The following is a 57,671-nucleotide window of genomic DNA, read 5'->3' on the forward strand; positions in this document are numbered from 1 at the left end:
CAACCGGCGGCGCTCCGTTTGGGGGGGGGGGGGGGGGCGGGGGTGGCCGGTCGCCCGCCGCCCCTGAACCCACCCGCCGCTCTTACACCGCAGCCGGGCGCGTGCGGTGGGTGGGTCGCTTCGGGGCAGGGGCCCGGGTCAGCGGTTCACGTGCAGGCGGCCGAAGTCGACCTGCGGTGTGCCGCCGGCGAAGTTGGCGTCCACCTCGGCCCGTTCGGCGGCGCTGGGGGTCGCGTTGGTGCAGCTCACCGGGGCGCTCGAGCCGGACATCAGGTCGGAGCAGCGCCCGGTGCGCCGGTCGGGCAGGCCCAGGATGTGGCCGATCTCGTGGGTGGCGATCCGTAACCGGTCGTAGCCCTGGTTGACGGCCTGCCGGCCCATCCAGATCGTGCCGCGCCCCAGGCTGGTGGGCAGGGCCCGGGGCCAGCCGTTGTCGGCGTACACGACGAAGTGGGCCGGGGTGCCCCGGACGAGCCGGACGTTGACCACGCTGGAGTTCCAGACCTGCGCGGCCTGGTCCACCGTGGTGACGAACTCGGCCGCTCTGGAGGCGTCGTACCTGAGCACCGTGACCAGGGCGGTGGCCTGCGCGGGCGCGGTGACGCACAGGAAGGCCAGGCTGAGGGCGACGGAGAGGATGAAGCGAAGGGGTCTTGACACGGATCCTCCTCCGGGAGTTAGGGGGTGCTGTGACGGTATGCGCACCCCGTGACTCCCGGAGAGGTGTCAGATTGCCCCTATTACGGTGATATGGCCCTCAGCAGATGGTCTGCCGGCTGTTGACGAGCGTGTTGTTCCTGAAGGTCGTGTTGACGCCGCACGGGTTCTCCGTGATGGCGGAGTTGGTCACCGTCAGGTTCTGGATGACGATGTCCGAGGTGTTCGGGAACTCCGAGCGGGCCGCCAGCCGGATGTCGCCGGGGCCGGTCACGGTGCCGCTCTGGGCGGCGATGTTCACGTTGTGGCAGTTCTCGATGAGGATGGCGTTGTTGCCGGTCTGCGCGATGTCCACGCGGTTGATGACCGCCCCGCCGCTCTCCGAGACGCAGAAGACGCCGCGTCCACCGCCGCGCGCGATGACCCGGTCGACGCGGATGTTGGTGGGATAGCCGCTGCCGATCCGGCCGTTCCTGTTGGCCATGCGGAAGGCGGCGTAGCCGGTGCCGGTGCCGGCGCCCTGGGCGTCCACCGTGTTGACCGTGGCGTTGATGGTGTCGTTCAGCAGCAGGCCGGAGTGGCCGGTGTTGCGGGCCGTGACGGTGCCGACGGTGAGGCCGTCCACGCCGTACGTCTCCACGCCGTGGGTGCTGGTGCCCGAGACGTAGACGTTGTCGACGCGTACGTTCCTGGTGCGGACGCTGCGGTCGCCGTGGTTGTCGATCCGGATGCCCAGGCCGCCGGACAGGCGCATGTCGATCTGGCCGAGCGTGATGTTGACGCCGTTGCGCACGAAGATGCCGTACAGCGGGGCGCCGGTGACGTTCAGGTGCTGGACCTCGACGTCCGTCACGCCCCTGGCGTACACGACGGCCTGGTCGCCGGAGCCGGAGCCGGTCACGTTGACGGTGCCGCAGACGTCCAGGACCGTGTAACTCGGCAGGGACAGCCGCGAGCCGGCGCTCATCGAGCCTGAGCCGCGCACCACGACCCGCTGCTTGGCGGTGCGGCCCGCGGTGAGGCTGCCCACGGCGGCCTGCATGGCCGAGAGCATGCTGGTGCCGGTGTAGACGGTCCTGCTGCCGTTGCGGGCGGTCCAGGTGCTGCCGCTGAGCACCGCCTCCGCGTTGTACGAGCCGTCGCCGCACGCCAGCATCCGCGCGCCCGTCGCGCCGGTCCCCGCACTGCCGGTGCCCGAGCTTCCGGTCCCCGAACTGCCGGTACGGCTCTGCGCCGCGGCGCCGGACAGCCCGGCCGTCATGAGCGCCATCGCGGTGAGCCCGGCCGTGAGGGCGATCCGGCGCTTGCTGCTGCTTCGCATACTCCGCTCCTGGGGTGGGGGTGGGCCACCTGCTCCCGGGGCGCTGAATCGATTCATTACGTGTCAAGCCTCTGACCTGGGATGACGTGTGCGAGTGGGATGGCGAACCGGGGCAATGCGGCGGCTGATTCGTGCGGAGTATTGCAACGTTCAAATCGGGTCGTCAACAAGCCGTGAAACTTACATGACAGCCCCTTGTCGACCGGGGCTCACGTGCTGCGGAGCGAGCCGCTGGAACTCGGCGAGATCTCCGCGCCCGTGACGGCCCCGGCGGTCAGCCACTTGCACATTGTTCAAGTACGGCCTAGGCTCGGGACTTGCTTGAACAAAGTTCAAGTCAGATGTCGTTGCCCAGGAGGCTGTTCACATGCCGGTTCCCGTCGTCGTCGCCGCGACGTTGCAGTTCTTGCTCGCGGCGACCTTTCTCGCCGTCCCGCTCGCCGTCCACACTCACGGGGACCGCGTACAGCGTGCCGCCGAAGGGGTCCTGGCCAGGCACGGCGTCCCGGCCGAGGCTCTGGCGAAGCATCGGATCAAGTTCGCGGAGAGCGTGCTGGAGTTGATGTTCCCGGTCTCCATCGCGGTGGTGCTGCTCGCGCTGGGCGGGCTCGTCCTGGGCGGCGTCGGTGCTGGACGGATCCTGTCGTGGGGTGCCGCCGGGCTGCTGCTCACCGGCGGGGGGCTGGTCACCGGCAGTCAGGTGTTCGCCCGCCGGGTCGTCGTGACCGTTCTCCGGCGGTCGGCCGATCCGGCCGTACGGGGTCTCGACGGCGGGGCCGTGGCGGACGCGGCCGCGCAGGCGTTCCCCGCCTGGCTCCGGCCCGTGATCCTGATCCGTTTCGCGCTCACCACCCTGGGCTCGCTGCTGGTGATCGTCCTGCTGGCCACCCCCGCCGCCGGCGTGTACTTCGGCGGTTAGCGCGTGCTGCGGGTCGCCAACTGACGGTCCGCGTCCCCGGGCATGAGGCGCTCGATCGCGGGCCGGCCGGCGAGCGGGGTGGGAGAAGGGACTGGGGGCGGCTGCCTTGGCGTCGGCCGTCAGGGCGTGCTGCCGGCGGCCAGCCGGGCTTCCAGGCCGTCGAGGATGGCGTTCAGGCCGAACGCGAACGTGTCCTCGTCCGGGAGGGCCGCGGCCTCGTACAGCGACGGCATGGTGCGGGCGCGCAGGCGGGGGAACCGCTGCGCTATCTCCTCGATCCGCGCGACGGTGTCGCGCAACTGCTGCTCCTCGTCCGCCCCGGTCCGGCGCAGCCGGGCGCGCCAGGCCAGCTCCCCGGCCTCGCCGTGGGCGGCGCCGATCACGAACATGAGGACCGTGGCCGCCGCCTGGTCGGCGTCGGCGGGGGCGAACCCGGCGGTTTCGTAGACGGCCAGGCAGTGGTCGTCGTAGCGGGCCTTGCCGGGGCCGTACACGAGGTTGGTGCTCATGGCGGGCACGATCCAGAAGTGCCGGCTGATCATGCCGTGGGCGCCGGCGGCCAGCGCGGCCGCGGCCGCCCGCCAGCCGATCGCGGCGGGATCCGGCAGCTCGATCTCGCCCCACACGTGGTCGGCGGCCAGCACGACCAGCTCGTCCTTGCTCTTGACGTGCCAGTACATCGCCGTGGCCGCCGCTCCGAGCTGGGTGCCCAGGCGTCGCATGTTCAGGCCGTGGACGCCCTCCGTGTCCAGCACCGCCACCGCGGCCCGGACGATCTGCTCCCGGGTCAACGTGTCGCGCGGCATGAGGACAACCTAGCGGGTGCCGGACGGTCGGCGGTGGCGGCGGGTCGGGGCGGTGGCGGCGAGGTGGTCGTGCAGGTCGGCGTGGCGGAACTGGTAGACCGGGCCGACCGTGCGCAGCAGGCCGAGCCGGTGCACGTCGTCGAGGAAGCGCATGACGCGCCAGGGCAGCCGTCCCGTGAGGGCCAGGCGGACCATGGCCACGAGGCACGCCAGCCAGGCATGGTGCCGTCCGGCGACGAGCCCGTACACCAGCCCGAACTGCAGCCCGCTCTCGATCACCACTTCCGTCATCACCGCGACGGAGGTGGTGGTCCCCTCCCGCAGCCAGAGCCCCGCGGTCAGGGCCATCACCAGCCCGAACATCAGCGAGATCGCCACCCCGCGGAAGAGCGTGAGCGTCCTGTCGGCGCGCCAGGTGCTGCGGGGCGTGCTGAAGGAGACGAGCTTCGGCTGCTCCGCCCACTTGATCAGGCCGACGGCGACCCCGAAGACCAGCCCGAAGACCAGGCCGCCCCTGAGGGCGAACGGCAGCCCGTGGGTGAGCGGGTCCGTCATCCCGATCAGCACGCCGATCGCCACGAAGAGCACCAGCCCGAACGCCATCCCGGCTGTCAGCCCGAACACCAGGCCGTGCGCGAGGCCCCGGCCCAGGGCGGTGAGGGCTCCTCGCCGGCGCAGGCGGAGGTCCGCGTGGCCGGGCGTCTCGTCCAGCCACGACCCGTGGATCGCCAGCGCCACCGCGAAGCCGGTGCTGATCCCGAGGAGCAGCCCGGTGAGCAACGAGTCGACCAGGGTGATGATCGTCCCGAACACCAGCCCGAACGTGGCCCCGGCCGCGAGCCGCACCCCGACGTGACGCGCGAGGGAGCGCAGGCGGGCGCCCCGGCTCGTCCGGCCGCTCCCGACCGTTCGGCCGCCGCCTTCGGCCCGTCGGTCGCGTGCCGTCCCGAGCAGGGCCGCCACGCCGATCGCGAGACCGAACCCCAGGCCGATGACCGACCCGTCGATCAGCCCGGTGAACATCCCGAACAGCGGCCCGGTCCCCGGCCCCGGCACCACTGCGGCCGCCACCCCGGACACGAGCGCGCACAGCGCCATGCACACGATCACGGTCGAGACCCAGATCACCGGCCAGGCCACGAGCGGGAACCGGGGCGCGGTGCGGGCGATGCGCCACCAGGCGATGTCCCGGGTGGCGTGGAAGTGGCGGGCGAGGTGTCCCAGGTGGCGGCGGACGTCGTCCGGGTCGAGGCGGCGACGGGGCCGGAAGTGGTCGGCGGGGTCGGCGCGGGGCGGGCGGGTCTCGATCAGCGCGGGGATGAGGCGGTCCAGCAGGTGGGTACGGAGCGTGCCGAGGTCGGCCCCCACGTGGCCGGTCAGCGGCGAGGGGTCGGCGCCGGGTGCGATGTAGACGGTGCGGATCAGCCACAGGCCCAGGGGAGTGCCGGCCAGCGCGGTCAGGCCGGGCACGGCACGGGCGGACAGCGCGGCCAGCACCTTCTGCCAGGGCTCCGTGGGCGTGGCGGCCAGGCAGTCCCGCAGGTAGCCCGCGGCCGTCTCGGGGCTCAGGCGCTTGGGCGCGATGACCGCGGCGCCGGTCAGCGGGCGGCCCGCCTGGCGGACGGCGGTGCCGAACTCGACGCTCCGGCTGGTCAGGATGAGCTGGTCGCGGGCGGTCAGCGAGGCGTTGAGCGCACTGATCACCTTGGCGCGGGCGCTCTCGCCGATCTCGTCCAGACCGTCCAGGACGGGCAGGATGTGGCCGTCGTACGCGAGCGTGGCCGCGGTCCCGAGGCGACGGCGTACCCGGACGCCCAGGGGACCCGTCCGCACGCCCGCCGGTATGGAGCGCGCTCGCGCGCCCGCCAGCGACGGGTAGTCCTGGGCCAGCCGCACCGCCAGCCAGTCGTGCAGGCGGGGGTACGCGTCGACGTCCCACCCGCTGACCGGCAGCAGCACGGGCACGGGCACGACCTCGCCGGGCGCCGCCCCGGCGAGGTCGGCCGCGCGGGTGGCCAGGAGTTGCAGCAGCAGTTGCACGGCCAGGGTGGTCTTGCCCATGCCGGGGCCGCCGGTGATGACCAGGCAGTGCCGGGGCAGCGCCTGAAAGGCGCGGGCCAGGGCGGCGATGTCGGTCGCGCTGCCGGTGAAGGTCGCGGGCTCTGCCGTCCCGGTGACCAGCCGGGCCGGGCTCATCACCTTCTCGTCGGCGGTGAGCCGCCAGAGGACCGGGATCGGCTCGGGGTCGTGGAGGAGGCGGTGGCGCGCTTCCGCACGCCACTGGCGATCGACCAGCTCGGCCAGCTCCTGGGCGGCGGCGTCCGCCTCGGCGCGGGTCGGGGCGGTCGTGGCCGAGCGGTGGGCCCAGACCGCCGTCGCGACCACGGCCGTGGCGGCGGCCACCAGGACGGCGACGGCGTCGGCGAGGCTGACCTCGGCCTCGGGCCGCACCGCGGTGACGACCAGGACGACCAGGGAGGCCAGCGCCACGCCGACGACTACGACGGTGACGGTCTGCCATCGGGGCTTTCGGAAGGGCACGCCGACATCTTGACCGGTTGGTCGCTCTGTGTCGTTGGATGTATGCAAATTGTGATTGATCGGCGGGTGTCGGCGGTGCCCCGCCGCACCGGGACCCGGCCGGGCTGTGCCGGACGGGTCCCGGCGGCGGGTGTCAGCAGGTCGAGAGCATGCTGTTCAGAGCCGACTTCTCGGCGCTGTCGGTGGTCAGGCCCCAGTACCACTTGACCTGGATCCAGGCGCGGGCGTACCGGCAGCGCTCGGCCGTGCGCGGCGGCTGCCACTGCGCCGGGTCCTGGTCCGACTTCGACTGGTTGACGTTGTCCGTCACGGCCCACAGCTGCGGCCCGCCCAGGTCGTTGGCGAACTGCTGGCGGCGGGAGGTGGTCCAGGACCACGCGCCCGAGGCCCACGCCTCGGCCAGGGGGACCATGTGGTCGATGTCCACGTCGCTCGCGGCGGTCCAGGTGGCGCCGTCGTACGGGCTGTACCAGGAGCCGGAGGTGGCCGCGCAGGAGGAGTCCGTCACGACGCCGGTGCCGTCCCGCTTGAGCACCTCCTCGCGGGTGTTGCAGGCGCCGCTGACGGTGGTCCAGTGCGGGAACAGGTCCCGGTTGTACGTGCTGCCGTGCGACTCGGCGGACACCGTCAGCGCGGCCAGGCGGGAGGCGGCGGTGGAGGCGGAGGGGATGTTCGGGGGGATGGCGGCGGCGGGCTGGGTGCTGATCGTCAGGGTCAGGGCGGCGGTGCAGGCGAGCGTCAGGGCAGCAGGTAACGCGCGGTCGCGATGCATGGGGGATCGGCCCTTCTGCCGCCGTCCTCGGACAGGCGCAACTGCCGGTCAGGGAGCGAGGAGGGCGGGCACCTCGACGGTGCCAGCGTCCGCTTGGTCCATATATGGCCAGGTTTGCCGAGCTGTCGGGAAGGTGTTGATCGATTCCTGACATTGGTCGTCATGGCGCTACCGGTGAGTCCGTCAAGGTTGGGACGGCGTTCACCGGCGGGTCAGAAGGGGTGGTGCGACAGGAGTGGTGCCGTCGCACGACGGGAGGCGACGGGAGGCGACGGGAGGCGACGGGAGGCGACGGGAGGCGACGGGAGGCGACGGGAGGCGACGGCACGGGGTCACGGGCGGCGGACGCGGTAGCGCAGGTGCGTGACGCGCTGCGCGGGCGCCTCGTTCTCGGGCGTGCTCAACCGGCGGACCAGGTCGAGCTCCACGTGCTCCGCCGGCAGGTTGTCGAACAGCCGCCGCCCCTGCCCGAGCAGGACCGGTACGACGTGCAGCTCCAGCTCGTCGAGCTGCCTGGCACGCAGCAGCGCCTGGGCGGCCCCGGCGCCGTGCACCATCACGTCGCCGTCCCCGGCCACCGCGCGCGCCTGCTCGGCGCACTCGACCACGTCGGTGACGTAGCGGGCGCTGCCGGGCGGCGGCTCGTCCGGGACGTCGTGGGTCAGGACGAAGATCGGTACGCCGTCGTGGTGGTCGCCCTGCCAGCGGCCGGCCAGCTCGTACGTACGGCGGCCCGAGATGACGGCACGGGTGGACATCGCCTCGCTGAACACCTGGCCGCTCGGCCCCGGCTCGGCGCGCCGGTCGAGCCAGTTGAACAGGCGGAACCCGCCGATGCCCAGCGGCGCGTCCACGCTGTCGTCCGGCCCGGCGACGTAGCCGTCCAGGGACATGGTCATGTACAGCCGGATGATCGCCATCGGTCAGGCCTCCGATCGCACGCGGTAGCGCAGGTGCAGGGCGTCCGGCCCGTCCAGGGCGCGGAGCGGTTCGAGCTCGATGTGGTCGGGCGGCATGTCCTCGAACAGCCGGCGGCCCTGCCCGAGCAGCACGGGGATCAGCTGCAGCTCCATCTCGTCCAGCAGTCCGGCGCGAAGGCACTCCCGCGCGGTCGCGGCGCCGTGCAGCAGGATGTCCCGGCCGCCGGCCGCGGCCCTGGCCCCGCGCGACGCAGGACGCGATCCCGTCGGTGACGTAGCGCGCGTGTCCCGGCGCGGGCTCGCCGGGCGCGGCACGGGTCAGCACGAAGATCGGGACCCCGTCGTGGTGGTCACCGGCCCAGCCGCCCGCGAGCTCGAAGGTACGCCGACCGGCGATCACCGCGCCCGTGGCCATCAGCTCGTCGAACACGGTGGCGCCGGGCCCGTCGGCGGGCCGGCGCGAACGCGGGTCCCCGCCGCCGGCGGGCACCCAGTCGTGCAGCCGCTCGCCGCCTGCCCCGAGTCCTTGACCCACTTCGTCGTCCGGGCCGGCGATGAAGCCGTCCAGGGACATGGACATGTAGAGGACGACCTTGCTGCCAGTGGTCGGCATGTTCGGCTCCTTCGTCAGGGGTGGCCGCCGCGCCGGACGGGCGGCCACGGTGCGGCAGGTGTCGTCGGTACTGACGTGCCGTCCGGAAGAACTCATCGGTCCGCGGAGAAAATCGCCAGGGATCGCGAAATGTCCGGTTAATGTGCGCCTTGGGGTGGCGGCGTGCGCGGTACGGTGGTGATCCCTTGGCCGGGCGTGAGGAGAACGGTGGGCGCGAGCGAGCAGGCCGGGAACGCCGCGGACCTGGAGGTCCCGTCGTCGGGACCGGAGGCCGGCGACTTCGCCGAGCTGGTCCGCCGCCATCGCCGCGAGCTGCACCTGCTCTGCTACCGCCTGCTCGGCTCCTTCGAGGAGGCCGAGGACCATGTCCAGGACGTGCTGCTGCGGGCCTGGCGGTCCCGGGAGGACTTCGAGGGCCGGTCGAGCGTACGCACCTGGCTGTATCGCATCGCCACCAACGCGTGCCTGGACACGCTGCGCAGGGACGCCCGCCGGGCCGTGCCCGCATCGCCGGGGCCATCGGCCGGTCTCGGCCCGTCGGTCGCCGGGATGCCCTGGTTGCAGCCCTATCCGGACCACCTGCTGGACGAGCTGGCCGCCGACCAGCCGGGCCCCGAGACGGTCGCGGTGAACAGGGAGACGATGTCGCTGGCCTTCCTGGCGACGATCCAGCTGCTGCCGCCGCGTCAGCGGGCCGTGGCGATCCTGCGCGACGTGGGCGGCTGGTCGGCCGCGGAGACCGCCGGCCTGCTCGACATGACCGTCCCCGCGGTCAACAGCGCGCTGCAACGCGCCCGCGCCACGCTGCGCGACCAGTGGCCGGGCGGGCGGCTTGAGTGGGCGCCGGCCGCCCGGTCCGACCCGGGGCAACGCCGGCTGCTGCAGACCTACATCGAGGCCCACGAGCAGGCCGATCCGGAGATGCTGATCGCGGTGCTCCGCCACGACATCCGGCTGGCCATCTCCCGGGTCGGCGAATGGCGCGGCCGCGACGACGTGGCCGCCGCGCTGCGCGGCGGCATGAACTCCCTCGGCCGCTGGCGGGTGCTGCCGATCCCGGCCAACGGGCAGCCCGGCGTCGCCGGTTACGTACGCCGTCCGGGCGAAAGCGTGTTCGTGCCGTTCGTGCTCACGCTGCTGCGCTTCGACCAGGGCGCCCTGGTCGACGTCGCCGCCTTCGAGCAGCCGTCGTTGTTCGCCCGGTTCGGGCTGCCGGCCGCCCTGACCTGATGGCGGGGGCGGTCAGGCGACGGTGACGTCGAGGAAGATGGGTTTCTTCGCGGCGAGCAGCGGGGTGCCGTCCGCGTCGGTCATCTTCCAGAAGATCTTGCACCGGCCGGGGGTCTCGGAGGCGCGCACGCGTACCGTGATGTCGACGGACTCGCCCGGCAGGACCGGGCCGATCCCGACCCGCTTGGGAGCCTTGCACGGGGTGTCGTTCATGCGGGTGAGATAGCGCCCCTGCCACGGGACGTTGCCCGCGTTGCGGAGGCGCCAGGTCTTGTCGAAGGACGTGCCGCCCTTGACGACGGTCCCGTCCGGGTATGTCACGTCGCCCTCAAAGGCGGAGTCGTCGTGCGGCGAGGTGGACGGGGACGGGACGGCCGGGGTGTCGGGCTCGCTCTTCGCGTTCTCCATGATCATCGGCAGGACCCAGCCGATGAGGACGGCGGCGACGCCGACCGCGCCGGTGACCGTCGCCAGCACGGCCGTCCTCCTGCCGGACGGCCGGCGGCCGCCGCGCGGGCCGCCGGGGCCGACGTCCCCGGCCGGTGGACGGCTGTCAGGGGAGGATGGGTGGGATTCGGGCATGGGGGCCTCATTCTCCGCGTACGCGGTGTTCCCGGCCTGCTCCCAGTACGCCCGCCACTCGCGCCGGACCTCCTCCGGATCCCGCCCCAGCCGATCGACGGCCAGCACCCGGACGAACTCCCACGTCGTCTCCCAGCTCGGCAGCGCGCTGCCCCGGGCCGCCGCGGCCAGCGACGACTTCGAGGCCGCCGCCCCGAGGCGGGAGGCCATGTCCGCGAAGGACGGGTCGCCCGCCTGCTCCTTGAGCTCCCAGAGGCGGTGCGCGAGCAGCGCGACGGGGCCGGACTCAGGATCCGGCCGGATCGGCCGGCGCCCCCGCCGCGCCCCCGTGCCCTCGTCCTGCGATCCGGGCGACTCCGCCATCCCACCTCTGCTTCGGTCGACCGCTTCGTACGGCCTTCGCCGCACCACGCCAAGACCAAAGGAGGTTACCAAAGCCGTCTCCGGTGAACGATCCGTCAAGGGGCAACAACCACGTCATAAGTGGAGAGCAGGGCCCCGGAGCCCCAGGCGACGCGAATGCCACCGCAAATCCGCCTCACCTGAGACCCCAGGGCGCTCCAAGCGGCGGACGCCTGGGCGATCAGGCGTGTCAGCCGCAGTGGGAGACTTCCCTGATGGACTGGACGGTCGGGTGCGCGCCCTTGAACTTCTTCTTGTCGAAGTCGCCGCCACGCACCCAGATGCAGGCGTCCTTGGCCTGCGCGACGCGGATCTTGATGCCCCGGGAGTGCTTGCACCGGTTGTGGAAGTAGACGGTGACGCTCGTGGTGCCGTCGTCCCCGTACGAGTAGCTGAAGCACCGCGTCTTCCCCCGGACGACGTCGAGCGCGCTCAGCTGCGTCTGCGCGGAGACGGCCGGGGCCGCTGTGACGGGCGCCGCTGTGACGGGCGCCGCCGTGGCCGCCGCCGAGCAGGTGAGCATCGTGGCGGCCATGGAAGCCATGGCGAACGTGGCCTTCGTACGAATTCTCATGGGACTTCCCCCCATTTCGTTGGGCTTGCCGTTCTTTCTGCCCAACACTTTCGCCCGCCGCCGGACACGGTGCCAAGCAATTACCGTCCGGCAATTGTCCGAGCATTTTCCATTGGCCCTTGGACAATCGAATGCCCAGGTCAGTGGCAGGGGGAAATGGTGGCCGTGCTGCCGGAATTCAATGACGGACTGGCCGTGGCCGATGAAAGCCTCGCGTACACCGTGGGCGGATCGCGGCGCTCATGGAATGAGCCATGCGACCCGCCCCGCGTCGTCAGAGGACCGCGCCGGCCGGCCCGGTGAGCATGGTGACGCCGGCTCCGGCGAAGTTCGCCAGGTCGGCGACGGCGGCCTGGCCTTCCTCGCCGGCCATGGCCGTGTTGAACGCCTGCTGATCGTCGAAGGTCAGCACGGCGACGAGGTGGTACGCCGGCTGCGCGCCCTGCGCCGGAGCGGGCCGCATGACCGTGTACGCCCGCAGCCCGGGCAGCCGGGCCGCGAGCGGCGCGTGCGTCTCGTCGTAGTGCTTGTCGAAGGCCGCGGTGCTCTCGGGGTGGTGGTAGAGCACGATGAGCTGAAAAGCCACTGTCCGCCTCCATGGTCGGGGATGTGCCCTTCGATGAAACCCCCGCCGGCGCCCGCGCGACAGGGCTCTGGTGACGGCCGTTTCAGAGCTTGGGGCGGAGCATGCGCTGCCCCGCGAGCCCGGGAGGGATGATCGGCGAGTCGCCGAACCCGTCGGCGAACGGGCCCTCCAGGTCGCCGAAGTCGACGACCTCCGCGGCCGGTGGCGGCACGATCTTCACCTTCGTGCCCCAGCCGGTGTAGCGGGTGTCGGTCACGGGGTGGAACGTTTCCTCGACCTTCTTGCCGTCCTGGTCGACTCCGCGGTACTTGTACGCGTACTCGGTGATCAGGCGGACCGGGAGCTGGTCGCGGTTGACGAAGAGCCGGAAGGAGACCTTCGCGAAGCCGGGAAAGCCGACCTTCTCCTTGGACAGATCGTTGGCCGTCAGGACGCCCCGATACTCGCCGGGCTTGCGAACCGTGGCCTTGGCGACCAGCGTCCGCAGGATCGCGGGATCCAGGACGTCGACGACCTGGCTGCCCCGCTGGCCGTCGAGGCCCCAGCTCGCGCTCTTGCCGAACCGGATCCACGTCTTGCCCGCGGGCATGGGACCCCAATCGAAGCCGCGCACGTAGGTGTAGCGGCCGACCTTGACCTCCTGACGAAGCTGCTCCAGCTCGTTCTTCACCTCCTCGCTCACCTGCTCGCGGTCGAACTTGTAGCGCGTTCTGAGGTCGTGGCTCACCGCTCCGGAATTGCCGAACCCGATCCTGCCGGTGGTCCTGGTCGCCGTCACCAGGGCGTCTTCAGGCTTGGGGACCTTGACCCGGCTGGTCTCGGAAACCAGCACCCCCCGGCCTTCGGCGAACTGCTTGCGCAGGCTCTTGACCGGGTCCGCTGAGGCGGCGTGGGCCTGGGCGCCGCCGGTGAGCGCGGCGGCCAGGACCACCGGGACGGTGGCGGCGACGAGACGTTTCTTCAAGGGGGTTCCTCCGCGATCGGCGAATGCAGGGAAATCCTGGCGGTTCGCGATCACGGAGTGATCTCGGGGGCAGAGCGCCCGCGCGCCACCGTCCCCGCTCAGCCGAGCCAGCCGGGCACCACCAGGACGGCCCAGGCCGCCAGCGGGCCCACCAGCACGATCACACCTCCGTACGCCAGAAGCCTGCGGTAGAAGTCGTCCCGCGGCATGCCCCGGACGTTGGCCACCAGCAGCGCCCCCGTCGTGGAGAACGGGCTGACGTCCACGATCGCCGACGACACCGACAGCGCCGCGATCATCGCGATCGGCCCCAGCGTGCCCTGTGACAGCAGCGGCACGGCCAGCGGCACCAGCGCGCCCAGGATGCCCACGGTCGAGGCGAAGGCCGACACGACGCCGCCGACGTAACAGATGAGCAGCGCCACCAGCAGCGGGATGCCGATCGCGGCCACCGCCGAGCCGACGTAGTCGACGGTGCCGATCTCCTGCAGGACGCCCACGTACGTGACGACGCCGCAGATCAGCAGCACGGTCGGCCAGGCCACCTTCTCCACGGCGCCCTTGTTGGTCTTGGGGGAGGTGAGAGAGAGGACGACGGCGACGGTGACGGCCGTCAGGCCCACGTCCAGCTTGAACACCAGCACGGCCAGGCAGAGCGCGACGATGCCGGTCAGCGTCAGCGCCTGGTGCGCGGTGAGCCGCAGGCTCCCGCCGGTCACGGTGTCGCGGGCGACGGCGGTGCCCACCCCGCCACCGGTCCCGCCCTCGGACGGGCCGGGCTCCTCATCGACGGGATCGGGGGCCGCGGAGCCGATGGCGCCCCGGCGCACCAGGCCGAGGCCGCCGAAGACGAAGAAGACGGCCACGGCCGCGGCGGCGTTGAAGGCGAAGCTCGACAGGAACAGCACCAGGTTGTCGCTCGGCAGGTTCGAGTCCCTGGTGACGCCGTTCACGATCCCGCCGAGCACGCTGATCGGCGAGAACGCGCCCGCCTGCGTCCCGTGCGCCACCATGAGCCCGATCAGCATCGGATGGATCCGGTAGTCGGCCGCGAACCCGAACGCGATCGGCGCCAGGATCGCCGCCACCGCCGGCGCGGGCGCGCCCACGGCCGTCAGCAGCGCCGAGATGACGAACACGACCGGCGGGATGGCGGCCAGCCGTCCTCGTACGAGATGCACGGCAGCCCGTACGAGCCAGTCCACCGTGCCGTTGTTGGTGGCGATCGCGAACAGGAGCGTCACCCCGACGAGGATCACGAACAGGCTGCCGGGGAAGGCGCCGAGGATGTCGTCGGTGCTCATGCCGGCGGCCAGCGTGCCGACCAGGAAGGCGCCGACGAGGGCCAGCGCCCCGAGGTTCACGGGGAAGATGGTGGCCACGACGAACATGGCGATGAGGGCGAGAATGGACAGGAGCTCTGCGGACACTGCTTACTCCGATCTCCCCCGAACGTCAGTGCAGGCCGGCCGCCCGATGGACGAGCTCGACCGGGTGGCGGGCGCGGCGTCCCGCGCCGTGGGCGATCTGCTGGCGGCACGAGACCCCCGTGGCCGCGAGCAGCGTGTCGGATGAGGACGCGGCGATCGCCGGGAAGAGCCGGAGGCCGCCGATCTTCATGGACAGGTCGTAGTGCTCGGCCTCGAAGCCGAACGATCCGGCCATGCCGCAGCAGCCGGCGTCGATCTCCGTCACCTCCGCTCCCGGGATCCTGGACAGCAGCGCCCGCGTGGCGGCGGTGCCGGTGACGGCCTTCTCGTGGCAGTGGCCGTGCAGGAGGATCTCGCGCCCGCGTAGCGCGTCGCCCAGCACGAGCGAGCCGTCGTCGATCGCCTCCGCCAGCAGTTCGGGGATGAGCCGGGCGCGGGCCGCCACCGCCGCCACGCGCGGATCGCCGGGGAGCAGGGCGGCGTACTCGTCCTTGAGGGTCAGCAGGCAGGACGGCTCCAGGCCGACGATCGGCGCGTCGGAGGCGGCCAGGCGGGTGACCATCGCCTCGGCCATCGTCCGGGCTCGGTCGAGCAGGCCCTTGGAGATGCTGGAGCGGCCGCAGCAGCCCTCGGCCGCCAGGCGTACCCGGTAGCCGGCTCGCTCCAGCAGCTCGACGGCGGCGCGGCCGATGGCCGGCTCGCTGTAGGTCGTGAAGGAGTCGGCCAGCAGGATGACCTCTCTGCCCGAAGTGCCCGAAGTGCCGGAGGTGCTGGAAGCGCCGGAGGGTTGCGGGCGGCGGGCGTGCCAGCGGAGCAGGTGGTCGCGGTGGAAGCGGGGGAGCGGGCGGCGCCGGCTCAGCCCGAGCGGGCCGCGCAGGGCGCCGGCCAGCCAGTTCGACAGCGGCGCGGTGGCCGAGCCGAGCCGGTTGAGCGTCCTGATCGCCCCGAACAGCCGCGCGCGCACCGGCACGCCGTGGATCTCCTGGTACTGGTGGAGGAACTCGCTCTTCAGCGCCGCCATGTCCACCCCGAGCGGGCACTCGGACTGGCACGCCTTGCACTCCAGGCAGAGGTCCAGGATGCCGTGCAGCCGCTCGTCGCCCAGCGCCCGCCGGGGGTCGGGCGAGGACAGCGCCTTGACCAGGGCGTTGGCCCGGCCGCGGGTGGAGTGCTCCTCCTCGCGGGTGGCCATGTACGACGGGCACATGACGCCCGTGTCGTCCTTGCGGCACACGCCCACGTTCATGCACCGGTCGGCCGCGGCGTGCATGCCGCCGTCGAACGTCAAGGTCGTGGCCAGCGGGCGCGGCTCGGGCATCGCCGGGTCGCGCAGGTGGTCGGTCATCGGCGGCGCGTCCACGATCTTGCCCGGGTTCAGCCGGCCGTGCGGGTCGAAGACCTGCTTGACCTGCCGCATCGCCTCGTAGACGGCGTCGCCGAACAGGCGCCGGTTGAACTCGGAGCGGGCCAGGCCGTCGCCGTGCTCGCTGGAGTTCACGCCGCCGTGCCGGGCGGCCAGCTCGGCGATCTCCTCGGCCACGGCCCGCATCGTGCCGATCTCGCCGGGCGCGCGCAGGTCCACGAACGGGCGGATGTGCAGGCAGCCGACCGAGCAGTGGCCGTAGAAACCGGCGCTCAGCCCGTGGCGGTCGAGGATCCCCGCGAACTCCTCGACGTACGGCAGCAGCCGCTCCGGCGGCACGGCCGTGTCCTCGACGAACGCGAGCGGCCTGCGGCTGCCCACGCTGGAGGCCATCAGCAGCCCGAGCCCCGCCTTGCGGACCTTGAGCACGGCCGCCTGCTGCTGCGCGGTGACCGCCCTGAGCGTGTGGTAGCCGTGGCCGTTGGACTTCCAGGTGGCGGCCAGCTTGTCCACGCGGTCGGCGACCTCGGCCGGGGTGTCGCCGAAGAACTCCACGAACAGCAGCGCCGCCGGATCGCCCTCCAGGATGTCGCCGAGCCCCGCGTAGTCCACCCGCCGCCTGGACAGGTCGAGGATGGCCTTGTCCAGGAGCTCGACCGAGGCGGCGTCGAAGGCGAGGGCGTCGGCGGTGGCGGCGATGGCCGCCGGGGTGGAGGTGAAGTGGCCGACGGCGATGGCCTTGGCCCGCGGCAGGTCCACCAGGCCCACCGTGGCCTCGGTCACCACGGCCAGGGTGCCTTCCGAGCCGACGATCAGCTTGGTCAGGTCGGGCCTGGTCAGGTTCGGCCGGGTCAGGTTCGGCCTGGTCAAGGCAGGCTCAGTAAGGGCAGGTTCGGTCAAGGCGGGCTCGGTCAGGCCGCCGGCGGCGGCGTCGAGGCGGTAGCCGCCCGAGTGGCGCCAGAAGCGCGGGAAGCCCGACAGGTCGAGCCCGCTCAGGATGCCGGCGACCGCCTCGGTCAGGCGGGCGTCGGTGGCCAGATCGGGCGTGGTGGCGTCGGCGAGCACCACCCGCAGCGCCTGGACGTGGTCGATCGTGGAGCCGTACAGGATGGAGTGGCTGCCGGCCGAGTTGTTGCCGATCATGCCGCCGATCGTGGCCCGGTTGCTGGTGGAGGTGTCGGGCCCGAACATCAGCCCGTGCCTGCGGGCCGCCCGGTTGAGCTGGTCCTGCACCACGCCGGGCTGCACCCGGGCGGTCCGGCCGTCGATCTCCAGGATGCGGTTCATGTGCCGGGAGAAGTCCACGATCACGGCCGCGCCCACCGTCTGCCCGGCCAGGCTGGTGCCCGCCCCGCGCGGCAGCACCGGCACGCCCAGCTCGCCGCAGGCCGCCACCAGGGCCTGCACGTCGTCGGCGTGGCGGGGGAAGGCGACGGCGAGCGGCTCGATGGCGTACATGCTGGCGTCGGAGGAGTAGAGGTGCCTGGTGTAGGGGTCGTCCCGGACGTCGCCGGCGAGGAGCGGGGCCAGCGTGCGGGCCAGGCTCATCGACCGCCCTCCAGATAGGCCAGCGCCGCCCGGGTGCCGCCCTCCTTGATCGGCACCCCGGCCGCGCTCAGCCCCATCTCGACCCCGCTCAGCGTGCCCGCGAGCATGAGGTCGTTGAAGTGGCCGAGATGCCCGATCCGGAAGATCCGGCCCGCGAGCCGGCCGAGCCCGGTGCCGAGCGACATGTCGTAGCGCTCGAGGATCAGCCGCCTGACCGCGTCGGCGTCGTGCCCGTCGGGCATCATCACGGCCGTGAGCGAGCTGGAGTGTTCGCGCTCGTCGGCGCAGAGCACCTCCAGCCCCCAGCCGCGCACCGCCCGCCGGGTCGCCTCGGCGTGCCGGTCGTGCCGGGCGAAGACCGCGTCCAGGCCCTCCTCCTCCAGCATGAGGAGCGCCTCGCGCAGGCCGTACAGCAGGTTGGTGGGCGGCGTGTACGGGAAGAAGCCCTGCCGGTTGGCCGCGATGATCGGCTCCCAGTCCCAGTACGACCGGGGCAGCCGCCCCCGGTGCGCCAGCGCCTTCTCGCTGACCGCGTTGAACCCCATGCCGGGCGGCAGCATCAGCCCCTTCTGCGAGCAGCCGACGGTCACGTCCACGCCCCACTCGTCGTGGCGGTAGTCCATCGAGCCCAGCGACGAGATCGTGTCCACCAGCAGCAGCGCCGGATGCCGGGCCCGGTCGATGACCGCCCGGAGCTCGGGGATCCGGCTGCGCACGCCGGTCGAGGTCTCGTTGTGCACCACCATGACGGCGGCGACGCCGGGGGTGAGGTGCTCGGCCAGCACGTCGGGGTCGGCGCCGTGCCGCCAGTCGCCCGGGATCAGGTCCACGACCAGGCCCAGCCGGGCGGCCATCTCGCACCACAGCGAGGAGAAGTGCCCGGTCTCGAACACCACCACCCGTTCTCCCGGCGACAGCGTGTTGACCAGCGCCGCCTCCCAGGCTCCCGTGCCCGACGACGGGTAGACGACCACCGGGCCGGTCGTCCTGAAGACGGTCTTCAGCCGCTCGAGCAGCTCGCCCGCCAGCCGGGCGAACTCCGGCCCCCGGTGGTCGATCGTGGGCTGCGCGATGGCGCGCAGCACCCGGTCGGGGACGTTGGTCGGCCCGGGGATCTGCAGGAAGTGCCGGCCCACTCTCTCTCCACCTCCGTGCCATCACACGGCACGGCGTGCCGCTGTGCGGTTCATTAACATTAAAATCGGCCCGCAGAGGAGTCAATGCATGCAGAACGTGATCACCGCCCTCCGAGTGCTCGAAGAGGTCGCCGCCCGCCAGCCCATCGGCGTCGGCGAGCTGGCCCGCGGGCTCGGTCTGCCGAAGAGCACGGTGCAGCGCTCGCTGAAGACGCTGCACGAGGCGGGCTGGATCCGGCCGGCCGGGGGCGAGGTCACGCGCTGGCAGGTGACCAGCAAGGCGTTACAGGTCGCGCGCGGGACCGAGCTGGGGTTGCGCGACGCGGCCATGCCGGTCATGGAGGAGCTGCGCCAGCGCACCGGGGAGACGATCCACCTGATGGTGCCCGAGGGCGACGCGGTCGTGCTGATCGAGCGGCTGGAGACCGACAAGCCGCTGCGCATCGTGCTGCCGCTGGGCATCCGGCTGCCGCTGCACGCCTCGGCCAACGGCAAGGCCGTGCTCGCCCACCTGCACCGCCCCGCCGGCGAGCTGCCGGGTTACACCGACACCACGATCACCGACCCGGGCGCCCTGCGGGCCGAGCTGGAGGCGGTGCTCGCCCGCGGGTACGCCGACAACCGGGGCGAGTGGCGCTCCGACATCGCCGCCGTCGCCGCCGCCGTCCTGGGCCCCGACGGGCCGGTCGCCAGCCTCAGCGTCTCCACCCCGGCCAGCCGCATGCCGGAGGAGCTCCGCGCCGAGTACGGCAAGCTCGTCACCCAGGCGGCCAGGGCCCTGGGCGAGTCGCTCGGCTGAGCGCGCATCTCGGCTGCGGCGACGGGGAAGTGATCGGGGCGTCGCGCGTTCTCCGGCCAAGGGCCGGCGTCACCTCAACCGGTAGGCGACGGGCTCGGCGGCGGGCTGATCGGCCTGGTGGGCGACGGCGGCGCGGGCGCCGGCGTAACGGGGCCCGCCGGGGCGGACGGCAGGTTGGCGAAATGGTCGGTCCGCGTCTTGACCGGCACCGACACGCGAATGGCGTCGGCGTCCTTGAAGGTGAACGTCATGGGCACCGTGTTGGCGCGCACGCCGCTGACCGTGCCGATGGGCTGGTTGCCGGTGCCGACCGGCTGGTTCGGCGGCAGCGTGACCGGCCCGGCGAGCTGCACCGAGCCGCCGCCGTCGACGGTGATCCGCTCCAGCTGGACGGGCCGGGCGGAGTCGTTGATCAGCACCGCGAAGAGCGCCTCGGGAGTGCCGGCGGCGGGCGGGTCCGCGTTGCCGCGCAGGAGGAAGGCGTTGCGCAGGCTCACGCCCGCCACGTCGGCGTTGGCCCCGTCGTTCTGCGGGACCCGGTTGGCCTTGTCGAAGCCGTAGTTCGTGCAGCCGGTGGCGGCCAGGGCCACGACGATCGCGGCGGTGACGATGGGACGCATCGCGGTCCTCCTCTCGGACAGTAGTCCTCCCGCTACCCCCGAACCGCGCCCGCAACCAGGCAGGACCGCAACCTCCGGCAGGTGCGGGAAAGCCGGGATCCCCGCCATTTCCGCCTGGTGACCATCGATGATGCATCATGTACCGTCACCGTTAACGCGTGACCTACCCCAGGAGCGGTAGATGGTTGACCAGCAAGGACTCGACGCGACAGGTCAGCAGAAGAGACGGCAACTGGTCCGGGCGGTGATCGCCTCCGCCGTAGGGACCTCGATCGAGTGGTACGACTTCTTCCTCTACGGCTTCGCCGCCAGCACCATCTTCGCGGAGCTGTTCTTCCCGACCAACGACCCGACGACCGGACTCCTGCTCGCCCTCGGCACCTATTTCGGCGGCTTCGCCGCCCGCCCCATCGGCGCGGCGATCTTCGGCCACTACGGCGACCGCATCGGACGCAAGGCCACTCTGATCATCACCCTCCTGACCATGGGCATCGCGACCGCCCTGGTGGGCCTGGTGCCCACTTACGAGCAGATCGGGATCTGGGGCGGCATCCTGCTCACTCTCCTGCGCCTGCTGCAGGGCATCAGCGTCGGCGGCGAATGGGGCGGGTCCGTCCTGCTGGCCACCGAGTGGGGCAAGACGCGCGGCGGCAAGCGCGGCTTCCTCGGGAGCTGGCCGCAGTTCGGCGTCCCCGTCGGGCTCGTGCTCGGCTATCTGGCGCTGCAGATCTTCCAGCCGCTCGACCCCTACTGGGGCTGGCGCATCCCGTTCCTGCTCAGCATCGTGATGGCGGCCGTGGGCCTGTACATCAGGCTCGGCATCCTGGAGACGCCGGTCTTCGCCAAGGTCGTCAGGGAGAACAGGGTCGAGCGCGTGCCCGTGCGCCAGGTGCTGGCCATGAACTGGCGGGAGATCGTGCTGAGCGCGCTGCTGCGCACCGGCCAGCAGGCGCCGTTCTACATCTTCACCGTCTTCATCCTCACCTACGCCACGAAGACGCTGGGCTTCCAGGCGAGCGACGTCTACACGTACGTCATCGCCGCCGGCGTCGTCTCGCTGTTCACCGTGCCGTTCTGGGGCTACATGTCCGACCTCGTGGGCCGCCGGCGGCTGTACATGATCGGCGCCGCGCTCATGGTGCTCTGGTCGTTCATCTACTGGCCGCTGCTCGACACCCGCGTCCCCGCGCTGGTCTTCCTGGCCATCGTGCTGGCCGCGCCCATCCACGACATCCAGTACGGCCCGCAGGCCACGTTCATCGCCGAGAGCTTCACCGGGCGGCTGCGCTACAGCGGCGCCTCGCTCGGCTACCAGCTCGCCTCGCTGACGGCCGGCGGCCCCGCGCCGCTGATCGCGGTCTGGTTGTACGCCACCTACCAGAGCTCGTTGTCCATCGCCATCTACATGGCGATCTGCGCCGCGATCAGCGTCGTGGCCGCGTACGCGCTGAAGGACCGCTCGCAGCAGGACTACGCCGTCGAGTACGACGAGCCGCAGCCCACGAAGAGCGGTTAGGCCAGCCGCCCGATGGCCGCCATGGTGGCGTCGAGATGGCGCAGCACGATCTCCACGGCGGCCTCGGCGCGCCGCTGCCTGAAGGCCGCCAGCAGCTCCCGATGATCGCGGTCGGCCTGCTCCCTGCGTGCCCGCTCCTGGCCGCGCAGGGAGAGGCCGACGTAGACGGCGGCGCCGTCGCGCAGGCCCTTGAGGATCGCGCACAGCCGGGGCGAGCCCGCCGCGTCGCTGAAGACGGCGTGGAACTGGCGGTTGAGCTCCACCCACTGCCCCGGGTCGCGCTCCTCCTCCATGAGCTCCAGCAGCGTGGCCGCGCGGTCGAGCTCGTCGTCGGTGATGCGCTCGACGGCCTTGCGGATCGAGACCGGCTCCAGCATGCGGCGCAGCTCGTAGATCTCCCTGACCTCGGCCATGTCGAACTCGCGGATCATCGCCCCCTTGTGGGCGTCGATCCTGATCAGGCCCTCGCCGGCCAGGTCGCGCAGGGCCTCGCGCACGGGCGTGATGCTGACCTTGAGCTGGGCGGCGACGTCGGCCTGCACGAGCCGGTAGCCGAGCGGCAGGTCACCGCCGAGGATCGCCCGCCGGAGCGTTTCGTAGACGAAGGCGTGCGCGGTGCGCGCGGGCGGGCCGGGCTTCAGCACGACGGTCGTCACGCAAGCCACTATAAGGCGCACCTCGCCGGCGCCGCCCGGCAGCTCACGGGGCCTCCGCCACCACCGGGTTGCTCAGCTCGCCCAGCCCCTCCACCGCGATGGTCATCGTGTCACCGGCCTGGACCGGGCGCACGCCGGGCGGGGTCCCGGTCATGATCACGTCGCCGGGCTCCAGGGTGGAGAACGCCGACACGTACGCGATCAGCGTGGGGATGTCGAAGATGAAGTCCCGCGTGCGCCCGTCCTGGCGCACCTCCCCGCTCACCGTGCAGGTGACGCGGACGTCCGACGGGTCGAAGTCGGTATCCACCCACGGCCCCAGCGGGCAGAAGGTGTCGAAGCCCTTGCCGCGCGTCCACTGGGGGTCGCTCTTCTGGATGTCGCGGGCCGTGACGTCGTTGCCGATCGTGTAGCCGAACACCAGCGACATCGCGTCCTCGGCGGCGACCCGCCGCCCCGCGCGGCCGATCACGACGACCAGCTCCGCCTCCGGGTCGAGCCGCCCGGACAGCGACGGGTAGACGACCTCGTCCCCGGGGCCGACGATCGAGGACGGCGGCTTCAGGAAGATCAGCGGCTCCTTGGGCACTGGGTTGCCGAACTCGGCCGCGTGGTCGGCGTAGTTCCGGCCGACACAGACGATCTTGCTCGGGGTGACCGGGGCGCGCAGGCGTAGGTTCTCGACGTCGCCCTCGACCGCGCCGGGGACCAGCTCCGTGAAGGGGTCACCCTGGGCGGCGCGTACCGTTCCGTCGGGGTCGAGCACCCCCCACCGCACCGTGCCCGCGTCGTCGTACCTGATGATGCGCATCTCGCTCCTCAGCAACCGTTGTACTTGTTCGTCCAGAGGCGGCCCTCGGCCGCGTCCGCCTTCTCCTCGAGGATTTTCAGCCTGAGCATGACATCGAGCGTGCGCTGGACGACCGCCGGGTCGAAACACCCCTTGTCGGACAGCGCGGAGGACATCGCCTGCACCGTGCGCAGCACCGTCGCCCGGTCGCTGCTGCCCAGGTCGTCCATGATCTGGCCGGCCACCGCCTCCGGCTGCTGCTTGACCTTCGTGGTGGCCTGCGCCAGCACGCGGCTGAAGGCGGCGGCGGTCGCGGCGTTCTCCTCGGCCCACTGCCGCGAGGTGGCCCACGCGGTGTAGTCGAACTTGTCCAGCTCCGGCACCTCGCCCTTGGGCCCGTCGATGAGGACCACGCCGAAGCCCTTCTCGGCGGCCACGTACGGCGTCGGCGGCGACAGGTGGTAGGCGTCGATCTGGCCCTTCTCCAGGGCGGCCAGCAGTGCGGACCCGCCGCCGAGCGGCACGAGCTCCACGTCGCGCTCCGGGTCGAGGCCGACCGAGCCCAGGTAGTAGCGCATGTACGTGTCGGTGGGGGAGCCGGGCGAGGTGATGCCGATCTTGAGCCCCTTGAGCGCGCCCAGCCGGTCGCGCAGCGGCGAGGCCGCGGTGACGTTCTTGCGCTCGGCGACCTCCTTGCGCATGACGAGCGTGAGCGTGACCCGGTTGAGGATGTCGTGCGCCATGACCACCGAGTCGTCGCCCGCCTTGCTCAGCTCGGCCAGGTCCTCGAACCCGACGTCGGCGTACTGGGCCTGGCCGGAGGCGAGCGCGGCGATGCTGTCGTTGCCGCTCTCCACCTCCACGATCTCGACCGTGAGCCCTTCCTTGGCGAACAGGCCGTCGTCCTGGGCGACGTACAGGGCGGAGAGGAACACGTTCGGCGCCGACGCGATCGTGATCCTCTTCGCCTCCTGGGCCGGCTCGCCGCCGCCGCCGCATCCGGCGGCCACCAGGACGAGCACCGCGATCGCCGCCAACCTCATCCGAACCGACCTCCTCGACTCGCAGGGCCCTCTACACGACGTCGTCGCCGCGCAGCCTGACCTCGGGCCGCCAGCGCAGCACGCGGGACAGGGGACGCAGGGACATGGACAGGAGCAGGACGATCGCGGCCAGCACGATCGTCCCCGCGATGACCCCCGCGGTCTGGTAGCGCCCGGCCGCCGCCCTGGTCAGGTAGCCGATGCCGCGGTTGGAGGCGATGAACTCCCCGACCACCGCGCCGATCATGGCCGCCGGCAGGGTGACGCGCAGGGCCGCCAGCACGTACGGCAGGGCGCCCGGCAGCAGCACCGACCGCATCGTGGCCCACCGGGCGCCGCCCATCACCCGGGTGACGTCGAGCAACCCCTGCGGCACCTGCCGGATGCCCTCGACGGTGTTGATGAAGACCACGAAGAACACGAAGTACGCGGCCAGCACGATCTTGGGTGCCAGCCCGATGCCGAACCAGAGGATGAAGACCGGCCCGAGCGCCACCGCCGGGATCGAGTACGCGATCAGGAAGTACGGCTCCACGACCCGGTAGGCCACCCGGCGCAGCGCCAGCGGCCAGGCCAGCAGCACGGCCAGCGTCGCCCCGGACAGGAAGCCCAGCGCGGTCGAGGTGAGCGTGAACCGCGCGTGGAACCAGAAGTCGGCCGAGCCGAACCAGTCGAGCAGCCGCGCGGCCACGGCCTGCGGGCTGCTGATGAAGAACGGCCGGACGAGGGTGCCGGAGACGAGGTCCCACACGACCACGGCCCCCACCGCCACCCCGATCCGCCCCGCCCACACGAGCGCCCGCCGCGCCCGGCGCCGCCGCGCGTGCCGCCGCCGCACCCCGTCGAGCACCTGCTCGCTCGTCGCTCCTTTGGCCGGCTGCCCGCTCATCCGTGCGGCCTCTCCGCGCACCACGGCAGCGCCCGCGCCTCCACCGCCCGGATGGCCGCGTTGACCAGCATGACCAGGGCGGCCACGACCACGATCCCGGCGAAGACGGTCGCGGTCTCGAACTGGCGCGACGAGCGCACGATCAGGAAGCCCAGCCCCTGGGTCGCTGCGATGAACTCGCCGAGGATCGCGCCGACCATGGCGCGCGAGAAGGTCAGCCGGATGCTCGCCACCACGGCGGGCGCGGCGCCGGGCAGGACGACCGTACGCACGAGCGTCGCGCCCCGGGCCCCCATCACCCGCGACACCTCGACCAGGCCGGGACTGATGCCCCGCACCCCCGCCATGGTGTTGGCCAGCACGATCAGGAACACCATCAGCGCGGCCAGCAGGATCTTCGGCAGCAGGCCGAGCCCGAACCACATGATGAACATCGGCGCGAGCGCGATCTTCGGGATGGAGTAGAACGCGGCCAGGAACGGCCCCGCGATCTCGTCCAGCACCGGCACGGCCACCAGGACCAGCGCCGCCGCCAGCCCAACCGCGATGCCGATCAGGTAGCCGGCGCCCGCCTCGCCCAGCGTCACCCCGATGTGCCCCCACAACTGCCCGTCGACGACGAGCTCCACCAGGCGGGCCGCGACCTCCGACGGGCTGCTGACGTACCGGCGCTCGACGACCAGCGGCACGCCGAACTCCCAGATCAGCAGCAGCGCCGCGCCCAGCAGCACGATCCCGGACCGCACGAGCAGCCGCTCCCGGGCCGCGGCGGCGCGGGAGCCGGCGGCGGCCCGGCCGAGCACCCCCGCGGTGGCGGGAACCGTGGCCTCGCGGGCGTCCGGGAGCGTCATGTCGCCGCGATCTCCATGCGGATGTCGTCCCACAACGCGTCGTACAGCTCCCTGAACTGCGGGAGATCGTGGATGTGGAACACGTCGCGCGGGCGGGGGAGGCCCACCTCGTACTCGCGCTTGATGCGGCCGGGGCGGCAGGTGAACGTGATGATCCGGTCGCTGAGCGCGATGGCCTCGACGAGGTCGTGCGTGACGAACAGGACGGTCGGCCGCCGCAGCTCCCACAGCTTGAGCAGCTCGTCCTGGAGGATCACCCGGGTCTGCGCGTCGAGCGGGCCGAACGGCTCGTCCATGAGGACGACGTCGCTGTCGTACGCGAGCGTGCGCACGATCCCGGCCCGCTTGCGCATGCCGCCGGACAGCTCGTGCGGGTAGTGGTTCTCGAAGCCGGTCAGCCCGACCAGCTCGATGAACTCGCGGGCCCGCCGGCGCCGCTCCTCCTTGGGCACGCGGCGCAGCTCAAGGCCGTACTCGACGTTGCGTGACATCGAGCGCCACGGGAGCAGGTTGTCGTCCTGGGTGATGTAGCCGACCTCGGTGTTCACCCCGGTGACGGGCCGGCCGTGGTGCACGACCTGCCCGGCGGACGGCTGGATGAGCCCGGCCAGCAGGTTGAGCACCGTGGACTTGCCGCAGCCCGACGGGCCGACCAGGCTGATGAACTCGCCGGGGCGCGCCGCGAAGCTCACGTCCTCCAGGGCGAGCAGCGGCTGCGCGGAACGGCCTCGCGGAACGAACGCCTTGTAGACCGCCTCCAGGCGGATGGCCTCTTCGAGTGGTGCCATTCGATCAGCTCCATACCGGATACCGAAGATGGTAGACGGTCTACCGCTTAGATCAAGAGGTCAGTTCACCTCTTGAGCAGGTCGCGCAGCGCCTTGACCACCTCGGCCGGGGCCTCCTCGGCCATGAAGTGGCCGCAGGTGACCGTACGGTGGTCCAGGTCCCCGGCCCAGGCCCGCCACCGGCCGGCGGCGTCGAACCCGAGCGCCGCGCCCCAGTCCTGCTGCAGCACCGTGACCGGCATCCGCAACTTGTCGCCGGCCGCCCGGTCGGCCTCGTCGTGCTCGACGTCGACCGTGGCCGTGGCCCGGTAGTCGGCCACGATCGAGGGGACGGCCTCGCGGGACGCCTTCAGGTACGCCGCGCGCACGTCCGGGGGGATGGCGTTCGGGTCGGAGGTCCAGAGGTCGAGGAAGTGGCCGAAGAACGCGTCCGCCGACGCGCCGATCATGGCCTCGGGCAGGCCCGGCGGCTGCGCCATCAGGTACAGGTGGAAGCCGACGGCGGCCGACCGGCCGTGCATGACCTCCCAGGAGTCGAGGGTCGGCAGGACGTCCAGCGCGGCCAGGTGGGTGACGACGTCCGGGTGGTCGAGCCCCGCGCGGACGGCGACCAGCGCGCCCCGGTCGTGCCCGGCCAGCGCGAACCGGTCGTGCCCCAGGGCGCGGGCCAGGGCGACGACGTCCCGGGCCATCGTGCGCTTGGAGTAGGCGTGCCCGTCGTCGGCGGGCTTGTCGCTGTCGCCGTACCCGCGCAGGTCGGGGCAGATCACGGTGTGGTCGGCGGCCAGGTCGGCGGCGACGTGCCGCCACATCAGGTGGGTCTGGGGGAAGCCGTGCAGCAGCACGACGGGGCTGCCGGTGCCGCCGACGGCGACGTTGAGCGCCACGCCGTCGGCGACGGTGACGCGGCGGCGGCTGAATCCGCTGATCTGAGGTGTCGTGTCTCTGTCCATGCGGCCAGCCTGCCGCCCGCCGATCAGCACCCGATCAGCGCCGGGTCAGCCCTGCTCACCTGGGCGGATAGGTTGGACGGCGATGGTGACATTTGGTGTGCTGGGCCCCTTGACGGCCGAGAACGAGCGCGGCCCGGTCCACCTCAAGGGGCCTCGGCACCGGGCCGTCCTGGCGCGGCTCCTGGTGGCCAAGGGGCGGGTCGTGCCGGTGTCGTGGCTGATCGGCGACCTCTGGGAGGATCCGCCTGAGGGGGCGCTGGGGGCCGTACAGACGTTCGTCGGGGCGCTGAGGAAAGCGCTCGAGCCCTCGCGCCCGCCCCGCACGCCCTCCCGGCTCCTGGTCACCTCGCCCCCGGGTTACGCGCTGCGCGCCGAGGCGGTGGACGCCTCGCGGTTCGAGTCCGCCGTCGCCGCCTCGGCGCGCCTGCTGGCCGGCGGTGCCGCCGGCGAGGCCCGTGCGGTGCTCGACGAGGCGCTGGGGTGGTGGCGAGGGCCGGCGTACGCGGAGTTCGCCGAGCAGGACTGGGCCAGGGGGGAGGCCGCCCGGCTGGACGAGCTGCGGCTGCTGGCCGTGGAACGCCGCGCCGAGGCGGCCCTGGCCTCGGGGTTGGCCGCGGAGTCCGTACCGGACCTGGAGGCGCACGTCTCGGGGCATCCGTTGCGGGAGGACGGGTGGCGGCTGCTGGCCCTGGCGCTGTACCGGACGGGGCGTCAGGGGGATGCGCTGGCGACGTTGCGGCGGGCCAGGCAGACGCTGCTGGTCGAGCTCGGGGTGGATCCGGGGGAGGGGTTGCGGCGGCTCGAGTCCGACATCCTCACCCACGCATCCCACCTGTCCGCCCCGGGTTCGCCATCGCCGGACCACCTGTTCGTGCGTCCCGGCGACGGGACCGAGGAGCCCGCCACCGATGCGGGCACGGGGCGCGGCGGGGAGTCCGGGCCGGGTGTGCGCGGCGGGGAGTCCGGGCCGGGTGTGCGCGGTGGGGAGTCCGGGCCGGGTGTGCGCGGTGGGGAGTCCGGGCCGGGCGTGCGCGGCGGGGAGTCCGGCGGGCCGGACGCTGCTGAGGGCGAGCTGGGGTGGGCCGGGCATCCGTTCGTCGGGCGGGTCGCGGAGCTGGCCGAGCTGGAGGGCGTCGCGGCGGAGGTCACGGCGGCGGGGCGGGCGCGGCTCGCGCTGCTGTCCGGCGCGGCGGGCGCGGGCAAGACCGCGCTGGCCAGGGCGCTGGCCCGGCGCCTGGAGGCGAGGGGCTGGAGCACGGCCTGGGGCGCCAGCCCCGAGCTCGGCGGGGCGCCGTCGGCCTGGCCCTGGACCCAGATGCGCGAACACCTCACCGCCTCCGCCGACGCCGACGCACTGGCACCCGCACCGGCAGACGGGCCTGCGCCCGACGGCGGGCAGGCGTCGGCCGGAGGGCCTGCGCCCACCGGCGAGCCGGCGCTGACGGGCGGGTCCGCGCGCACCGACGCGCCAGCCGCCCCGGTGGACGATCGCCTGGCCGCCCGGTTCAGGAGGCATCGCGCCATCGCCTCCTACCTGGCCGCCACCGCCGCCGAGCAGGGGCCGATCCTCCTGGTCCTCGACGACCTGCACTGGGCGGACGAGGAGACCCTGGCCCTGCTCACCACGCTGGCCACCGGTCTCGGCGCCGCACCCGTGCTCATCGTCGCGACCTACCGCTCGACCGAGATCTCCGCCGGGCTGGGCGAGGCCCTGGGCCGGGTCGCACGTGCCGAACCGGCGCGGATCTACCTGGGCGGCCTGACCGAACCGCAGGTGGGCGAGCTGGTCCGGGCCATCACCGGCCGCGAGGTGCCCGACGCCGACGCGCGCACGATCCACGCGCGCAGCGCGGGCAACCCGTTCTTCGTCCGGGAGCTCACCCGCGTGTGGGAGAGCGAGGGGGACGCGGCGCTGCACACCGTCCCGGCCGGGGTCCGCGACGTCATCCGGCACCGCCTGGCCGCGCTCACCGACGCGGCCCGTACGCACCTCCGCCAGGCCGCGGTCCTCGGTCAGGAGGTCGATCTCGACGTGCTGATCTCCCTGTCCGGGGACACGAACGGGGGCGAGGAGCGGGTGCTGGAGTCCGCCGAGTCCGCGCTGATCGCCGGTTTCCTGGTGGAGCAGGATGCCGACCGGCTGCGGTTCGCCCACGCGCTGGTGCACGAGACGCTGTACGACGACATCCCGCGCGCCCGCCGGGCCCGCTGGCACGCACGCGTCGCCGGGATCCTCGAACGCGCCCGGCCCGGCGACGTGGAGACCATCGCCCACCACTGCCTGCGCGCGGAGGGAAGGGCGGGCGCCGCCCGCACCGCGCACTACACGCGCGCCGCGGCCGAGCGGGCGGAGCGGAGGTTCGCCCCGCACGAGGCGGCCCGGCTGTGGCGCGAGACCCTCACCGCCCTGGACCGCGCGGACGACGGCCGCCTCCCGGGCGGCGGCGTGGACGGCTCTCCGGGCCGCGCGGTTGACGACCGTCTCGAAGGTGGCGGTGTGGACGGCTCCGCGCGCTGGGCGGTTGACGGCCGACTCGCAGATGGCGGTGTGGACGGCTCTTCACGTCGTTCGGGTGGCGGTGTGGAAGGCGGCTCGGGGTGGGCCGGGGGTGGGCCGGGGCGGCTGGAGGCGGTCATGGGGCTGGTCAGGGCGCTGGCGGTGACCGGGGAGCTGGACGAGTCGCGGCGGTACCGCGCGGAGGCGGTCGGGGCGGCCGAGGCGCTCGGTGATCCGGTGCTGACCGCCGCCGTGATCGGCTCCTTCGACGTGCCCGCCATCTGGACCTCCAACGACGACCCGGCCCTGTCCGCCGGCCTCGTCGCCGCCGCCGAGCGTACGCTGGCCGCCCTGCCCCCCGGCCACGAGAGCGAGCGCGCCCGCCTGCTCATCACCATCGCGATGGAACGGCGTGCCGACGCCGGACGGCGGGGTGACCAGGCGGCGCGCGAGGCCGAGGCGATCGCCCGCCGCCTGGGCGACCGCACCCTGCTGGCGTACGCGCTCAACGGCCGCTACATGCAGACCTTCCACCGCGCCGGGCTGGCGCCGGAGCGGGCCGCGATCGGCGAGGAACTGCTCGGCCTGGCCACCCACGACAGCCTGGTGACGTTCGAGGTGCTCGGGCACCTGATCCTGCTCCAGGCCCGGGCCGCGCTCGCCGACCTGGGGGCCGCCGACCGGCACGCCGCCGCGGCCGACCGGCTGGCCGCACGGTACGACCTCCCGCTGGTAGGGGTGTTCACCACCTGGTACGCCGCGCTCCGGCTGGCCGTGACGGGCGGCCCGGAGGACGCGGCGCGCTCCGCGTACCGTGCGGCCGCCGCCCGGCTCAGCGGCACCGGCATGGCGGGGGTGGAGGAGGGCATGCTCCCGCTCGCCCTGCTCTGTCTCGGCGGGGGAGACGCCGGGTCCGTGCCGCAGGAGGCGGACTGGGGGCCGTACGAGAGGTGGGCCCGTCCCCTGGTCCTGCTCGCCCGGGGCCGTCGCGACGAGGCGCTGGCCGCCGCCCGCACCGTCCCCGACTCCCCGCGCGACCTGCTCTTCGAGGCCAGGACCTGCCTGCACGCGCTGGCCGCGATCGAGGCGGCCGACCGGCCGACGATGGAGCGCCTCTACGACCGGCTGCTGCCCGCGGAGGGGGAGCTCGCCGGCGCCGGTAGCGGGCTGGTCAGCCTCGGCCCGGTGGCGCTGTACCTCGGCCGGCTCGCCGCCGCGCTCGGCCGGCGCAGCCGCGCTGCCGGACATTTCCGAAATGCGGAGGCCATGAGAGCCGGTGTCCGGTGACCGGTAACCTGATCGTCAACGCGGGACGTCAAGACGGCCCCACGCGGGCCGCCGGCAGCGGTGTCTGTCATCGCGAGTCCCACTCTGAGTTTCCGAAACTTTCGGGCAACTTATTGCCCATTCCACCCTGGCAAGCTCCGGACCTGGAGCGGCCCGGCCGGCGGCGGGACCTGCAACATAGCAGTTGGCAGCACTCTTGACACGCCACAGCGGTCCCCTTATGTTGCCGCAATATTAAAGATATCTGCTTGAAAGTTTCGGCGTCACCACCCGCGTTACACCCCCCGCTCTCGCCGCGGGCCGGCGCCGTCATAGCCCGAAGGGATGGCATGAGGGGCCAGGTACCAATGGACACAAGCTCGGCGTCCGGCGAGAGCGAGCAATGGCGGGACACGCGGCGGTCGCCCGCCGAGCGGGCCGACGCGCTCATCCCGCTCATGACCCTTGAGGAGAAGGTCGCCCAGCTCGTGGGGGTGTGGGTCGGCGCCGACGCATCGGGGGGAGGCGTCGCCCCACACCAGACCGACATGGGTGACGGGCCCGAGTGGGAGGACGCCATCCGGCAGGGGCTGGGCCAGCTCACGCGGCCCTTCGGGACGGCTCCGGTCGATCCCGTCGCCGGCGCCCGCTCGCTGGCGGCCTCCCAGGCCGAGATCGTCCGGGCCAGCCGGTTCGGGATCCCGGCCCAGGTGCACGAGGAGTGCCTGACGGGCTTCGCCGCCTGGCGGGCGACCGTGTACCCGGCGCCGCTGAGCTGGGGCGCCTCCTTCGACCCCGGGCTGATCGAGGAGGTGGCCGGCCGGATCGGCCGGTCCATGCGCGCCGCGGGCATCCACCAGGGCCTGGCCCCGGTGGTGGACGTGACCAGGGACTACCGCTGGGGGCGTACCGAGGAGACGATCGGCGAGGACCCGTACCTCGTCGGCACGCTCGGCGCCGCCTACGTGCGCGGCCTGGAGGCCGCCGGGATCGTCGCCACCCTCAAGCACTTCGCCGGCTACTCCGCCTCCCGCGGCGGCCGCAACCTCGCCCCCGTCCCGATGGGGCCCAGGGAGCTGGCGGACGTCGTGCTGCCGCCGTTCGAGATGGCCCTGCGCCTGGGCGGCGCCCGGTCGGTCATGCACTCGTACGCCGAGATCGACGGCGTCCCCGTGGCGGCCGACGAGAGCCTGCTCACCGGGCTGCTGCGCGACGAGTGGGGCTTCGAGGGCACCCTCGTCGCCGACTACTTCGCGGTCCGGTTCCTGGAGCGGCTGCACCGCGTCGCCGCGGACGCCGGGGAAGCGGCCGGGCTCGCGCTCAAGGCCGGGATCGACGTCGAGCTGCCCACGGTGGACACGTTCGGCGCCCCGCTCATCGAGGCGCTCAAGGCCGGGACGGTGGACGAGGCGCTGATCGACCGCGCCCTGCGCCGAGTTCTGACGCAGAAGGCCGAGCAGGGGCTGCTCGACGAGGGCTGGCAGCCGCTCCCCGGCCCGGCCGAGGAGGTGCGGCTCGACGACGAGGAGAGCCAGGAGCTCGCCCTGCGGCTGGCCCGCGAGGCCATCGTGCTGCTGCGCAACGACGACGCCGTCCTGCCGCTGAACCCCGCGGGGAAGGTGGCGCTCATCGGTCCCGTCGCCGACGACCCGATGGCGATGCTCGGCTGCTACGCCTTCCCCAACCACGTGGGCCCGCACCCCGAGCAGGGCCTCGGGCTGGACCTGCCGACGCTGCGCGAGTCGCTCGGCCGGCTGGTCCCCGGCCTCGCCTACGCCCCGGGCTGCGCCGTCACCGGCGACGACACCTCCGGCTTCGCCGAGGCGGTCGCGCTGGCCGGGCGGAGCGACGTGTGCGTGCTCGCCGTCGGCGACCGGGCCGGGCTGTTCGGGCGCGGCACCTCCGGCGAGGGCTGCGACGCCACCGACCTGCGCCTGCCGGGCGTGCAGGCCGAGCTGGTCCGGGCGGTGCTCGCGACCGGCACCCCGGTGGTGCTGGTGCTGCTGGCCGGCCGCCCGTACGCGCTGGGTTCCGAGGTGGACGCGGCCAAGGCCGTCCTGTTCGGCTTCTTCCCCGGCCAGCGCGGCGGCCAGGCGCTGGCGGAGGTGCTGACCGGCGCGGTGAACCCGTCGGGCCGGCTGCCCGTCAGCGTGCCGCGCGACGAGGGCGGCCTGCCGGCGACGTACCTGGCGCCGCCGCTCGGCCGCCGCTCCGACGTGTCGTCCGTGGACCCGACGCCCGCGTACCCGTTCGGGCACGGCCTGAGCTACACCACGTTCGAGTGGAGCCAGGCCCGGGTGCAGGGCGACGTCGCGGAGTGGGCGGTGGACGGCGAGGTGGCCGTCGAGGTCACGGTCCGCAACACCGGGTCGCGCTCCGGCGCGGAGGTCGTCCAGCTCTACCTGCACGACCCGGTCGCGCAGACGACCAGGCCGGAGGTCCGCCTGATCGGCTACGCCCGCGTGCCGCTGGAGGCGGGGGAGGCGGCCCGGGTGACCTTCACGGTCCCGGCCGACGTCACGTCGTTCACCGGGGTCCACGGGCGCCGCATCGTCGAGCCGGGCGAGGTGGAGCTGCGGCTCGGCCGCTCCTGCGCGGCGGCCGCGGCGACGCTGCCGCTGCGCCTGATCGGCCCCGAGCGCGAGGTCGGCCACCGGCGGCACCTGCAGGCGCCGGCGCACATCGACCGCAACCCACCGGAGGGCCGAGGATGAGCACACCCGAGACGCTGGAGGTCAGCAGGCCGGCGGAGCAGAAGGCGGCACCCGCGCCCGGACGCCGCCGCCGGCAGAGCGCCGGCTCCTGGCGCAGCGCGCTGCGCCGCGACTGGCAGCTCTACACGCTGGCGATCCTGCCGCTGCTGTTCTTCCTGATCTTCCGGTACGCCCCCATGCTGGGCAACATCATCGCCTTCCGGAAGTTCGAGCCGGGCGGCAGCATCTTCGGCGAGGAGTGGGTGGGCCTGCGCTACGTGAAGATGTTCCTGAACGACCCGACGTTCTGGAACGTGTTCACCAACACCCTGGTCCTGGGCGCGCTGACCCTGATCTTCTGCTTCCCGCTGCCGATCGTGCTGGCCCTGCTGCTCAACGAGGTCCGGCGGCGCACGCTGAAGCGGTTCCTGCAGTCGGTGTCGTACCTGCCGCACTTCCTGTCGATGGTGATCGTGGCCGGTCTCGTCATGCAGATGACGTCGATCGACGGGCCGATCAACTCGTTACTGGCCTTCGTCGGCGGCGAGAGGATCTCGTTCATGCAGGACCCGGGCTGGTTCCGGACGATCTACGTCAGCTCGGAGATCTGGCAGACGGTCGGCTGGGGCACGATCCTCTACCTCGCCGCGCTGACCACCATCGACGACCAGCTCTACGAGGCCGCCCGGATGGACGGCGCGAGCCGGTGGCGGCAGATCTGGCACGTGGCGCTGCCGGGCATCCGGCCGACGGCGGTCACGCTGCTGATCCTCAACATCGGCACGTTCATGGCGGTGGGCTTCGAGAAGGTCTTCCTGCTGTACAACCCGCTGACGTACCCGACCGCCGACGTGATCTCCACGTACCTGTACCGGATGGGCCTGGAGGCCAGCAACTTCAGCTACGCCGCGGCCATCGGCCTGTTCGAGGCGCTGGTCGGCCTGGTCCTGATCCTCTCGGCCAATGTGATCTCCCGCCGCACAGTTGGGACGAGCCTGTGGTGACAACGCATGAGATGACCCGCGGCTACCGCGTCTTCCAGTGGTTCAACGGGGTCGCCCTGACCCTCGTCGTGGTGGTGACGCTCTATCCGTTCGTCAACATCCTGGCCCGCTCGTTCAGCTCCCAGACCGCCATCAGCGCGGGCGAGGTGAACCTCCTTCCCAAGGGGTTCAACCTGACGACGTACAAGATCGTGGCGTCGGACCCGATGTTCTGGACGAACTACCGCAACACGGTCGTGTACACCGTCGTCGCGACGCTCATCGCGATGGTGATGACGACGTGTTACGCGTACGTGCTGTCCAAGAAGCAGCTCAAGGGCCGCAAGTTCCTCGTCGGCGTCGCGGTCTTCACCATGTTCTTCTCCGGCGGCCTGATCCCGAACTACGTGCTGATCAGCGGCCTGGGCCTGAAGAACTCGATCTGGGCCATCGTCCTGCCCAACGCCATCAGCGTGTTCAACCTCCTGGTCATGAAGGCCTTCTTCGAGAGCCTGCCGCAGGACCTGGAGGAGGCCGCCGCCATCGACGGCCTGAACACCTACGGCATCCTGTGGCGGATCGTGCTGCCGCTGTCGAAGGCGGTCATCGCGACGATGATCCTCTTCTATGCGGTCTCGTTCTGGAACTCCTGGTTCGCGGCGTTCCTGTACATGAACGAGTCGGACATGTTCCCGGTGACGGTCTATTTGCGCAACCTCATCGCCGGAGCCACCGGTGCCGACTCCTTCGGCGCGGCGGCCGCGGAAGTGACGCAGGTGGGGGCCAACATCCAGGCGGTGACGATCGTCCTCACCGTCCTGCCGATCCTGGTCATCTACCCGTTCGTCCAGCGGTACTTCGTCTCCGGCGTCATGCTCGGCGCGGTCAAGGGCTGACCTCCCGGCGCCTCACAAACCCCAGCAGAATCACGGGAAAGGATTCCCCCCATGCGCGAAATCTCGCGGCGTCAGGCGATCATCGGTCTCGGTGCCTTCGCCTCCCTCGCCCTGACCGCCTGCGGCAGCGAGAGCGAGACCCCGGCGAAGGCCACGGACGCGGCCAACAAGGCAGGCTCGATGGCGGGCTACGGCGTCGGCCAGCAGTTCAAGGCCACCGAGCCGCTGTCGTTCGACGTGCTCTACAACAACCACTCGTTCTACCCGAACAAGGCCGACTGGCTGTTCTGGCAGGAGCTGACCAAGCGGACCAACGTCACGATCAAGCCGGTCGAGGTGCCGCTCAGCGACTACGAGAAGAAGCGCAGCCTGCTCATCGCCTCCGGCGACGCCCCGCTGATCATTCCGAAGACCTACCACCCGCAGGAGGAGGCGTTCGTCTCCTCCGGCGCCATCCTGCCGGTCAGCGACTACTTCCACCTGATGCCCAACTTCCAGGAGAAGGTCGCCAAGTGGCAGCTCCAGCCCGAGCTGAACTCGATCATGCAGACCGACGGCAAGATCTACCTGCTGCCCGGCCTGCACGAGGCCGCCTGGGCCGACTACTCCTTCGCGGTGCGCACCGACATCCTGGAGAAGCTCAAGCTGGAAGTCCCCAAGACGCTGGACGACTTCTACAACATGCTCAAGGCGATGAAGGCCGAGTACCCGGACCTCTACCCGATGACCGACCGGTGGGGCGTGCCCACGCCGGGCGGCAACCTGATCAAACTCATCGCCCAGGCGTTCGGCAGCAAGGGCGGCTGGGAGTACCAGCACGCGATGTTCGACGCGGCCCAGGGCAAGTTCGTCTACACCGGCGCCATGCCGGGATACAAGCAGGCGATCGAGTACCTCAACAAGCTGGTGAAGGAGAAGCTGCTCGACCCCGAGAGCTTCACCCAGCAGGACGAGGCCGCCAAGCAGAAGTTCATCTCGGGCAAGTCCTTCGTGATCAGCACCAACGCGCAGGTCCTGATCAACGACTACCGGGCGGCGCTGACCGAGAACGACAAGGACGCCAAGATCGTCAAGATCCCGGTGCCGATCGGCCCGGCGGGCGAGTTCAAGTTCGCCACCCGCCTGGAGAACGGCATCATGATCTCCAAGAAGGCCACGGAGAACAAGAACTTCGTCGCCATGATGCAGTTCATCGACTGGCTCTGGTACTCCGAGGCCGGCATGGAGTTCGCCAAGTGGGGCGTCGAGGGCACCACGTTCACCAAGGACTCCTCCGGCAAGTACAAGCTGGCCGATGACGTCGACTACGTCGGCCTCAACCCCGGCGCCCCCAAGCACCTGCAGAAGGACTTCGGCTTCGGCAACGGCGTGTTCGCCTACGGCGGCCCCACCAAGCTGCTCCAGTCCACGTTCTCGGACGAGGAGATGGAGTTCCAGAACGTGATGAACACCAGGAAGCAGTGGCCGGTCGAGCCGGCCGCCCCGCTCAGCGAGGAGGAGCGCGAGCAGGCCTCCATGTGGGAGACGCCGCTGAAGGACCACGTCACCCAGAACACGCTCAAGTTCATCCTCGGCGAGCGCGACCTCGGCGAGTGGGACGCCTATGTCAAGGAGCTCGAGGCCAAGAGCTCGACCCAGTACGTCAACCTGATCAACACCGCCTACGAGCGGTTCAAGAAGGCACACGGCAGCTGATTCCCCTCAGGCCGGGCCGTCCCCTCCTGCCGGGGCGGCCCGGCCGTCTCTTTCAAGGATCGATCCATGCGCAACCTCGTACCCGGCGAGCCCTCCGGGCGGCTGTCCGACGCCTGGCGCTTCTGCGTCGGCACGGGACGCTTCGAGCTCGCGCTGCGGCGCGACTACCAGGACTCGCTGGCGCTGGTCCAGCGGGACATCGGCTTCCGGCACATCCGCGGGCACGGCCTGCTGAGCGACGGCGTGGGCGTCCACCGGCCCTACGAGTACGGGGGCGCCCGCCACGTCCGGCACTCCTTCACGTACGTGGACCAGGTGGTCGACGCCTACCTGGAGCTCGGCATCCAGCCCTTCGTGGAGCTGGGCTTCATGCCCTCGGGGCTGGCCTCCGGCGAGCAGACCGTGTTCTGGTGGCGCGGCAACGTCACCCCGCCGAGCTCGTGGCAGGAGTGGGCCGAGCTGGTCCGGGCCACCGTGACCCACCTGATCGACCGGTACGGCCTCGACCAGGTGCGCCGCTGGCCGATCGAGGTCTGGAACGAGCCCAACCTCAAGGAGTTCTGGCAGGGCGCCGACGAGGCCGCCTACCACCGCCTGTACGAGGTCACCGCCCGCACGATCAAGGACGTGGACGCGTCGCTGCAGGTCGGCGGCCCGTCCATCTCGCCCGGCTCCGACGAGTGGATGCCGCGCTTCGCCGACTTCGTCACCGCCCGCGACGTCCCGGTCGACTTCGTCAGCCGGCACGCCTACACCTCGGGCCCGGCCCAGCACGTGCCGTTCGGCGTGCACCAGACCATGAGGCCCGCCGCCGAGCTGCTGGAGCAGTTCGGCACCCCGCGCCGCCAGCTCCGCGGCGGCCCGCTGGCGGACCTGCCCGTGCACATCACGGAGTTCAACTCCTCCTACCGCCCGGACAACCCCGTCCACGACACGGCCTTCAACGCCGCCTACCTCGCGCCCGTCCTGGCCGCCGGGGGCGAGCTGGTGGACTCCTTCTCGTACTGGACCTTCAGCGACATGTTCGAGGAGGTCGGGATCCCGACCTCGATCTTCCACGGCGGCTTCGGCCTGCTCACCCACCGCCAGATCAAGAAGCCCACCTACCACCTGTACGCCTTCATGGCCCGCATGGGCGACCGGCTCCTGACCAGGGGCGAGGACCACCTGGTCACCCGGGACGACACCGGCCGGGTCACCGTGCTGGCCTGGGCGCCGGTGGACGTCACCGGCGGGCCCGCCGTCGCCGGTCACACCGTGCGCCTGTCGATCCCGATGGCGGCGGACTCGGCCTTCATGCTGCGCTCGTCGGTGAGCGAGGAGATGGGCAACGCCTGGGCGGCCTGGTGCGAGATGGGACGTCCCCGGTCACCACACCCCAGACAGCTCGATATCCTCCGGGAAGCGGCGGAACCGGTCCGCCGCCACCGGAACCTGCCCGTCGCCGCTGGTTCGCTCGATCTCGACCTGACGCTCGACCGCCACGAGGTGACGCTGGTCGAGCTCACGCCGGTGGCGGACGAGACCCCGCCGTGGTGGGACGAAAGCCGGATACTCGGCCTGGGAGAGGGCGCGCGATGAGCGGCGGGCGGCTGCCCGGCCCGGAGGAGGACGCGGGATGAGCGACGTGGGAGCGGCACGGCAGTTCGGCACGGGTCCGCTCTCCCGGGCCTCCGCGCTGATCTACACCCTGCTGATCGTCGAGCTGCTGGTCCTGCTCACGGCCGTGCCCGGCCTGGTGGGGCTCGTCCTGCTCGACCGGCACGCCAGCAACGTCCCCCTGATGGCCGCGTGCCTGCTCCCGGCCGGCCCGGCGATCTCCGCCGCCCTCTACGCGCTGCGCCACCGCCGCCGCGAGCTGACGGAGCTGCGCCCGGCGGCGGCGTTCTGGCGCGGTTACCGGGCCAACTTCGGCGGGATCATGAAGATCTGGGTGCCCTGGCTGCTGTTGCTGACCGTCCTCGGGACCAGCCTGGGCAACTTCTCCGCCGCCGGCGTCCCCGGCTGGTGGGCGGTGCTGCAGGTCGTCATCGCGGCCGGCTCGACGCTCTGGGTGGCCAACGCGCTGGTCATCACGTCGCTGTTCGCGTTCAGGGCGGTGGACGTGGCCCGGCTGGCGGCCTGGTCGCTGGGCCGCTTCCCCGCCGCCACCCTGGCCAACGCCTGCCTGCTCATCGTGGCGGGCGGCGTCACGCTGATCGCCTCCGAGGCCGTGCTGTCCCTGCTGGCCTCGGTGCTCGTGGCGACGCTCCTGTGGAACAGCCGCTCGATGATCACCGAGGTCCAGCAGAGGTTCACGCGTCAGTAGATGCGCCGCCCGCGGGCGTCGGGCACCCCCGACTTGCGCAGGAAATAGGTGTTGACCTGGTCGCGCCACTCCTCGGCGGAGCGGACCTGCTCGTCGAGCCGCTCCCGCACCCGCTCGTGGAGCGCCGGGTCCACCTCGCCCGCCAGCTTCTCCCACAGCAGCCGGATCCCGGCCGCCTCCTCGGCCCCCGCGAAGTGGGTGTCGTAGATGTGCTGGACGACGGTCGTGCCGCTGCGCAGCACGTGCTCGTACGGCACGTGGTGGAAGAACAGCAGCAGCTCGTCCGGGCAGTCGGCGAGCGACTCGTAGACCTCCGACCACGGCGCCGGGTACTGGCCCGTGAAGCCGGTGCCCGAGGCGCGGGTGCGGTCCACGCCGACGCCGTCGCGGTCGGCGAAGTGGTAGGTGCCCCACGGCGTGTACTCGTATCCGTCCACGTCGGGGCCGTAGTGGTGGCCGGGGCGGACCATGAACCCGACACCGAGCGGCGCGGTGTAGCGCTCGTACGTCCGCCAGGAGCCGTCCATCATCCGGTGCAGCGTGCTCCGCACCGCCCTGCCCGCCTTCTCTGGGCCCGTCTCTGCGCCCGTCTCTGGGCCTACCTCTGGGAACGTCAGGCCGATCCACTCGTCGAGGATCGCGGCCGGATCGAGCCGCGGCGCCCAGGCGAGCCGGCCGAACGCGTACAGGTTGGCCTGGGCCAGCGGGTGCCCGGTCCAGTACGGGTCGTCGCCCACGTTGGACACCGCGACCAGGCCGCCATCGCCGGCCACCTCCGCCACCGTGCGGCCCTCGGGTCCCCAGAAGCGGAACCCGAGCACCTCGCTCCACATCGGGGCCAGGTAGCACACGTGCCGCTGCTGGCCGGTGTACTCCTGCGTCACCTGCAGCTCCACCGCCAGGCGGGTGCCCGGCATGGCCGCGATCACCGGTGACACCGGCTCGCGCACCTGGAAGTCCATGGGGCCGTACTTGACCTGCAGGATCGCGTTGTCCCTGAACTGCCCGTCGAGCGGGGCGAAGTGGTCGTGGGCCGCGCGGGCCCGGTCGGTGGAGCGGTCGCGCCAGTCCTGCCGGTGGTTGTAGACGAAGGCGCGCCAGTGCACGACCCCGCCGTGCGGCGCCAGGGCGTCGGCGAGCATGTTGGCGCCGTCGGCGTGGCTGCGCGCGTACGCGAACGGGCCCGGCTGGCCCTCCGAGTCGGCCTTCACCACGTACCCGCCGAAGTCGGGAATCGTCGCGTACACCCGCTCGGTCGTCCGCGCCCACCACTCCCGCACGTCCCCGTCCAGCGGGTCGGCGCTGTCCAGCCCGCCGAGCGCGATGGGGGAGGCGAAGTTGACCGACAGGTGCACGCGGATGCCGTACGGGCGCAGCTCCGCCGCGATCGCGGCCACCTCGCCGAGCCGGTCGGTCAGCAGGCGGGCCTCGGCGGCGTGCACGTTGACGTTGTTCACCGCGACCGCGTTGATACCGGACGCGGCCAGCAGGCGCCCGTAGGCCCGCACCCGGGTCAGGTCCGCCCGCAGCACACCGTCGTGCCAGAAGATCGACCCGCCCGAGTAACCGCGCTCGACCTGGCCCATCACCGGATGCACGTCGATGTTGTCCCAGTGGTCCAGCATGCGCCGCCGCAACGCCGGCCGGTGCGCCTCGGCCGGCCGGTCCGCACCGAACGCCGCCTCGCCGAGCCGGACCACCTCGAACCACCCGTACAGCAGCCCGGCCGGGTCGTCGGCGAGCACCACCGTGACACCGTCCAGGCGGCCCAGCACGAAGCCCTCAGGACCGGCCTCCGGCCCCCTGACCGCCGCCACGGCGGGCGGCAACGGGCCGGCCGACGACAGCGCGAGCACGAGGTCGCACGCCTCTCCCGGCGCGGCCACCCCGCCGCCGTACCGCTCGCAGGCGTCCGCCACCTCGGCCCGCACGGTCGCGGCGAGCGCGGAGCCGTCGCCGAGCACGAGAGTGCGGCGCGAGCCGATCGCGCGGAACGCCTCGGGGGGCAGCCAGGCCGGATGGACGCCGGTCAGATGAGGAATGGTCACGGGGGCTCCTTAAATCTCTCCGGAGCGAATCTACCGGTGCCCGCCGAGCAGCCATTATGGGGTCGCGCTACAGGGAAGACGTCGCGGCGGAGCGTCGGGGGAGCCGGTCCCGGGTGCCTCCCGCGACAGCGCCTCCACCAGCCGCTTCGCCGCGGCGGACGACAAGGTGGACTGCGCGGCGGGCGCTACTTGCGGGCCTGGCCCGGCGGGGTGGCCGGCGGTTGCGCGGCGTGCTCGTCGGCCTGCTCGTTCACGGGCCTGTTCTCGGGCTCTTTCAGGGGCCCGCCGGTCTTGCCCCCGAGCCCGGGCGGCTCGCGCGTCTGGCCGGGCGGGGTGTGCTCGGAGGTGGGGCCCGGCTCCGGCGCCGTGGTCCTGGTCAGGCGGGGCGTCGGTCTACTGGTCGGAGGCGGGGTCTTGGTGGCGACCTTCGACACCACCCGCGGCGGCGACGTGCGGCCGGCGACGGGCGGCACGTCCCGCGTACCCCGCAGGGGCGTGGGGGTGGGGGTCGGGGTGGGCCTGGGGGTGGCCGGCGGGGCCGAGGTCCCCGGGGCGGTGGCGCGGCGAGGAGCGGCCGGGGGCTCGACCGGCGAGGTGGCCGGGCGCGGGCTGAGGACCGCCACCGGCCGCCGCGCGCGCTCCTTGTCACCTTCCGGGACAGGCAGCGCGTCGAGGGTGGGGGAGCTGCCGGGGATGGCGATCAGCAGGCCGGCGAGGACCAGGTGGAGGAGGCCGGCCAGCACCGTGGAGATCCGTAACGCCTGACCCCTGCGCTCACTGGACTGCGACGTACGCATTCCTGCCGGTCCCATGCGGGGGTCCTCCTGGGGGGTGAGGAAGGGGCGAACCTTTTTGATCTAGACATGGATGCCCACGACGGTCAACCCCGTAAACGTCCGGCACGTCACCGCGAGGCGGCCTCCCGGCGGGCACGAAGGCGGGCGCGATACCAGAGCAGGATCCCCACCCCGCCCGCCAGCGTCGCCCACCCGATCGGCCGGGCGACCGCGAGATACGTGCCCGTGGGCAGCCGCACCGCCAGCACGAGCATGACCAGCGCGTGGATCGCCAGCGTGCCGCCGAGGATCGTGGTCAGCACGGCCGCGACGCGGCGGATGTCGGGCCGCCGCAGCATGGCTTCCGCCGCGGGGTTCCGCCGCGCCACCCAGCGCAGCCCCACCAGGTACAGCGGCCGGCCCACGACCACGGAGACCAGCCCGGCCACGCCCAGCGGCCCGGTCAGCACCGCCTCGTGCAGCTTCAGCACCAGCGGGTTCCCGCCGCTGAGCAGCAGCGCCAGCAGGGCCACGCCGTACCCGAGCACGGCGACCACGCCGATCGGGTCGATCCGCCGCCGTGCGGCGAACACGGCGGCGGTGCAGGCCACGGGGATGCCCGCCGCGATGGCCAGCGCCGTGGCGTCGGACCCGGCGTACGGGCGGACCAGCGCGTACGCGGCCAGCGGCACCAGCCCGTTCAGCACCCCGCTCGCCACCATCCGCCACACCCGTGCTCCAGGGTTCTTACCGTGCGACATCGACGACGCTCCCTCGATCAGGACTCATGCGAACCCCTCCAAGGTGGCCCGGCCGGGCCCGCCGGACCTCGGACCAGGGGTGGATCCTCCCCGTTCTCCACCCACGGGTGGAGAACGCCTCCCGGTGGGCAGCGAATCGTGCCGGACCGGCCGGAACCGCCTGCGCTATGATCACACCGACGACGACCTGGAACGATCCCCACCCCGCCCGTCGTCGCCGCTCACGGGACACGAGGAACGATGTCGAGCATCAAAGAGGTCGCCCGGCTCGCCGGGGTCTCCGTCGGCACCGTGAGCAACGTGCTCAACCGGCCCGAGATGGTGGCCCCCGACACCCTGCGCCGCGTGCGGGAGGCGATCGAGCGGCTCGGCTACGTGCGCAACGGCTCCGCCCGGCAGCTGCGCGCCGGCCGGAGCCGCACCATCGGGGTGGTCGCGCTCGACCTGTCCAACCCGTTCTTCATCGACGTCCTGCGCGGCGTCGAGACCGTCGCCCAGCGCTCGGAGCTGACCGTGATGGTCTTCAACAGCAACAAGGACGCCGCCCGCGAGGCGGGGCTGCTGGAGACGTTCGAGGAGCAGCGCCCGCTCGGCGTGCTGATCACGCCGGTCAACGACAGCGGCGAGGAGGAGCGGCTGAGCCGGCTCATCGCGCGCGGCATCCCGGTGGTGCGCTTCGACAGCTCGGCCCGGCACAGCCACGGCTGCGCCGTCGCGGTGGACGACGTGCTCGGCGGGCGGCTGGCCGGCCTGCACTTACGCGAGCGGGGACACCGCCACATCGCCTTCGCGGGTGGCCCGTTCACCGTCCGCCAGGTGCGCGAGCGGCACGACGGCCTGGCCGCCGTGCTCGGCCCCGACGACACCATGACCGTCATCCGCCTGCCCGACCTCACCGTCGCCACCGGCCGCGCCGTCGGCAAGGAGATCGCCGACCTGCCCCCCGCCGAGCGGCCCACCGCGGTCTTCTGCGCCAACGACCTGGTCGCGATCGGGGTGCTGCAGGAGATGACCCTGCGCGGCCTGCGGGTTCCGGCCGACCTGGCCATCCTCGGCTACGACGACATCGACTTCGCCGCGGCGGCCGCGGTGCCGCTGTCGTCGATCCGGCAGCCGCGCGAGCAACTCGGCCACACCGCCGCCACGCTCCTGCTGGAGGAGGCCAACCAGCCCGCCGGGCACGAGCACCGCCAGGTCATCTTCCAGCCCGACCTGATGGCCCGCACCTCGACCGCCGCGCCCGTGCCCGCGGCGCCCTGACCCGTCACCCTCTGACCGTCACCCGCATTCGTGCCCGTGGTGCGCGGGGACGTCCAGCGTCGGGTTGCGGTCGAAGAAGCCGACCGGCTTGAGCCGGAAACCGGCGTGGTCCACCGGCATGATCGGCCACTCCTCGGGCCGGGGCGCGTGGGTGAACCCGAAGACGTGCCAGACGACCAGCGGACGGCCGTCGAGGTCACGGTCGGCGGCGGCGAACGCGGGCAGCCCCGCGCCGCCCGGGTGCTGGTTGACGAAGTCGCCGGCCGGGTAGCGCTCGGCCGGGTCGTACGCGGTGACCCACAGGTGCCGGGTGGCGAACGCGGCCCGCGCGGCGATGGAGGAGCCCGGGTCGGCCAGCAGCAGCGGCTTGCCCTCGGGGTGGAGCGCGTACGCCACCGGGTCGCCCAGCGCGTTGCGCGAGCCCGGGTTCGTGATGTGCCAGGCCCGGTTGACGCTCCCGTCGGCCACCCGCTGCGCCTGGCTCTCCCTGATCAGCGGTGTCCTGCGGTAGGTGAACGCGTTGCCCCGCGGGTTGCCGTCGCCCATCGGGACGCGGGCGACGTCGACCTCCTCCACCCGGTTGGCCGGCCCGTCCACCGCCATGTCCAGGCGCGCGCAGAACAGGTGCTGGTGGTACGGCGCCGCCAGGCCCGGCGCGACCTGCGCCGCGTACGCGGACCCGCCGTCGGGGTAGGCCGAGGTGAACAGCACGCCGGTGGCCTTGACCTCGAACTCGATGACGCCGTCGAGGTAGAGGTACCAGTAGAAGCCGTAGTCGTAGTTGCCGACGGTGGTGAAGAAGGACAGCACCATGCGGCGCTGCCGCCGGACCTCCGACGAGTGCGCCCACAGGTCCGTGTGCTTCCACAGGATGCCGTGGTCCTCCTCGTGCAGGCAGATCGCGTTCGGCAGGGTGCGCGGGGCGCCGTGCGCGTCGGCGACCACGGCGTCGAGGTAGGTGATCTCGCCCACGCAGTCGCAGCCGCGCTCCAGGGAGTTGGCGTACTGGCCGATCAGGTACTCACCGGTGTCGAAGTAGTTCTGCCAGGAGCGCACCGGGGACGGGTCGGCGTACGGGACCACCATCTCGGCGATCGAGGCGCGGTCGACGATCGGGCGGCGGCGGCCCGTGTCCCTGTCGTCGAAGGCGATCTGGTGCAGGATCAGCCCCTCGCGGGCGTCGAAGCCGATGCGCAACGACCAGTTCTCCCAGCGCAGCAGGTTCCCCTCCAGGGCGAAGCTGGGGCCCTCCGGCTGGGTGATCTCGATGGGCCGCTGCGTGGTGCGCGGGGGACCGGTGACGGCGGGGTCGTCGAAGTTGCCCGACACGGCCGGCACCGGGACCGGGCCGTGGTCGATGACCTGGTCCACGGAGCGGTTGAGGACGTCCACGTACGCGAGGAGCCCGTCCACCGGGTGCGCCCAGACGTGGTCCTTCTCGTGCTCCTGCACGAAGGCGAGCCCGCGCAGGATGCGGCGGCCGGCCTCGCCCGGGTACTCGTCCGCGTACACGCCCGCCGACAGCGGGCACACCCGGACCCGGGAGACGTCCAGGCCCCGGCTCTTCAGCGCGGCGATCCACCGCTCGTCGGTGGACAGGATCTCCTCGACCACCGCGAACTCCGCGTCCAGCACGGGCGGCTGGCCGTCGGTCGCCGGGTCCAGCGCGCGGTCGGAGTCGACCGCCTCCCGGGTGATCGAGACGATCACGTCGCGGGGGGCGGCCCCGCCGACGTCGAGCAGCAGAACCCGGACCCGGCGGTCGACCGGGTCCCCGGGTGCGTGGGCGCGCAGCGCGTCCTTCGCCGGCTCCTCCAGGCCGGCGTACGCGACGCGGGTGGTCTCCTTGACCAGCCCGGAGGCGGTCAGCACGGCATGGGCGGCGGTGAGCTCGGCGGGCGTCAGCGGGTCGAGCGGGTGCGGGGTGGCGGTCATGGCTTCTCCCTTGGACGGGGGGTACGCCCGCCAGCGAACACCACGGGGATCCCGATTTCCAGGGCCCGGCCGCGTACGAGCTCGGCAACCGATTGTCTTCGCCGCCGTTCGGTGTTACACATGCGGGAGTCAACCCTCTTGTCAGCACCAAGCACCCTCAGCGCGCCTCTTTCCAGGAGTGGCGATGTCGCATGGTCCCGGGCGGGTAGCAAGGCTCAGCGGGTTCGTGGCCGCGGTCGCGGCCGTGCTCGTTCCGTTCCTGACGGCGGTGCCGGCGGGCGCCGCCCGGGCGGAGGTGGACGTCTACCGCTACCTCGAGGATCCCGGGATGGTCGCGGAGGGGCAGCAGACCCCGCACACCGTGCTGCGGCCGTACGCCGACGCCCGCTCGGCCACCCGCTCGGTCAGCGCCGACGTCACCGAGCACGACGCCCGCTCGCCCTGGATCGCCACCCTCAACGGCGACTGGCGGCTGCACCTCGCCCAGCGGCCCGAGGAGGTGCCGGAGGGCTTCCACGAGGCCGGCCACGACGTGTCGCGCTGGCCGACGGCCAAGGTGCCGCACACCTGGCAGTCCGACTTCATCGACCACCCGATGTTCCGCAACATCACCGAGGAGGTCTGGCCGGACGACCCGCCCAGGGTGCCCCGCGACGTGAACTCGACCGGCGCGTACGTCCGCCAGATCGACGTCCCCGGCACCTGGTCCGGGCGGCGGGTGTTCCTCCGGTTCGAGGGCGTCACCAGCGGCTACTTCGTCTGGGTCAACGGCGAGTACGTCGGCTACGACCAGGGCGGCTACACCCCGGCCGAGTTCGAGGTGACCGACGCCCTGCGACCGGGGGCGAACCGGGTGGCCGTGCAGGTGCACCGGTGGGGGGCGGGGTCGTACCTGGAGGACTACGACCAGTGGCGCTACAGCGGCATCTTCCGCGACGTCTGGATGTACGCCACCCCGCAGACCCACCTGCGCGACGCATACGTCACCACCGACCTGGACGACCGCTACCGCGACGCCACGCTCACCGCGCGGGTCCAGGTGATGGGCGCGGCCGAGGGCCACAGCGTGCGCGGCACGCTGACCGACCCGCGCGGCAGGCAGGTCGCCACGGTCACGCAGCCGGTGGACGGCTCCGGTGGCGCCGGCCTCACCGCGCAGGTGAGCGACCCGGCCAAGTGGAGCGCCGACTCACCCACGCTGTACGCCCTCGCCCTGGAGCTGCTCGGCCCCGACGGCAGGCCGCTGCACACCACCGCCCAGGCGGTCGGCTTCCGCGAGGTGGAGGTGCGCGACCGCCAGCTGCTCGTCAACGGCGAGCGCATCCTCATCAAGGGCACCAACCGCGCCGAGACCGACCCCGACACCGGCCGCCACGTCACCCGCGCGGCCCAGCGGCGCGACGTGGAGCTCATGAAGAGCCTGCACATCAACGCCGTCCGCACCTCCCACTACCCCTCCGACCCCTACCTGTACGACCTCGCCGACCGGTACGGCCTGTGGATCGCCGACGAGGTCGACATCGAGACCCACTCACGCGAGTCGTGCCCGCGCAACTGCCTGGCCGACCGGCCTGAGTGGCAGGCCGCCTTCGCCGACCGCTTCCGCGCGATGGTCGTCAGGGACAGGAACCACCCCAGCGTCATCATCTGGGACACCGGCAACGAGGCCGGGCTCGGGGCCGCGCACTACGCGATGGCCGAGTGGGCCGATGCCAACGAGCCCACCCGGCTGCTCTACCACCAGTCCAACAGCCCCAACGGCGACGCCCCGTACGCCGACGTGTGGGGCCCGCGCTACCCCACCCCCGGTTACGTGGACTCCATCGGCAGGACCACCACGCGCCCGGTCGTGTTCGGCGAGTACGCCCACGCGATGGGCAACAGCCTGGGCAACTTCGACCGGTTCTGGGAGCTGATCCGCCGCTACCCGTCCCTGCAGGGCGGCTTCATCTGGGACTGGGCCGAGGCCAACCTGCGCCAGCCGCTGGTGTTCACGCCCGACTCCTCCCGCAACCGGATCCAGACCTTCCTCGTCGGCAAGCCCCGTGCCGTCCCGGGCCGGCGCGGCCAGGCCGTCGAGCTGTCCAGCCTGGACGACTTCGTCAACGTCTTCAGGGACCGCCGGCTGGACCTCACCGGCGAGGCCGTCACCCTGGACGCCTGGGTCAAGCCCGGCCAGTGGGCGGGCAGCTTCCCCATCGTGAGCAAGGGGCGGGCGTACGCGCTGCAGATGCGCGACTCGGGGACGCTGGAGTTCGGCGTCACGACCGGCGCGGGCTGGCAGGCCGTCGCCGCCGCCGTGCCCGCCGGCTGGTACGGCGCCTGGCACCGCGTCACCGGCTCCTACGACGGCGCGCAGCTGCGCCTGTCCGTCGACGGGCAGCAGGTCGCGACCGCCGCGCAGACGGGCGCCCTCGCCCCCGGCCTGTACGAGGTCAACGTCGGCCGCAACGCCGAGACCCAGCAGGACAACACGCCCACGAGGCTGGCCCGCGGCGCCATCGACGACGTCCGCGTGTACGCCGCCGCGGCGCCGTCCGGCGACCCGGTCCTGGCCCTCGACTTCGACCGGTACGAGCGGCGCGGCGACTTCCTCAGCCTCGGCCTGAGCCTGTCCGGCACGGACGGCCTGGTCGGCTCCGACCGCTACCTCCAGCCGGAGACGACCGAGATGGCCTGGGCGCACGCCCCCGTCCGGTTCACCTCCGCCGACCCGGCGACCGGCAAGGTACGCGTGCACAACGAGCAGCCCGCCGGCGCGCTCCACGTCAAGGTGCGCTGGTCGCTGGAGGAGGTCGACCGCACGCTCCGGTCGGGCACCCGCGACCTGCGCCTGGATCCGGGCGGCAGCGCCGACCTCGACCTCGGTGCCGCGCCGGCCAACCCCCGGGACCGGCAGCGCTGGCTGAACGTCGAGGCCGTGGCCGCCGACCCGCCCCGATGGGCGCCCAAGGGCTGGCGTCACGGCTGGCAGCAGTTCGCCGCCGGCGGGCGCGTCGTGCCCGGCATCGCCCAGCCGCCCGCCGGGACGCCCGAGCTGCGCCGCGACGGCGACACGATCACCGTCTCCGGCCAGGGCTGGCGCCATCGCTTCGAGGCGGGCGCCCTGACCTCGATGAGCTCCGGCGGCCGCGAGCTGCTGCGCGCCGGTCCCCGGCTGGACGTCTACCGCCCGCCCACCAGCAACGAGACCTACGACTGGGGCACCGCCGACCGCGACGTGTGGCACCGGGCAGGGCTCGACCGGCTGCGTACGCGGGTCACCGGCGTGCGGGCGGACCTGGACGGTGACGCCGCGGTCGTGGAGGTCACCGGGACGGCCGCCGCGCCCGGCATGGAGAGCCTGCTGTCGTTCGAGGAGAGCCTGACGTACCGGGTCGACGGCCGGGGCACCATCACCCTGCGGCACCGGGTGGTCCCGCGCGGCTCCCGCCTGACCACGCTGCCGTACCTGCCCCGGGTCGGCGTACAGGTCCAGGTGCCGGACTCGATGCGCGAGCTCGCCTACTACGGCAAGGGCCCGCACGAGACGTACAACGACCGCTCCGGCGGCGCCTTCACCGGCGTCTGGCGGGGTGACGTCGACGACGAGTACGTGCGCTACTCCCGCCCCCAGGCCCACGGCAACCACACCGGTTCCCGCTGGATCACGCTCAACGACGGCCGCGCCGGGCTGCTCGTCGGCCGCTCGGACGGCGGCATCGACGTCAGCGCCACCCGGTACGACGAGCTGGACCGCGCCGAGTACGACTTCCAGCTCCCCCTCGTCCGCAACGACGGCTGGATCACCCTGCACGCCGCGATCGGCGAGACCGGCATGGGGGAGACCCCCAACTCGGTGCTGGACGAGTACCGCGTGCCCGCCACGAAGACCCAGGACTACACGCTGACGCTGCGCCCCCTCACCGCCAAGGAGGTGCGGGCCGGCGGCGTGGTCGACTCCGACGTGACCGCGCCCTGCTCGCCCGGCGTCACCGCGACCGGCGACGGGAACGCCGAGCCCGGCACGCCCGAGCGGATTACCGTGACCGTCGAGGCCACCTGCGCCGACGGGCTGACCGGCGCGCGCGCCACCCTGGCCGCGCCGCAGGGCTGGACGGTGACGCCCGCCACGGCCGACCTCGGCCGGGTCGCCCAGGGCACACCCGCCGAGGCCGCCTTCACGGTCACCCCGCCGGCGGACGCCGACTTCGGCGAGCACGAGCTGACCGCCACGGTCACGGCCACCTCCGCGGGCTTCCCGGTCACCGCCCGCGCCACCACCACCCTGCGCACCCCGCTGCCCCCGGGCGGCGTCTGGGTCAGCGACCTGCCGTTCACGGCGGCGGAGAACGGCTGGGGGCCGGTGGAGCGCGACCGGAGCAACGGCGAGCAGCCGGCCGGCGACGGCCGGACGTTGTCGATCGGCGGCCGGACGTACGAGAAGGGCATCGGCGCCCACGCCCCCTCACGCATCGCCATCGACCTCGGCGGGCGGTGCACGACCTTCCGGGCCGACGTCGGGGTGGACGACGAGATGGGCGGGAGCGGGTCCGTCGCCTTCGAGGTGTGGGTGGACGGGCAGCGGCGGGCCGCCTCCGGCGTACTGACGGGGGCGGGCGGGGCGGAACCGCTGTCGGCCGACGTCGCGGGCGGCGCGCTGCTGGAGCTGCGCGTCACGGACGGCGGCGACGGCAACGGCGCCGACCACGCCGACTGGGCCGCCGCCCGCCTCACCTGCCCCCCGGCCCCCTGACCCCCGCCCTTCTCCGGCCTCCGGAGAGCGGGCCACGGGGTCGGGCCGCGGAAACGGCCTCCAGAGGGTCGGCCTGCCGGAATGGGATGGGCCGACGGTTCAGGACCCGATGCGGACGGGCAGGGTGCGCGGGCCGCGCACCTGACCGGTGGACCAGGTCACCGCCCCCGGGTCGGCCAGGCCGAACACCGGGACGCGCTCCAGCCACACCTCCAGCGCGATCCGCAGCTCCATCCGCGCCAGGTGCGACCCCAGGCACCGGTGGATCCCCAGCCCGAACGCCGCGTGCCGGTTCACCTCCCGGTCGATGACCACCTCACCGGCCCGGTCGAACTGTTCCGGATCCCGGTTGCCCGCCGGGAACGACAGCAGCACCCAGTCGTCGGCCTTCATGTCCACGCCGTTCCACCGCATGTCCTCCTTGACCAGCCGCGCCATCGTGACCGGCGCATAGGCCCGCAGGAACTCCTCCATCGCGGTCGGCAGCAGCCCCGGCTCGGCCACCAGCCGCTCCCGGTCGGCCGGCGTCCTGGCCAGGTGCCAGAGCGAGGCGCCGATCGCGCTCCACGTCGTGTCGATGCCCGCGATGAGCAGCAGCGCCATCGTGCCCGCCACGTGGGCCGCCTCGAGCTTGCGGCCGCCCAGCTCGGCGTCCACGAGATAGGTGGTCAGGTCGTCGCGCGGATGGTCCACGTGGTCGCGGATCTGGGCGAGCAGGTAGTCGAACAGCTCGTCCATGTTCGCCATCCGCTCCTCGGGCGGCAGGTTGACGCCTTCGAGCACGTGCTCGATGAACGTGCGGAACCGCGGGCCGTCCTCCGGCGGGAAGCCGAGGAGGTCGGCGATCACCCGTACCGGGATGTGCTGGGCGTAGTCGCGGGCGGCGTCCACGACCTCCTGCCCCTCTAACGAGTCGATCAGCGAGTGGCAGAACGCCCGCGTCGCCTCCTCCCGCCTGGCCACCGCGGTCTTGGTGAACGCCGGGAGCAGCAGCTTGCGCGCGTGGTGGTGGAACGGCGGGTCGGACGAGATCGGCGGCGAGCTGCCCATCGGCGCCAGCTCGACCGGCGGGCGGAAGTTGCTCATGATGATCGCCCGCGAGGAGAACCGCTCGGTGTCGTACGCGATCGCTGCCACGTCCTCGTAGCGGGTCGGCAGCCACCCGCCGCCGAACCGCCCGGTGTGCGCGATCGGGCAGCGCTCCCGCAGGTCGTCGATGATGGGGTACGGGTCGGCGGCCCACTCCGGCTCGAGGTGGGAGAAGTCCATCGCCCAGTCCGAGACCGGGCCGGTGACGATCGGGCTGCGGGTGCCGACGAGCTCGTCGTCCCCGGGCTCGCGGGAGCGCTCGATGAAGCGGTCGTCCACCGTCATGTCAGATCCCCTCGCCCGTGTCGATCGCGTGCTCGGGGCAGTTGGCCACCGCCAGGCGCGCCGCCCGCTCCTGGCCCGGCGCCACGAGGCCGTCCCCGAGCACCTGCCCGTAGCCCTCGTCGTCCTCGCCGAACAGCTCTGGCGCCAGGTCATAACAGCGGCCGTGCCCTTGGCACCGCTCGGAGTTGATCTGGAGTTTCACGGTGTTGCCTCCGTTTGTGCGGTGGTGTCGGCAGGGGCGAGAGCGGTGATGACCCGGGAGAGCAGCGCGGCCCACTCCTCGTCGTCCACCGGATGCAGGTCCGGGGTGACGAGGGCGCTGCCCATCGCGAGCAGAAGACAGAAGTGCGCGAGGGCGTCCGGCGACAGTCCGGTGTCGACCTCGCCATCGCCCTGGGCGACGCGTACGAGGCCGGCGATCCATCCGGCCCGCTCACCGATGTAGTCGCGCATCGGCCCGGCCACGTCCTCGTCCCGGCGGGCCGCGACCAGCGCCTCGACGATGAGATACCCCTGCGCCTCGCGGCGCCGCGGCAACCCGCGGCCGAGGGCGAGCAGCAACTCGGTGGCCGACCGGTCGGGGTCGGCGGCGAACAGGCTGGCCAGCAGGCGCCGCCCGTGCGCCCGCAGCGCGGCCACGAGCAGGTCCGCCTTGGAGCCGAAGTGCGCGTACAGGGCGCCGTTGCTCACCCCCGCCGCCGCGGCGATGTCCGCCACGCGGGTGCCGTCGTACCCCCGCTCGGCGAACGCGTCGGCGGCGGCGCGCAGCAACCGCTCGCGGGTCTCGGCTGCGGTGACTCCGGCGATGCGTCCCATGAACGAATTTAAAAAGTCATTCATTTGAATCGTCAAGATGCCCGGCCAAACCCGATCGAGGCGGTTGTCCCGAGCACCCCGACCGAACCTGAGCGAGCCGTTTCGCCGCGAAACGCGGCCCGCCATACCCGAGCACCCCGACCGAACCTGAGCGAGCGCCTCCGTCTCGTCGCGGCTCGTTCTTCGCACTATCGCGCGGCCGGGAGCTCACCGCACGGCTTTGCGCCGTCAGGGTCAGGGCGGCGGCCGTGAGCAGCGGGGAGAACCTTGATCGAGCGGAGGCGTGACGGTCTACAGCAGGTGCAGGTCGCGTGCGGCCTGGACGGCGGCTCTGCGGTCGCCGACGCCGAGCTTGCGGTAGATCGCCCGGCAATGGGTCTTCACGGTGTTGAGCGTCACGTACAGCTCCGACGCGATGTCGCGTTGCGACAGGTTCGCCGGCAGATACCGCAGCACGGCCAGCTCCCGCTCGGTCAGTTGCTCGGCGAGCACGGCCACGCGACCGGCCCGCGCCTCGGCGACGCCATGGCGGGATTGCGTACGTGCCAGGTAGCGACCGGCGATGCCGGGGTCGGGGCAGCGGGCGAAGATGGCCCGGGCCTCGGCCAGGAGCGGCTCTCCGGCCGGATCGCCCAAGCCGATGAGCGTGTCGCCGCAGGCCGTCAGGACGAAGCCCAGGGCAAGATCGGTGGAGGCCCGTCTGGCCAGGCTCAGTGCGTGCGTCGCGTCCGCGTGAGCGCGCGCCGGGTCTTCGCCGGTTCTGGCTCGGATCGCGTAGGCGGGCGCGATTCCGTGATAGGAGGCCAGCCCGAACCGCCGCGCCGTGTCCATCGCCGTGCACGCGGCGCTCTGAGCGCTCGCCGCGTGGCCGTCGTCGAACTCCACCACGGCCAGGTACACCAGGGCCAGGACCTGCGCCGTCCTGATCTCGTCGGCGGCGGCCATCTCGGCCGCGAGCCGCAGGGCCCGCCTGGCTTCGCCGGCCTGCCCCGCCCAGGCGTAGGCCGCGCCGGCCGCGGTCGTGAGATCGCTTGAGTACGCCATCAGGGACGCGCTCACCTGCCGGGCGGTGCCGAGCGCGGCGGCGACGTCACCCCGGGCGAGCTGGATGTTCACGCGCAGCGAGATCGACGGGGTCTGGTCGAAGCCCTCGGGCGCCGCGTCGAGCATGATGCCGAGCCACTCCTCGGCGCGCGCGTAACGACCGCTGATGTATTCGCACCAGCCGTACATCAGAGCGCACCACGTCAGGGTCTTCGCCACCTCGCCGAGCCGGTCGAGCAATCCCCGCAGGGTCTCCGTCTGGCCGCCGGCGATCAGCCGCGGTCCGTGCACGAGCAGCAGCCGGCCGGCCTTGTGGAGGTCACCGCAGGCGAGCCGATGGACGATCGCCTGACCGTGATCGCCCTGGGCTTCGAACCACGCCGCGGCGCGGGCGTGGAGGTCGGGGACGCGCTCAGGGAAGGCCTGGTGCGCTTCGAGCCGCAGCAGATCGCGAAAGAGGTGGTGGTAGCGGAACCAGGTGCGGGTGCGGTCGAGACCGATCAGGAGCTGGTTGGCGCTCGCGGTGTCATTGAGCCAGGCCGCCCCCCCGGACGCGCCGGTGACGGCATCGACGAGGGCGCCGTTGAACTGGTCGAGTATCGACGTCTCCAGCAGGCGCCGGCGATCGTCGGCGCCGACCGTGGCCAGGAACTCGTCGCGGAGATAGTCGACCACGAACTGATCGTCGCCCCGGAACGCTTCGATGAACCCGCCGGGGTCGGCGGCCCGTTCGAGCGACAGGCCCGCGAGCACGAGTCCGGCGGCCCAGCCCTCGGTCCGGCCACAGAGCTGATCGAGAAGAGCCCGGTCGAGCGCGGGCGAGCCGAGCAGACCGGCTGCCTCGTCGGCGTCGAAACGTAAGTCGGCGCCCCGGACCTCCGCCAGCTGATCGCGTACGCGTAGCCGGCCGAGCCGGAAGGGCGGGTCGATCCGGGTGGACAGCACGATGGTGACCTGGTGCGGGCAGAGCTCGATGAGGCGTTCCATACCGCGCTGCACGCCGGCGTTGTCGATCAGGTGGTAGTCGTCGATGACGACGACGAGCGGGCCGGCGACGGCGGCGAGCTGGTTCACCAGAGCGGTCACGACCACGAGCTCGTCGCCGTTCGAGCCGACCACGATCGCCTTCAGGTCGTTCGCGGCGATCGGGTGCGCCTGCCCGATGGCTTCGGCCAGATAGGACCAGAACCTGACCGGGTCGGAGTCGCTCTCCTCCACCTGCAGCCACGCGACGGCTTCTGGCCGGCCGGCCAGCCACGACGCCAGCAGGGTCGACTTGCCCGAGCCTGCCGGGGCGCTCACCAGGACCAGGCGGGCCTGGCCGCCGACGCCGCGGTCGAGGAGGTCGTCGAGCCTGGAGCGGCGGACGAGCTGACCGGGCGGCGGGGGCGGGCGCAGCTTGGTGGCCGCCAGGCTCGTCTCCCCCATCGTGCTCACGTTCTAGAACCTACCGGCCCCGGATCTCACCCGGGTGAGATGGCCGGCGGTGTGAGGCCGCGTCATGCCGCTCACCGTGATGATCGGGCCATGCGTCAGCCGACCACTTACGAGATCGTGATCCGGGGCCGGGTCAGTGCCAGGCTCCTGCGGCCGCTGCTCGACGACTTCTTCCTCGACCATGCCGGCGACGGCGTCACCCGCCTGGTCGGCGACATCGGTGACAGCTCACACCTGCACGGCGTCCTGGCCCATCTGATTTCGGTCAACATCGAAGTGATCTCCATCGCGCCCCTCGGCGCTGATGGGCCGGGACGGCGCGCGTGAAGACCACCGGCACACGAAGGGAAACGATGATGGAATCTCAGCAGCGCAACGCCGCGACAGACGGCCAGAGCGGCAGCACGGCGGGCGGCACGATGCGGGCGATCGTGCAGGACGCCTACGGCTCGGCGAACGTCCTGCGCCTGGCGCGGATCGCCCGGCCGAAGGTCACCGGCAGCCAGGTGCTCCTGCGGGTGCACGCGGCCGGGCTCGACCGGGGCACGTGGCATGTGATGGCGGGCCTGCCGTATCTGATCCGCCTGGCCTTCGGATTCCGCAGACCGAGGAATCCGGTGCCCGGGCGTGATGTCGCCGGCACGGTCGTCGCGGTCGGTTCGGCGGTGACCAGGTTCTCCGTGGGCGACGAGGTGTTCGGGGTCGCCCCGGGCTCGTTCGCCGAATACGCCGTGGCCCGCGAGGACAAGCTGGTCCGCAAGCCGGCGAACGCTACCTTCGAGCAGGCCGCGGCGGCCCCGATCTCGGGGGTCACCGCGTTGAAGGCCGTGTGCGACGTCGGCCGGGTCCAGCAAGGGCAGCAGGTGCTGATCACCGGCGCGTCGGGCGGGGTCGGCAGCTACGCCGTGCAACTGGCCAAGGCCTCCGGGGCGGAGGTCACCGGCGTGTGCGGCCCCGCCAAGCTCGACCTGGTGCGCTCGCTCGGCGCCGACCATGTCATCGACTACACCCGCGACGACTTCGCCGACGGCGCCCAGCGCTACGACGTGATCATCAATATCGCGGGAAACCCCACCCTGTCACGGCTGCGCCGCGCGCTCGCGCCCACCGGGACGGCCGTCTTCGTCGGCGGCGAGGACGGCGGCCGGCTGACGGGAGGCATCGACCGGCAACTGCGCGCCCTGGTCCTGTCACGCTTCGTCGGCCAGCGGCTGACCGGTCTCATCGCCAGCGAACGGGCCAGTGACATCGAACGGCTCGGCGACCTCATCGAGGCGGGCAAGGTGACGCCGAGCATCGACCGAACCTTCGCACTGGAGCAGGCGCCGGAGGCCATGCGCCACCTCGTCGCGGGAAACGCGCGAGGAAAGATCGTCATCACCGTCTGAGCCCGTCCTGTCATCAACGAGACCCGGGGCCCATCGCGGCGCTCGGGCTCGTCGGCTACGCCCTGCCAATGGTGGGCCCGGCGGAGCCGCCGCCGGGGCGGCATCGACGGGTGTCACATTCGTGGCCGCACTTTCGTCGTACAGGCGCCGGCCGCCGCCGGCCGTCGGCCATCTGGACGAGGAGAAGCCACATGTCAGCAGAGCAGGTCACCGGCAACAAGGCGTTGTTCAGCCGTTTCCACGAGGCGATCAACAGCGGCGACGCGGAGGAGATCGCCAAGACGATCGACGAGCTCGTCGCGCCGGATGTGCTGTTCCACACGCCGGCGCCGATCGACGCGACGGGGGTGCAGGCGCTCAAGCAGCCCCGGCAACGACGCTGCCCACCACCTATCCGGCGGTTCGCTCGCCGACTGGATGGACATCGTCGTCCACCACCGGCAGGTGACACCCGTCCGCCTCATCAGCCACTGATCCGCCGGGGCATCAG

The 57,671-nt window shown here is 72.4% G+C and carries 46 protein-coding genes (1 of these 46 running past the window's edge); 16 read left to right on the plus strand and 30 right to left on the minus strand.

The features are described 5' to 3' along the window. Window positions 1–138: 138 nt before the first annotated feature. A complete protein-coding gene (locus tag AB0J69_RS29715) occupies window positions 139–660 on the minus strand; it encodes a snapalysin family zinc-dependent metalloprotease (protein WP_364123638.1) in 522 nt (173 codons plus the stop codon). Between the two features lie 97 nt (window positions 661–757). Further along, complete coding sequence (locus tag AB0J69_RS29720; protein WP_364123640.1) at window positions 758–1,978, minus strand: hypothetical protein; 1,221 nt, start codon at window positions 1,976–1,978, stop codon at window positions 758–760. A 367-nt stretch (window positions 1,979–2,345) separates the two neighbouring features. Here AB0J69_RS29720 and AB0J69_RS29725 point away from each other — a divergent pair, with 367 nt between their 5' ends. After that, window positions 2,346–2,897 carry a hypothetical protein gene (locus AB0J69_RS29725; protein ID WP_364123642.1) on the plus strand — a complete coding sequence of 184 codons (552 nt, stop codon included), beginning with the start codon at window positions 2,346–2,348 and terminating at the stop codon, window positions 2,895–2,897. 119 nt (window positions 2,898–3,016) lie between these two features. Here AB0J69_RS29725 and AB0J69_RS29730 read toward each other — a convergent pair whose 3' ends face one another. The 5 genes from AB0J69_RS29730 to AB0J69_RS29750 form a co-directional block, all read right to left on the minus strand. Continuing rightward, complete coding sequence (locus tag AB0J69_RS29730; RefSeq protein ID WP_364123644.1) at window positions 3,017–3,703, minus strand: TetR/AcrR family transcriptional regulator C-terminal domain-containing protein; 687 nt, start codon at window positions 3,701–3,703, stop codon at window positions 3,017–3,019. 9 nt (window positions 3,704–3,712) lie between these two features. After that, the gene (locus tag AB0J69_RS29735; protein WP_364123646.1) at window positions 3,713–6,244 is read right to left on the minus strand and encodes a hypothetical protein; all 2,532 of its coding nucleotides are present in this window, start codon (window positions 6,242–6,244) and stop codon (window positions 3,713–3,715) included. 133 nt (window positions 6,245–6,377) lie between these two features. Next, on the minus strand, window positions 6,378–7,016 hold the full coding sequence (locus tag AB0J69_RS29740) for an HNH endonuclease family protein (RefSeq protein WP_364123648.1): 639 nt from the start codon (window positions 7,014–7,016) through the stop codon (window positions 6,378–6,380). A 332-nt stretch (window positions 7,017–7,348) separates the two neighbouring features. Beyond that, window positions 7,349–7,936, minus strand: coding sequence for a dihydrofolate reductase family protein (locus AB0J69_RS29745; RefSeq protein ID WP_364123650.1), 588 nt, complete (start codon window positions 7,934–7,936; stop codon window positions 7,349–7,351). Between the two features lie 3 nt (window positions 7,937–7,939). Then, entirely contained in the window at window positions 7,940–8,251 is a 312-nt protein-coding gene (locus AB0J69_RS29750; RefSeq protein WP_364123652.1) for a dihydrofolate reductase family protein, read from the minus strand. A 493-nt stretch (window positions 8,252–8,744) separates the two neighbouring features. On the opposite strand from AB0J69_RS29750, the gene AB0J69_RS29755 reads away from it, so the two are divergent. Next, on the plus strand, window positions 8,745–9,779 hold the full coding sequence (locus tag AB0J69_RS29755; protein ID WP_364123654.1) for an RNA polymerase subunit sigma-70: 1,035 nt from the start codon (window positions 8,745–8,747) through the stop codon (window positions 9,777–9,779). Between the two features lie 12 nt (window positions 9,780–9,791). On the opposite strand, the gene AB0J69_RS29760 is transcribed toward AB0J69_RS29755, so the two are convergent. The 7 genes from AB0J69_RS29760 to AB0J69_RS29790 all read right to left on the minus strand — a co-directional run bounded on the left by AB0J69_RS29760 (window position 9,792) and on the right by AB0J69_RS29790 (window position 18,364). Beyond that, a complete protein-coding gene (locus AB0J69_RS29760) occupies window positions 9,792–10,724 on the minus strand; it encodes an NBR1-Ig-like domain-containing protein (protein ID WP_364123656.1) in 933 nt (310 codons plus the stop codon). A 229-nt stretch (window positions 10,725–10,953) separates the two neighbouring features. Next, a complete protein-coding gene (locus tag AB0J69_RS29765) occupies window positions 10,954–11,337 on the minus strand; it encodes a hypothetical protein (protein ID WP_364123658.1) in 384 nt (127 codons plus the stop codon). A gap of 274 nt (window positions 11,338–11,611) precedes the next feature. Further along, window positions 11,612–11,923 (minus strand): EthD family reductase, encoded by a 312-nt coding sequence (locus AB0J69_RS29770; RefSeq protein WP_364123660.1) that lies wholly within the window; start codon window positions 11,921–11,923, stop codon window positions 11,612–11,614. 82 nt (window positions 11,924–12,005) lie between these two features. After that, entirely contained in the window at window positions 12,006–12,887 is an 882-nt protein-coding gene (locus AB0J69_RS29775) for a hypothetical protein (RefSeq protein WP_364123662.1), read from the minus strand. Between the two features lie 98 nt (window positions 12,888–12,985). Continuing rightward, window positions 12,986–14,317, minus strand: coding sequence for an SLC13 family permease (locus tag AB0J69_RS29780; RefSeq protein ID WP_364123664.1), 1,332 nt, complete (start codon window positions 14,315–14,317; stop codon window positions 12,986–12,988). Window positions 14,318–14,342: 25 nt separating this feature from the next. After that, entirely contained in the window at window positions 14,343–17,228 is a 2,886-nt protein-coding gene (locus AB0J69_RS29785) for an FAD-linked oxidase C-terminal domain-containing protein (protein ID WP_364123666.1), read from the minus strand. Then, entirely contained in the window at window positions 17,225–18,364 is a 1,140-nt protein-coding gene (locus AB0J69_RS29790; RefSeq protein ID WP_364123667.1) for an aminotransferase class V-fold PLP-dependent enzyme, read from the minus strand. Before AB0J69_RS29790 ends, AB0J69_RS29785 begins: the two co-directional genes overlap by 4 nt. A gap of 88 nt (window positions 18,365–18,452) precedes the next feature. Between AB0J69_RS29790 and AB0J69_RS29795 the strand changes: the two genes are divergently transcribed. Further along, the gene (locus AB0J69_RS29795) at window positions 18,453–19,163 is read left to right on the plus strand and encodes an IclR family transcriptional regulator (protein ID WP_364123668.1); all 711 of its coding nucleotides are present in this window, start codon (window positions 18,453–18,455) and stop codon (window positions 19,161–19,163) included. A 74-nt stretch (window positions 19,164–19,237) separates the two neighbouring features. Here the strand turns inward: AB0J69_RS29795 and AB0J69_RS29800 are convergent, their stop codons facing one another. Continuing rightward, the gene (locus tag AB0J69_RS29800; RefSeq protein WP_364123670.1) at window positions 19,238–19,783 is read right to left on the minus strand and encodes a hypothetical protein; all 546 of its coding nucleotides are present in this window, start codon (window positions 19,781–19,783) and stop codon (window positions 19,238–19,240) included. Window positions 19,784–19,964: 181 nt separating this feature from the next. Here AB0J69_RS29800 and AB0J69_RS29805 point away from each other — a divergent pair, with 181 nt between their 5' ends. After that, window positions 19,965–21,299 carry an MFS transporter gene (locus AB0J69_RS29805; protein WP_364123672.1) on the plus strand — a complete coding sequence of 445 codons (1,335 nt, stop codon included), beginning with the start codon at window positions 19,965–19,967 and terminating at the stop codon, window positions 21,297–21,299. Here AB0J69_RS29805 and AB0J69_RS29810 read toward each other — a convergent pair. From AB0J69_RS29810 to AB0J69_RS29840, 7 genes are all read right to left on the minus strand, one after another. Next, on the minus strand, window positions 21,296–21,955 hold the full coding sequence (locus AB0J69_RS29810) for a GntR family transcriptional regulator (RefSeq protein ID WP_364123674.1): 660 nt from the start codon (window positions 21,953–21,955) through the stop codon (window positions 21,296–21,298). The two genes, AB0J69_RS29805 and AB0J69_RS29810, sit on opposite strands and share 4 nt — an antisense overlap. A gap of 43 nt (window positions 21,956–21,998) precedes the next feature. Then, the gene (locus AB0J69_RS29815; RefSeq protein ID WP_364123676.1) at window positions 21,999–22,766 is read right to left on the minus strand and encodes a fumarylacetoacetate hydrolase family protein; all 768 of its coding nucleotides are present in this window, start codon (window positions 22,764–22,766) and stop codon (window positions 21,999–22,001) included. An 8-nt stretch (window positions 22,767–22,774) separates the two neighbouring features. After that, the gene (locus AB0J69_RS29820) at window positions 22,775–23,788 is read right to left on the minus strand and encodes an ABC transporter substrate-binding protein (RefSeq protein ID WP_364123678.1); all 1,014 of its coding nucleotides are present in this window, start codon (window positions 23,786–23,788) and stop codon (window positions 22,775–22,777) included. 31 nt (window positions 23,789–23,819) lie between these two features. Further along, window positions 23,820–24,677 (minus strand): ABC transporter permease, encoded by an 858-nt coding sequence (locus AB0J69_RS29825; protein ID WP_364123680.1) that lies wholly within the window; start codon window positions 24,675–24,677, stop codon window positions 23,820–23,822. Next, window positions 24,674–25,528 carry an ABC transporter permease gene (locus AB0J69_RS29830; protein WP_364123682.1) on the minus strand — a complete coding sequence of 285 codons (855 nt, stop codon included), beginning with the start codon at window positions 25,526–25,528 and terminating at the stop codon, window positions 24,674–24,676. Before AB0J69_RS29830 ends, AB0J69_RS29825 begins: the two co-directional genes overlap by 4 nt. Beyond that, window positions 25,525–26,316: an ABC transporter ATP-binding protein gene (locus AB0J69_RS29835; RefSeq protein ID WP_364123684.1), complete on the minus strand. Its 792-nt coding sequence runs from the start codon at window positions 26,314–26,316 to the stop codon at window positions 25,525–25,527. The genes AB0J69_RS29830 and AB0J69_RS29835 overlap by 4 nt, the downstream gene beginning before the upstream one ends. Window positions 26,317–26,381: 65 nt before the next feature. Beyond that, on the minus strand, window positions 26,382–27,269 hold the full coding sequence (locus tag AB0J69_RS29840; protein ID WP_364123686.1) for an alpha/beta hydrolase: 888 nt from the start codon (window positions 27,267–27,269) through the stop codon (window positions 26,382–26,384). Between the two features lie 82 nt (window positions 27,270–27,351). Here AB0J69_RS29840 and AB0J69_RS29845 point away from each other — a divergent pair, with 82 nt between their 5' ends. The 7 genes from AB0J69_RS29845 to AB0J69_RS29875 all read left to right on the plus strand — a co-directional run bounded on the left by AB0J69_RS29845 (window position 27,352) and on the right by AB0J69_RS29875 (window position 39,607). After that, window positions 27,352–31,053, plus strand: a complete 3,702-nt coding sequence (locus AB0J69_RS29845; RefSeq protein WP_364123688.1) for a BTAD domain-containing putative transcriptional regulator — start codon at window positions 27,352–27,354, stop codon at window positions 31,051–31,053. Window positions 31,054–31,400: 347 nt separating this feature from the next. Further along, the gene (locus AB0J69_RS29850; protein ID WP_364123690.1) at window positions 31,401–33,746 is read left to right on the plus strand and encodes a glycoside hydrolase family 3 N-terminal domain-containing protein; all 2,346 of its coding nucleotides are present in this window, start codon (window positions 31,401–31,403) and stop codon (window positions 33,744–33,746) included. Beyond that, window positions 33,743–34,729: an ABC transporter permease subunit gene (locus AB0J69_RS29855; protein ID WP_364123692.1), complete on the plus strand. Its 987-nt coding sequence runs from the start codon at window positions 33,743–33,745 to the stop codon at window positions 34,727–34,729. The genes AB0J69_RS29850 and AB0J69_RS29855 overlap by 4 nt, the downstream gene beginning before the upstream one ends. Beyond that, window positions 34,726–35,604, plus strand: a complete 879-nt coding sequence (locus AB0J69_RS29860) for a carbohydrate ABC transporter permease (RefSeq protein WP_364123694.1) — start codon at window positions 34,726–34,728, stop codon at window positions 35,602–35,604. The genes AB0J69_RS29855 and AB0J69_RS29860 overlap by 4 nt, the downstream gene beginning before the upstream one ends. A 51-nt stretch (window positions 35,605–35,655) precedes the next feature. After that, window positions 35,656–37,299, plus strand: coding sequence for an extracellular solute-binding protein (locus AB0J69_RS29865; RefSeq protein WP_364123696.1), 1,644 nt, complete (start codon window positions 35,656–35,658; stop codon window positions 37,297–37,299). A 66-nt stretch (window positions 37,300–37,365) separates the two neighbouring features. Beyond that, the gene (locus tag AB0J69_RS29870; protein ID WP_364123698.1) at window positions 37,366–38,880 is read left to right on the plus strand and encodes a hypothetical protein; all 1,515 of its coding nucleotides are present in this window, start codon (window positions 37,366–37,368) and stop codon (window positions 38,878–38,880) included. Between the two features lie 37 nt (window positions 38,881–38,917). Continuing rightward, window positions 38,918–39,607 (plus strand): YesL family protein, encoded by a 690-nt coding sequence (locus AB0J69_RS29875; protein WP_364123700.1) that lies wholly within the window; start codon window positions 38,918–38,920, stop codon window positions 39,605–39,607. On the opposite strand, the gene AB0J69_RS29880 is transcribed toward AB0J69_RS29875, so the two are convergent. From AB0J69_RS29880 to AB0J69_RS29890, 3 genes are all read right to left on the minus strand, one after another. Further along, window positions 39,601–41,655 carry an alpha-glucuronidase gene (locus AB0J69_RS29880; protein ID WP_364123702.1) on the minus strand — a complete coding sequence of 685 codons (2,055 nt, stop codon included), beginning with the start codon at window positions 41,653–41,655 and terminating at the stop codon, window positions 39,601–39,603. The two genes, AB0J69_RS29875 and AB0J69_RS29880, sit on opposite strands and share 7 nt — an antisense overlap. Before the next feature lie 185 nt (window positions 41,656–41,840). Further along, complete coding sequence (locus AB0J69_RS29885; protein WP_364123704.1) at window positions 41,841–42,467, minus strand: hypothetical protein; 627 nt, start codon at window positions 42,465–42,467, stop codon at window positions 41,841–41,843. Window positions 42,468–42,559: 92 nt separating this feature from the next. After that, complete coding sequence (locus tag AB0J69_RS29890; RefSeq protein ID WP_364123706.1) at window positions 42,560–43,192, minus strand: VC0807 family protein; 633 nt, start codon at window positions 43,190–43,192, stop codon at window positions 42,560–42,562. Between the two features lie 240 nt (window positions 43,193–43,432). Between AB0J69_RS29890 and AB0J69_RS29895 the strand changes: the two genes are divergently transcribed. Then, window positions 43,433–44,452, plus strand: a complete 1,020-nt coding sequence (locus AB0J69_RS29895) for a LacI family DNA-binding transcriptional regulator (RefSeq protein WP_364123708.1) — start codon at window positions 43,433–43,435, stop codon at window positions 44,450–44,452. Between the two features lie 18 nt (window positions 44,453–44,470). Here the strand turns inward: AB0J69_RS29895 and AB0J69_RS29900 are convergent, their stop codons facing one another. Then, complete coding sequence (locus AB0J69_RS29900) at window positions 44,471–46,387, minus strand: primary-amine oxidase (protein WP_364123710.1); 1,917 nt, start codon at window positions 46,385–46,387, stop codon at window positions 44,471–44,473. A 184-nt stretch (window positions 46,388–46,571) separates the two neighbouring features. On the opposite strand from AB0J69_RS29900, the gene AB0J69_RS29905 reads away from it, so the two are divergent. Next, window positions 46,572–51,122, plus strand: coding sequence for a glycoside hydrolase family 2 TIM barrel-domain containing protein (locus AB0J69_RS29905; protein WP_364123712.1), 4,551 nt, complete (start codon window positions 46,572–46,574; stop codon window positions 51,120–51,122). Between the two features lie 99 nt (window positions 51,123–51,221). On the opposite strand, the gene AB0J69_RS29910 is transcribed toward AB0J69_RS29905, so the two are convergent. The 4 genes from AB0J69_RS29910 to AB0J69_RS29925 all read right to left on the minus strand — a co-directional run bounded on the left by AB0J69_RS29910 (window position 51,222) and on the right by AB0J69_RS29925 (window position 55,784). After that, entirely contained in the window at window positions 51,222–52,496 is a 1,275-nt protein-coding gene (locus AB0J69_RS29910) for a cytochrome P450 (protein WP_364123714.1), read from the minus strand. Between the two features lies 1 nt (window position 52,497). Then, entirely contained in the window at window positions 52,498–52,698 is a 201-nt protein-coding gene (locus AB0J69_RS29915) for a ferredoxin (RefSeq protein WP_364123716.1), read from the minus strand. Beyond that, window positions 52,695–53,312: a helix-turn-helix domain-containing protein gene (locus AB0J69_RS29920; RefSeq protein ID WP_364123718.1), complete on the minus strand. Its 618-nt coding sequence runs from the start codon at window positions 53,310–53,312 to the stop codon at window positions 52,695–52,697. Before AB0J69_RS29920 ends, AB0J69_RS29915 begins: the two co-directional genes overlap by 4 nt. Window positions 53,313–53,603: 291 nt before the next feature. Next, window positions 53,604–55,784, minus strand: a complete 2,181-nt coding sequence (locus AB0J69_RS29925) for a LuxR C-terminal-related transcriptional regulator (RefSeq protein WP_364123868.1) — start codon at window positions 55,782–55,784, stop codon at window positions 53,604–53,606. A gap of 99 nt (window positions 55,785–55,883) precedes the next feature. Between AB0J69_RS29925 and AB0J69_RS29930 the strand changes: the two genes are divergently transcribed. The 3 genes from AB0J69_RS29930 to AB0J69_RS29940 all read left to right on the plus strand — a co-directional run. Beyond that, the gene (locus tag AB0J69_RS29930; protein ID WP_364123720.1) at window positions 55,884–56,120 is read left to right on the plus strand and encodes a hypothetical protein; all 237 of its coding nucleotides are present in this window, start codon (window positions 55,884–55,886) and stop codon (window positions 56,118–56,120) included. Between the two features lie 26 nt (window positions 56,121–56,146). After that, complete coding sequence (locus AB0J69_RS29935; protein ID WP_364123722.1) at window positions 56,147–57,181, plus strand: NAD(P)-dependent alcohol dehydrogenase; 1,035 nt, start codon at window positions 56,147–56,149, stop codon at window positions 57,179–57,181. A 191-nt stretch (window positions 57,182–57,372) separates the two neighbouring features. Then, window positions 57,373–57,671 carry the 5' portion of a hypothetical protein gene (locus AB0J69_RS29940; protein WP_364123724.1) on the plus strand. It continues 28 nt past the right edge of the window, so the window shows 299 of its 327 coding nt (coding positions 1–299); it begins with the start codon at window positions 57,373–57,375; its stop codon lies beyond the right edge, outside the window.

It is taken from the genome of Nonomuraea sp. NPDC049709, from assembly GCF_040674815.1.
GTDB lineage: Bacteria > Actinomycetota > Actinomycetes > Streptosporangiales > Streptosporangiaceae > Nonomuraea.

Excerpts from the sequence above, each read along its gene's own strand:
- AB0J69_RS29720 (WP_364123640.1), bottom strand. The coding sequence starts at position 1,978 with ATGCGAAGCAGCAGCAAGCGCCGGATCGCCCTCACGGCCGGGCTCACC.
- AB0J69_RS29725 (WP_364123642.1), top strand. The coding sequence starts at position 2,346 with ATGCCGGTTCCCGTCGTCGTCGCCGCGACGTTGCAGTTCTTGCTCGCG.
- AB0J69_RS29730 (WP_364123644.1), bottom strand. The coding sequence starts at position 3,703 with ATGCCGCGCGACACGTTGACCCGGGAGCAGATCGTCCGGGCCGCGGTG.
- AB0J69_RS29740 (WP_364123648.1), bottom strand. The coding sequence starts at position 7,016 with ATGCATCGCGACCGCGCGTTACCTGCTGCCCTGACGCTCGCCTGCACC.
- AB0J69_RS29745 (WP_364123650.1), bottom strand. The coding sequence starts at position 7,936 with ATGGCGATCATCCGGCTGTACATGACCATGTCCCTGGACGGCTACGTC.
- AB0J69_RS29760 (WP_364123656.1), bottom strand. The coding sequence starts at position 10,724 with ATGGCGGAGTCGCCCGGATCGCAGGACGAGGGCACGGGGGCGCGGCGG.
- AB0J69_RS29765 (WP_364123658.1), bottom strand. The coding sequence starts at position 11,337 with ATGAGAATTCGTACGAAGGCCACGTTCGCCATGGCTTCCATGGCCGCC.
- AB0J69_RS29785 (WP_364123666.1), bottom strand. The coding sequence starts at position 17,228 with ATGAGCCTGGCCCGCACGCTGGCCCCGCTCCTCGCCGGCGACGTCCGG.
- AB0J69_RS29795 (WP_364123668.1), top strand. The coding sequence starts at position 18,453 with ATGCAGAACGTGATCACCGCCCTCCGAGTGCTCGAAGAGGTCGCCGCC.
- AB0J69_RS29800 (WP_364123670.1), bottom strand. The coding sequence starts at position 19,783 with ATGCGTCCCATCGTCACCGCCGCGATCGTCGTGGCCCTGGCCGCCACC.
- AB0J69_RS29805 (WP_364123672.1), top strand. The coding sequence starts at position 19,965 with ATGGTTGACCAGCAAGGACTCGACGCGACAGGTCAGCAGAAGAGACGG.
- AB0J69_RS29815 (WP_364123676.1), bottom strand. The coding sequence starts at position 22,766 with ATGCGCATCATCAGGTACGACGACGCGGGCACGGTGCGGTGGGGGGTG.
- AB0J69_RS29820 (WP_364123678.1), bottom strand. The coding sequence starts at position 23,788 with ATGAGGTTGGCGGCGATCGCGGTGCTCGTCCTGGTGGCCGCCGGATGC.
- AB0J69_RS29825 (WP_364123680.1), bottom strand. The coding sequence starts at position 24,677 with ATGAGCGGGCAGCCGGCCAAAGGAGCGACGAGCGAGCAGGTGCTCGAC.
- AB0J69_RS29830 (WP_364123682.1), bottom strand. The coding sequence starts at position 25,528 with ATGACGCTCCCGGACGCCCGCGAGGCCACGGTTCCCGCCACCGCGGGG.
- AB0J69_RS29835 (WP_364123684.1), bottom strand. The coding sequence starts at position 26,316 with ATGGCACCACTCGAAGAGGCCATCCGCCTGGAGGCGGTCTACAAGGCG.
- AB0J69_RS29840 (WP_364123686.1), bottom strand. The coding sequence starts at position 27,269 with ATGGACAGAGACACGACACCTCAGATCAGCGGATTCAGCCGCCGCCGC.
- AB0J69_RS29845 (WP_364123688.1), top strand. The coding sequence starts at position 27,352 with ATGGTGACATTTGGTGTGCTGGGCCCCTTGACGGCCGAGAACGAGCGC.
- AB0J69_RS29850 (WP_364123690.1), top strand. The coding sequence starts at position 31,401 with ATGGACACAAGCTCGGCGTCCGGCGAGAGCGAGCAATGGCGGGACACG.
- AB0J69_RS29855 (WP_364123692.1), top strand. The coding sequence starts at position 33,743 with ATGAGCACACCCGAGACGCTGGAGGTCAGCAGGCCGGCGGAGCAGAAG.
- AB0J69_RS29865 (WP_364123696.1), top strand. The coding sequence starts at position 35,656 with ATGCGCGAAATCTCGCGGCGTCAGGCGATCATCGGTCTCGGTGCCTTC.
- AB0J69_RS29870 (WP_364123698.1), top strand. The coding sequence starts at position 37,366 with ATGCGCAACCTCGTACCCGGCGAGCCCTCCGGGCGGCTGTCCGACGCC.
- AB0J69_RS29875 (WP_364123700.1), top strand. The coding sequence starts at position 38,918 with ATGAGCGACGTGGGAGCGGCACGGCAGTTCGGCACGGGTCCGCTCTCC.
- AB0J69_RS29885 (WP_364123704.1), bottom strand. The coding sequence starts at position 42,467 with ATGGGACCGGCAGGAATGCGTACGTCGCAGTCCAGTGAGCGCAGGGGT.
- AB0J69_RS29890 (WP_364123706.1), bottom strand. The coding sequence starts at position 43,192 with ATGTCGCACGGTAAGAACCCTGGAGCACGGGTGTGGCGGATGGTGGCG.
- AB0J69_RS29895 (WP_364123708.1), top strand. The coding sequence starts at position 43,433 with ATGTCGAGCATCAAAGAGGTCGCCCGGCTCGCCGGGGTCTCCGTCGGC.
- AB0J69_RS29900 (WP_364123710.1), bottom strand. The coding sequence starts at position 46,387 with ATGACCGCCACCCCGCACCCGCTCGACCCGCTGACGCCCGCCGAGCTC.
- AB0J69_RS29905 (WP_364123712.1), top strand. The coding sequence starts at position 46,572 with ATGTCGCATGGTCCCGGGCGGGTAGCAAGGCTCAGCGGGTTCGTGGCC.
- AB0J69_RS29910 (WP_364123714.1), bottom strand. The coding sequence starts at position 52,496 with ATGACGGTGGACGACCGCTTCATCGAGCGCTCCCGCGAGCCCGGGGAC.
- AB0J69_RS29920 (WP_364123718.1), bottom strand. The coding sequence starts at position 53,312 with ATGGGACGCATCGCCGGAGTCACCGCAGCCGAGACCCGCGAGCGGTTG.
- AB0J69_RS29925 (WP_364123868.1), bottom strand. The coding sequence starts at position 55,784 with ATGGGGGAGACGAGCCTGGCGGCCACCAAGCTGCGCCCGCCCCCGCCG.
- AB0J69_RS29930 (WP_364123720.1), top strand. The coding sequence starts at position 55,884 with ATGCGTCAGCCGACCACTTACGAGATCGTGATCCGGGGCCGGGTCAGT.
- AB0J69_RS29935 (WP_364123722.1), top strand. The coding sequence starts at position 56,147 with ATGATGGAATCTCAGCAGCGCAACGCCGCGACAGACGGCCAGAGCGGC.